This window comes from Streptomonospora arabica (assembly GCF_039531585.1).
GTDB lineage: Bacteria > Actinomycetota > Actinomycetes > Streptosporangiales > Streptosporangiaceae > Streptomonospora > Streptomonospora halophila.
This window is the reverse complement of record NZ_BAAAQI010000022.1, coordinates 1-56,666: the sequence shown is the minus strand read 5'-3', so window position 1 is coordinate 56,666 and position 56,666 is coordinate 1. Positions and strand designations below refer to the sequence as shown.

Below are 56,666 nucleotides of genomic sequence, written 5' to 3'. Positions count from 1 at the left end.
CAGGGGCCAGTCGGCGGGCGGCGGCTCGACGTCGTAGACGTCCAGCGCGAGCGCGCCGAGCCGGCCGCTGTGCAGCGCGTCGGGCAGCGGCGCGTGGTCGAGCAGCCCGCCGCGCGCCGTGTTGACCAGTACCGCGCCGCGCGGCATGAGGGCCAGCCGGTCGGCGTCGATCAGGTTGCGGGTCTCCTCGGTCAGGCGCGCGTGCAGGCTGACCACGGTGCAAGTGGAGAGCAGCTCCTCCAGCCCGACCAGGCGCACGCCGTCCTCCTCGGCCGTGGCTTTGTCGGTGTAGGGGTCGCTGACCAGCACGTGCGCACCGAACGCGCGCAGGATGCGGGCGACGATCCGCCCGATGGCGCCGTAGCCCACGAGACCCACCGCGGTGCCGTCCAGCTCGACCCCGGCCTGGTCGTAGGCGTAGAAGTCGCCGCGCCAGCGGCCCTCGCGCATCTCGGCGTCGGCGGCGGGCACCCGGCGCAGCGCCGCGAGGATCATCGCGATCGCGTACTCGGCGGCCGCGGTGGCGTTGCGGCCGGGTGCGTAGGTCACGGCGACGCCGGCGCGGGTGGCCGCCTCCAGATCCACGTTCACGGGCCCGCCCCGGCACACCGACACCAGGCGCAGGCCGGGGCAGGCGTCGATGACCCGGGAGGTCACCGGTGCCATCTGGGTCAGGCAGACCTCGGCCCCGCGCAGGGCCGCGATCACCTGCTCCTCGGTCCCGCTGGCCTCCTCGACTCCGCCGACGGGGCCGAACGGCTCGACGGGCCAGGGCAGGTGCAGCCGGGTGGCCTCCAACGGCTCCAGCCGATCGGCGCCGGTCTCCTCCTCCAAGGCGGTCACCAGCAGGTCCGGGCTGACGAAGTTGTCACCCGCGGCCAGTACTCGCATGTCGGCTCCTGTTCGAGTTCGCGTCGTCGATACCCCGTCGGGGGGCTGCGGATTCGGGGGCGAGGCCGTCCGCCGCGGCTCAGGCCTGTTCGTAGTCGCTGATGCGGGCGACCTTGGCCGCGCTCGCCGACTCGGGGTCGAAGACGTGGCCGATCCACTCGGTGACGATCCGCTTCGCCAGCTCGGGCCCGATCACCCGGGCCCCCATCGTCAGCACCTGGCAGTCATTGGACTTGACCGAGCGCTCGGCGGAGTAGGAGTCGTGGGCGACGGTCGCGCGCACCCCGGGAACCTTGTTGGCCGAGATGCACATGCCGATGCCGGTGCCGCACACCAGCAGGGCGCGTTCGACCTCGCCCGCGGCGACCGCCTCGGCGGCGGCGATGCCCAGCAGGGGGTAGGCCCGGTCGTCGGCGGCGTCGGGGACGCCGAGGTCGCGGACCTCGGCGATGCGCCCGTCCGCGCGCAGCAGGTCCCGCAGCTCGTTCTTCAGCGCCACTCCGGCGTTGTCGGCCGCGACGGCGATCTTCATGGCGTGCTTCACCGGCTTTCGGGGTCGTTGTCGGCGGGCGCGGAGCACCGGGCGTCGAGGACGCCGCCCACGGCCCGGGCCATCAGCGCCAGCGAGGTGGCTCCGGCGTCGGCGTGGCCCAGGCCGCGTTCGCCCAGGCGGGCGGCGCGTCCGCGCTTGGCGGGCATGTCGGCGGTGGCGCGGGCGGCGTCGGTGGCGGCGGCCGCGGCGGCCGACCAGGCGGCCGCCAGCGGCGCGCCCGCGCGCGCGTGCTCGGCGAGGATGTCGCGGAAGGGGGCGAGCGCGTCGAGCAGGGTCTTCTCGCCGACGGCGCCGCCGCCGAGCTCGCAGACGGCGTCGAAGGCGGCTTCGACCGAGGGGGCGACCAGCTTCGCGGTGACCGGCGCCGGCCCGGCTTCGGCCAGCCCGCCGCCGATCTCGGTGAGCAGCAGCCCGTAGAGGGCGCCCGATGCGCCGCCGGCCGCGTCGGCCAGGGCCGTACCGGCCAGCAGCAGCGCCCGGCCCGCGTCCTCGGCGCTGTCGCCGGGGCCGGAGCGGCGGGCGGCCGCGGCGGCCGCGCGCAGCCCGCGGACGATGCCCTGGCCGTGGTCGCCGTCGCCGGCGACCGCGTCGAGCCGGCCGAGCTCCTGCTCGTTGTCCTCCACCGCGGCCAGCGCCGCCTCCAGCGCCTCGGCCGCGACGCCGCCGCCGGTGCCCGGTCGCGCATCGGCCGCGCTCTCAGCGGACGAGGACGCCGAGCCCGCGCGGGAGGCGGTCCGGGGCCGGGGCACAGCGGGCTCGGCGACGGGGGTCATGGTGTAGGCCGGGCTCTGGCACGGCTGGTCGTAGAGGTCGGCCAGTTCGTCGTCGAGCACCATCAGCGACAGCGACAGCCCCGCCATGTCCAGGGAGGTCACGAACTCGCCCACCTCGGGGCGGTGCGCGGCGACCCCTTCCTCGGCCAGGCGGTTGTGCACGCGGGAGTAGCAGACGAACAGGTCCTCGTAGGGGGTCTGGCCCAGACCGTTGAGCAGCACGGCCGCGCGTGCGCCGCCGGCGGCTTCGGGCAGCTCGGGCAGCAGGGTGTCGACGAGCACGTCGGCCAGCCCGGCCGGGTCCTGCGCGGGCACGCGCCGCAGCCCGGCCTCGCCGTGGATGCCCAGTCCCAGCTCCATCGTGCCCGGCGCCACGCTGAACAGCGGCTCGTCCTGGCCCGGCAGAGTGCACCCGCCGAATGCGGCGCCGAAGGTGCGGGTCATGGCGTTGGCGCGGGCCGCTACGCGGGCGACGCCGTCGAGGTCGTAGCCGCGTGCCGCGGCGGCCGCGGCGATCCGGTAGACGAAGAACCCGCCGGCGACTCCGCGGCGCTGCGCGGCCTCCTCCGGCGAGCCGCTGGCGACGTCGTCGGTCACCAGCACGGTGCGGGAGTCGACGCCCTCGGCGGCGAGCCGGCGGGCGGCCAGCCCGAAGTGCATCACGTCGCCGGAGTAGTTGCCGTAGCTGAAGAACACGCCCGCGCCGCCGTCGACCGCCCGCGCGGTGCGGTAGACCTGCTCGGCGCTGGGGCTGGTGAACACGTCGCCCACGACGGCGGCGTCGACCAGGCCCGGTCCCACCAGGCCCGCGAAGGCCGGGTAGTGGCCGCAGCCCCCGCCGATGACGACGCTGACGCGGCCCTGCTCAGGGGAGCGTGCGCTCATCACGCCGTACGCGTCGGGCACGGGCGCGACCAGCCGGGAGTAGGAGCTGCACAGGCCCTCCAGCCAGGAGGTCTTGTATGCGGCGGGGTCGGCCGTGGACATCAGCTGCTCCTCGGGGCCTCGGCGCGGCCGAGCAGCCGCAGCAGCCGGGCGCACACGTCGGCGAGGTCGCCGGCCTCCTCGGCGGCCAGCGCGAGCGCATCGGGCGCCGGACGGTAGCCAGGGGCCTGGTTGGGCAGCGCGACCACGGTCATCTCGGCGGCGTGGGCGGCCCGGATGCCGTTGGAGGAGTCCTCGACGGCGGCGCAGTCGATACCCTGCCGGCCGATCCGCGAAGCAGCCTCCAGGTAGACGTCGGGGTGCGGCTTGCCGCGCTCGACCTCGGCGCTGGAGACCGTGGCGCTGAAGCGGTCGACGAGACCGTGGCCGCGCAGCACAGCGTCGATGAGCCGGCGCGGCGCGGAGGAGGCGAGGGCGATGGGCACCTCGGCGCTGACGGCCTTCACGGTCTCGCGCGCACCGGGGAGCAGGTCCACGCGCTCCTGCTCGAAGGCCCCCACCATGCCGTCGACCACCGCGCGCTCGGTCCCGGCCTCGCTCTCACCGGCGCCCGACATCCGGTTGAGGTAGTGCGCCCACTCGCGCGAGCTCATGCCCTGGACGGTCGCGGTGTCCTCGGAGGTCCACTGCGCGCCGTGGCGGGCGGCGTAGCCCGACCACATCTCTTCCCACAGGTGGTCGCTCTCGATCAATACGCCGTCGAGGTCGAACACCACGGCGCTGAGTCTGCTGCTCATCGCATCCTCTCATCCACCTTCATGACATGTATGGCGTTAAATTAACACGATGAAAGTTATTTAGCCATGCCCCGGTGTTATCGCTCGGGTCGGCACCGCTCCGCCGCCGGACCTGTCGCCTCCGGGGCGCGGCCCCGCTCCGCTAGCGTCGGACGAGCAGTGCAGCATCCAGCAGCCGGCCGACATCGAGGACAGGGGTCCCATGAGCACCCGACGCGGCGAATCCCGCCCCCAGGAAGCTCGCCAGCAGGCCATCGCCGAGTTCGTCGCCAAGCAGGGCTCCGCGACGGCGGTCGAGCTGGCCGAGCTGACCGGCGTCAGTGTTATGACGGTGCACCGCGACCTCGACGAGCTGGCGCGGCGCGGCCTGCTGCGCAAGTTCCGCGGCGGCGTCTCGGCCCAGCCCTCGACCGTCTTCGAGAGCGACGCCGAGTACCGCCTCAACGCGCGCATCGACCAGAAGCGCGCCATCGCCGCCCGCGCCGTGGAGCTCGTCGAGCCGGGCGGCTCGGTCATGCTCGACGACTCCACCACCGCACTGCAGCTCGCGACGCTGCTGGAGCCGCTCGCGCCGCTGACCGTGGTCACCAACTACCGCCGCACCATCGACGAGGTGTGTGCGATGAAGGACGTCCGGCTCATAGCGCTGGGCGGCGACTACTTCCGCACCCACGACTCCTTCAACGGCCTGCCCTGCACCGAGGCCATCGCCTCGGTCAGCGTCGACACCGCGTTCCTCAGCACCTCGGCCATGACCGCGGCGATGACCTACCACCAGGAGCAGGAGATCGTCGTGGTCAAGCGGGCCATGCTCGCCGCGGCCGCGACCAAGGTGCTGCTCATGGACTCCAGCAAGATGCCGCGCACCGCGCTGCACCACCTGGCGCCGGTGGACGCCTACGACCGCGTGATCGTCGACGACGGCGTCGATCCCGTCCTCCTGGCGGAGCTGCGCGACCGCGTGGAGGTGGAGGTCGCGACGACGAATCACTAGTTAACTCCTTGCGTGTTAATTTCACGCGAGTTATGTTTCCTCGTGTGGCGAAGGTGAGACCCGGATCACGCGCGGAGCCGATCACGACGCAGGTCGCGGTGCCGCGCGGATGCGGGGGCTCGGCTTGTGTGCGGGCCCCGGCCCGCACCCCCGCACGCCGCCCCGCACCCGGCCCGCCCGCGGCCGGCTGGTGCGGGGGGCGAGGCACCGCCAATCCGCCCGCACCGAGCGGGTGCCGGGACGCGCCGGACGACTCCGGCCCCCGGCCCCGCTCAGCGCGGCGGGCGGATCCCACCCCCTGCGAGGAGAGACCATGAAAGAGTCGGCGACGTCCCGTCAGCCGCAGCACCCGCCCGCCAGCCAGCCCGAGCCCGCGTCGAGACCGCTGAGCGGCATCGAGCGGATCGGCATCCCCAAGCCGCTCTTCTGGGGATTCGTCGCCGTGCTGATCTACATGGTCGGCGACGGCGTCGAGATCAGCTACCTCACCGACTACCTGCAGCAGCCCGACGGCGGCGGCCTCGCCGGCGAGCAGGCGACGTTCGCCACCGTCACCGTCTACGGTGTCGCCGTGATGCTGGCCTCCTGGCTGTCGGGCACCCTCTCGGCGATCTGGGGCCCGCGCCGCGTGATCTGGCTGGGCGCCGCGTGGTGGGTCGTCTTCGAGGCGATCTTCCTGTTCGCCGCCATCCCCTCCCAGAACTTCGCGTTCATCGTCTCCGTCTACGGCATCCGCGGCTTCGCCTACCCGCTCTTCGCCTTCGCCTTCCTGGTCTGGGCGCAGACCACCAGCCCCGAGCGCATGCGCGGCTCGGTCGCCGGCTGGTTCTGGTTCGCCTTCACCGGCGGCCTGCCCACGCTGGGCGCCGGAGTGGCTGCGCTCGCGATCGGGCCGCTGGGCTTCTCGCTCTACGACACGCTCATCCTGTCGCTGGTGCTGGTCGCCGTCGGCGGCGTCCTGGGCTCCTTCGCCGTGCGCGAGCCCAACGGCCTCAAGCCCATCGCCGACGAGTCGGTGGCCAACCCCACCAGCTACCGCCGGCTGCTGGAGGGCGTCGACATCCTCTGGCGCGACCGCCGCACCCTGGCCGGGGGGCTGGTGCGCATCGTCAACACCGCGCCCCAGTACGGATTCTTCGCGATGTTCCCGTTCACGCTCGGCAGCGCGGGCGGCAACGACGGCTTCCTCAGCCTCGCCCAGATCGCGACGCTGACCGCGGCCGCTTACGGCTCCAACATCGCGGCCAACCTGTTCTTCGGCGTGTTCGGCGACTACTTCGGCTGGCGCCGAACCGTGACGTTCTTCGGCTGCCTGGGCTGCGCCGTGGCCACGCCCCTGTGGTACTTCACGGCGGTGGCCACCGAGAGCTTCGGCATGACCATCACGCTGGGCTGCGTCTACGGCGTACTGCTGGCCGGGTTCGTGCCGCTGTCGGCGCTGATGCCGTCGATGGTCCAGCACAAGGACAAGGGCGCGTCGCTGGCGATCCTGAACTTCGGCGCGGGCGGCGCCGCCTTCGTCGGCCCCATGGTGGTCACCCTGGCCTACCCGCTCGTCGGCGGCGGCGGTGTCGCGGTGATCTTCAGCTGCATGTATCTGGCGGTGGCCGTGCTGTCCACGCGGCTCAAGGACCCCAGCGACCCGGGCGAGAAGCGGTTGGCCGCCGCGGCGACGGCCGAGGCCGCCTGACCCGGATCGACGACCGCGAGGGCCCGCCGGCGCACGAGCGCCGGCGGGCCCTCGCGCGCGCATGCGCCCCTGCGCTTCGGTCCCGGCCGCGGCAACCGGTGCGCACGGCCTCCTCTAGCGGACCAGCGGGAGGAAGACCGTGTCGACGATCTCCTCGATCACCTCGGGGGCGACCGGCCGCAGCGTCATCATCGCCTCGCCTCGCAGCAGGTCGAAGGGGAGTGCGGCGATCCGCGGCGTGAGCTTGGCCGGATCGAGCTCGCCGCGCTCGACGGCGCGCTCCATGATCTCGTCGCTTCCCGAGCGGCGTCCGGCGAGGACCGTCCGGCGCAGCTCGGCGAAGCTGGTCTCGGTCTCGGCGAAGTAGCCGGCGAGCAGCAGGCTGAGCTGGGCGAGGTAGGGACCCCGCTCATTCAACTCGGTGAGGGTGGCGATCAGGTCGCCGCGCAGGGACCCGGTGTCGGCCGGGGTGACCGGCTGGGCGGCATCGCGGCGCACGACCGCCGCCTCGACCAGCTCCTGCTTGTCCGCCCAGCGCCGGTAGAGCACCGGCTTGCTGGTGCCGGCTCGCTGGGCGACGGAGTCGACGGTCAGGTTCGCGTACCCGCGCTCACTCAACTCGTCCCAGGCCGCTTCGAGGATCGCCGCCTCGAGCGCTTCGCCGCGCCGTCGTCCCACAGCACTCCTTAGAAACTTTGACGTTTCTTATATCCTACCCTACTCTGCTCAATAAGAAACTAAAACGTATCCTAAGGGTATCCCGGCATCGTCGCGGGCCCATAGCAAGGAGTCCTCAATGCAGCAGAGCAGGGCCGAAAGCACAGACCCCGGACTGCATACGAGATGGACCGGGCGGGTCATCGGCCTGGTGGCCGTGTTGGCCATGGTGAACTTCGTGGTCGACTCGGCCATCAACGCGCCGCTGCTCGTCCTCCCGACGATGCTCGACCATTTCGGTACCGACCAGGCGGCGTGGCTCAACGCCACCGCGATGCTGGCGGGAGTGATGTGGGCGCCCCTCCTCGGAAAGAGTGCCGACATCTACGGCAAGCGCAGGGTGCTCGTGCTGACGCTGCTCCTCAGCTGCGCGGGCGCCCTCGTGTGCGCCGCGGCCCCCAGCATCTGGGTGTTCGTGCCGGGGCGCATGCTGCAGGGAGCGGCTCTGGGCGCCATGTTCCTCTCCGTCGCGATCGTGCGGAGCGTCTGCGCACCCCGCATCGCAATGATCATCGTGGGCATCGTGACCTCCGGCTCCGCGGTGCTCAACATCGCGTCCCGCTTCCTCATCGAGAAGTGGGCCGCGGAGTTCGGCTTCCAGATCCTGTTCCTCATATCGGCCTTCGTCGCGGCCGCGATGGCCGTCTGCGTGCGCGCCCTGATCCCCGAATCCCTGGTCAAGACACCGGGCAGGATCGACGTCGGCGGCGCGGTCCTCCTCGGCGGCGGTCTCGCCGCAGTGCTCGGCTACGTCAGCCTGGGCTCGGACGCCGGCTGGCTCGCCGTCGGCCCGCTGGCTCTCCTCGCCGGCGGCGCCGCGGCATTGGCCCGGTGGTTCCTGGTATCGAGTCGCAAGCCCGACCCCCTGATCGACGTCAGGAGCCTCGGCGGGCCGCTGGTGCTCACGCTCCTCGTCGTCTTCCTGGGGACCGGTGCCTACCAGAGCACGCTTCAGCTCCTCCCCCTCATCGCCGACGTCTCGGCGGATCAGCAGCTCGGGTACGGACTGGCCGACCAGGGATCGATGGCACTGCTGCTCGCGGCGCCGACGCTCGGAGTCATGCTCGGAGGTCCGGCGGCCGGATGGCTTGCCGCGCGCATCGGACCGGCCGCGACGCTGGCCGGGGCGGTCGTGTTCGGAACGGTGGTGACCCTCGGGATGCTCGTCGGGGCCTCCCAGCTCCCCGCCGCGCTCGGCGTCGTGTTCCTGCTGGGGATCACGGTGGGAGCGCTCGGGACGTCCGGCTTCAACATGGCGGGGAGCTTGGCGTCGCCCGAGCGGCAGGGCATCGTGTCCAGCCTGGTCATGGTCATGGTCTCGATCGGGTCGGTGGTGCTGAACTTCCTGGGCGCAGCCGTGCTCAGGTCGACCGCCGTGGTCGTCGACGGTGAAACGGCGAACTCGGCCACCGGCGTGTTCAGCTACATCGGGCTCGCTTCCGGCGCGTTCGCGGCCGCCGCGGTGCTGGCCGTCGTGCTCGTGCGCAGCACACGCCGCAGCCGCAACTCGCCGGCGCCCGACGTCGAGCGGGACCCGGCGTGACGACCCGGTGCGGCGCACCTCTGACGAGGCCGGCAGAAGCCGGCGCCTTCCTCGCGAACACGGTGACCCGCGTCGGTCGCCGGATGTCTCACAACGGCCTTGGGAGTTGACGAATGGGCATAAGAACCGCACCGAGAGGAACGGTCCTGGTTTCCGGCGCGAGCATCGCGGGCCCCGCCGTTGCGTTCTGGCTGCACCGGTACGGATTCGCGGTGACGGTGGTGGAGAAGTCCACCGGACTGCGCAGCGGCGGGTACCCGATCGACGTGCGCGGCACCGCGGTGGAGGTGGCGCGCCGGATGCACATCCTGCCGCGGCTCCGGGAAGCGCATGTCGAGTCGCGCCGGGTGACCTTCCTCGAGGCCGACGGCGGCGAGGCGGCGGTGGTGCATCCGCAGGCGGTGGTCGGCGGAGTCGAGGGACATGACGTCGAGGTGCCCCGCGGTGATCTGACCGACGTCCTCTACGGGGCCGTCCGCGACGATGTGGAGTTCGTGTTCGACGACTCCATCGACGCGCTCGCCGAACACGGGCACGGTGTCGACGTGACCTTCCGCAGCGGCGTCCAGCGCAGCTTCGACCTGGTCGTGGGCGCGGACGGGCTGCACTCGCACACCAGGGAGCTCGTCTTCGGCCCCGAGCAGCGGTTCCACCGCTACCTGGGGTACTGCTTCGCCGTGTTCACCATGCCCAACACCTTCGGGCTCTCCCACGAGGTCCTCCTCTGGAACGCTCCCGGAAGGGCCGCGGCGCTCTACGCGGTCGGCGACAGCAGCGAGCTGCACGCGTTCCTCAACTTCGCCCGCCCCGAACCACCGCACGAGGCGCTGCGCGATGCCGAGGCGCAGCGCGACCTCGTCGCCGCCACCTTCGCCGGCGACGGATGGGAGATCCCGGCCATGGTCGCCGCCATGGGCCGCGCGAACGACCCGTTCTTCGACTCCGTGAGCCAGATCCGCATGCCGGCCTGGTCCAGCGGCCGGGTCGCGCTCGTCGGCGACGCCGCCTACGCCCCGTCGTTCCTGACCGGGCAGGGGTCCAGCCTCGCCCTCGTCGGCGCCTACATGCTCGCCGGATCGCTGGCCGCCCATCGCGACCACACCGCGGCCTTCGCCGCCTACGAACGCGACACCCGCGGATTCGTCGAACTGAACCAGGCGCAGGTCGGTGAAGGCGACGCGGCGCTCTTTCCCACCACCGCCGACGCCCTCGAAAAGCGCAACGCCAGGCTTCGCGGCCTGACCGCCTTGCCGCCGCGAACCGGGCGCCCCGCGCACACGGCCCTCACGCTGCCGCCCGAACAGGGTCCACCCCGACGTGGCGCAGACCCGCACGGCGGCGGAGACGACCGTGATGGACGCGCCCTCGGTGGACGTGCCCGCTAAAGGGTGCGGCAGTTGACGGTCTCGGGATCTCGGTCCCGCCGCGTGAGCGGCGGGGCCGGACCCCGTGCCGGCACGGGGTCCGGCCCCGGCCGCGGGTTTAGGAGCGGTCGCCTCCGTCGAAGGGCGGCTCGCCGGCCTCGATCTCCTCGCTGATGGTCCTCCAGAAGTTCAGCGCCGCGTACTCCAGCTCCAGGCCCAGCCGCAGCGTGACCATCCGGGACGCGATCTCGGAGCGGCCGCCGAAGCGCTCCCGCATCCGCTCGTAGACCCGGATGCGCTCGCGGTGCTGGCGCTGCTGGTCGACGGCCAGGCGGGCGACGTCCTCGTGTTCGGCGAACTCGTTGAAGAAGAGCTTGATCTCGGCGACGTCGCGCAGCTCGAAATGCTGCTCCGTGGGCTCGCCGAGCCAGTCCCGCAGCGCCTTGCGCCCCTCCTCGGTCACGGAGTAGGTGCGGCGCCGGCGCCCCGCCCCCTCCTCCTCGGACTCCAGCAGCCCGAGCTCCTCCAGCCGCTTGGGCTCGGAGTAGAGCTGGGCGTGCGGGAAGTGCCAGAAGTAGCCGACCGAATGGCCGATCGCGCGTTTGAGGTCGTAGGACGTCGACGGGCCGCGCATGGCGATCATCCCGAGCACGACATAGGAGGTCGTCGAAAGGCGCGCTGTTGACACGCCCCAGAGCTTACCGTACGTTGGCGACCATCTGATCTATATGATCTGTTTCATACTGTTGCTGGAGGGGTGCATGGACCTCGGAACAGTGCAGAGCCGGACGGCCGAGCGCTACCCGGACCTGCGGGCGGTGGGCGGCCCGGTCCCGCTCACCCACCGCGAGTGGGACGCCCGCACCGACCGGCTCGCCCGCGTCCTCGCGGCGCACGGGGCCGGCCGCGGCGACCGGGTCGCACTGCTGATGGGCGGCGGCGAGCCGCTGGCCGGCCTGCACCTCGCCGCGCAGAAGATCGGGGCGGTCTCGGTGCCGCTGTCGTTCCGGCTGGGCCCAGAGGAACTGGCCTACTGCCTGGCCGACGCGCGCCCGGCGCTGCTGGTGACCGACGCCGCCACCGAGGCGACCGCCGACGCCGCGGGACTCCGAGCAGCGGTTCCGCGGCTGCACTCCGCCGCGGGCGGACCCCCCGGCGCTCCCCCGCCCCCCGGCACGGTCGAGCACGAGGCGCAGGCCCAGCCGGACGGGCCGCTCGGGGTCGCGGTCGGCGACGACGACCTCAGCGTCATGCTCTACACCTCCGGCACCACCGGCCGCCCCAAGGGCGTGCCGCGCACCCACCGCGCCGAGCACAGCGCCGCCGTGGCCCACCTGCTGCAGACCCGCCCGGGCCCCTTCAGCCGCACCCTCGGTGTGATGCCGATGTTCCACACCATGGGCCTGCGCACACTGCTGGCCTGCCTGGTCGGCGCCGGCACCTGGGTGCCGCAGACGCGGTTCGACGCCGAGGAGTCGCTGGAGCTGATCCACCGCGAGCGCGTCGACTCCCTCTACCTGGTGCCCACCGTCTACTGGAGCCTGCTGCGCACCGGGCGCCTGCACGAGGCCGCGAGCGTACGCAGCCTCGCCTACGCCGGAGCCGCGATGACGCCGGCGCTGGCGCAGGGCCTGGTCGAGGCGCTGGAGCCGGCCGCCTTCGTCAACCACTTCGGCAGCACCGAGATCTACACCTTCACCATCGGCCCCGACGTCGCCGCGAAACCGGGCTCGGCCGGGCGCGCCGGGGTGTTCGGCCGCGTCCGCCTCGTCTCGCCGCAGCCGGAGGCCTCCGCCGAGGACGAGGTGGAGCGCGGCCGGACCGGGCAGATCGCGGTCAGCATGGACAATCCCGAGGCGTTCGGCGGCTACTGGCAGCGGCCCGACGCCGACGCCGCCTCCATCCGCGGCGGCTGGTACTTCCCCGGTGACCTCGCCGTGCAGGACGAGGACGGCGACCTGTGGGTCAGCGGCCGCGTGGACGACATGATCAACTCCGGCGGCGAGAACATCTACCCCGACGAGATCGAGGACGCGCTGATCCGCTGCCCCGCCGTCGCCGAGGTCGCGGTCGCGGGCCTGCCCGACGACCGCTGGGGCCAGGCGGCCACCGCCTTCGTCGTGCCCCGCACCGGCACGTCTGCGCAGGACGCCGTCGACGAGGTCGTCGGCTACCTGCGCGCGGGCTCCGGGCTGGCGTCGCTGAAGCGCCCCAAGCGGGTGGTGGCGGTCGCCGAGATACCCAAGTCGGCCGTGGGCAAGCTCCTGCGGCGCCGCCTCACCGCCGGCGACTTCCGCGCGCTGGCCGAGGCGAGCACGGAAGGGGGGCGCTGACCCGTGCCGTCGCAGACACCCGACCAGCAGACCGCGCGCGTCGAGGACCCCGCACTGCTGTGCGGACGGGGCCGCTTCCTCGACGACCTCGACCCGCTGCCGGGCACGCTCACCGCGACCGTGGTCCGCAGCGACCACCCGCACGCGCGCATCCGCGGCGTCGACCTGAGCCGGGCGCGCGCCCACCCGGGCGTGGCCGCGGTGGTGGGCCCCGAGGAGGTGGCCGAGGCGCTGCGGCCGTTCCCGCTGTCGGTGAAGACACCGATGGACTACTACCCCGCCGGCACGGACAAGGTCCGGTTCGTGGGCGAGCCCGTCGCCGTCGTGGTGGCCGCCGACCGCTACACCGCCGAGGACGCCGGGGAGCTGGTCCGGGTCGACTACGAGCCGCTGCCCGCCGTCGTGGACGTCCGCGCCGCGATGGACGGCGACGCGCCCCTGCTGCACGAGGCGGCCGGCACCAACGTCGCCACCGACCGCACGTTCGACTTCGGCGACGTCGACGGCGAGTTCGACCGCGCTGAGCACGTGGTGCGGGGCGAGTACTCCTTCCCCCGCTACTCCTCGACCCCGATGGAGTGCTACTCGGTCGTCGCCGAGTGGCGCGACGAGGCCGACGGGCCCTCCGTCACCGCCTGGGCGAACTTCCACGGCCCCTTCTCCATGGTCCCGGTGCTGGCGGGCGCGATCGGCGTCCCGGCCTCCCGCGTGCGGCTCGTCGTGCCCCCGGACAACGGGGGCAGCTTCGGCATCAAGGCGGGCATCTATCCCTACGTGGCGCTGCTGGCGCTGGCCAGCAGGCACGCCGGGCATCCGGTGCGCTGGACCGAGGACCGCGTCGAGCACCTGCTGGCCTCCTCGGCCGGCTCGGACCGGTCGATGGTCTTCGAGGCGGCGGTCGACTCCCAGGCGCGCATCCGCGCGCTGCGCGTCGACCTCGTCGACAACGTGGGCGCCTACCTGCGCCCGCCCGAGCCCAGCACCCTCTACCGCTGCTTCGGCAACATCACCGGCGCCTACGGCATCGAGGCGGTGCACCTGCGCTCCCGCGCCGTGGTCACCAACAAGACCCCCACCGGGCTGAACCGGGGGTTCGGCGGCCAGCAGCTGTACTTCGGCCTGGAGCGGCTGGTGGACGAGACCGCGGCGCAGCTGGGCCTGGACCCGGCGGAGATGCGGCGCCGCAACCTCGTGCCCGCCGACGCCTTCCCCTACGCCACCCCCTCCGGCGGGGTCTACGACTCCGGCGACTATCCCGGCGCCTTCGAGCTGCTGCTGAAGAACGCCGACTACGAGGCGCTGTGCGAGCGCCGCCGCCAGGCGCGGGAGAACGGCGAGTACCTGGGCCTGGGCATGGCCGCCGTCGTCGACCCCTCGGCCACCAACATCGGCTACGTGGGCCTGGCCACGCCCGCCGAGCAGCGGGGGCGCGGCAAGTCCGGCTCGACCGAGCACGTGCGCGTCAGCGTCGACGTGAACGGGACCGTCTCGGTGCTGCTGGGCACCGTGCCCCAGGGGCAGGGGCACGCGACGGTCGCCCGCAAGGTGGTCGCCGACCAGTTGGGGCTGCCCCTGGACCAGGTGCGGCCGATCGTGGAGATGGACACCGCGACCACGCCCTGGACGGTCAGCTCCGGCAGCTACTCGTCGCGCTTCGCGCCGCTGCTCACCAGCGCCCTGGTCGAGGCCGCCGAACGCCTCGCGGCCACGGTGCGCGCGGCCGGCGCGGTGCTGCTGGAGGCCGAACCCGGCGACGTGGAGCTGGCCGGGGGCCGGGTGCGCCTGCGCGAGGCCCCCGACGACGCCGTCGAGTTCCGCCACGCCGCCGGCCTGGTGCACTGGGACCCCGGTGCGCTGCCGGAGGGGGTCTCGGCCCGGCTGTACGAGGAGGCGGCGTTCACCCCGCCCGAGTCCAAGGCGGCGGGCCGCGACGACCGGATCAACTCCAGCCTGTGCTACGGGTTCGTCGCCGAGCTCGCGGTGGTGCGCATCGACCCCGACACCCGGCGGATCGAGCTGACCGACGTCTACACGGTGCACGACGCCGGGACCGTGCTCGACCCGGTCCTGCTGGAGGGGCAGGTGCACGGCGCCCTCGCCCACGGCCTGGGCGGCGCGCTCTACGAGGAGCTGCGCTACTCCGCCTCCGGCCAGCCCACGGCGGCCACCTTCATGGACTACCTGTGCCCCACCAGCGCCGAGGCCGGCTACCGGCTGCACAGCGACCACATGCAGACCCCGTCGCCGCTGACGCGGCTGGGCGCCAAGGGCTGCGGCGAGGGCAGCAGCATGAGCCTGCCCGCCGCCGTAGCCAACGCCGTGGCCGACGCGCTGTCGCCGCACGGCGTGCGGATCGACTCGCTGCCGCTGCACGGCGACGTGGTGCACCGGCTGCTGGAGGACGCGTTCTAAGCGCCGCCCGCCGAGACCGCACCGCCCCCGCCGCGGACCACCGTCGGCCGCCGAACCGGCCCGGCGCCGCGACACCGAAGAAACCGCAGAAGTGGAGAACCGCAATGCCGCTCACCGGAGGCGAGATCCGGCTGCACCACGGCCACGACGGCCGCGTTGCCTACCTGACCCTGGACCACGGGCCCTACAACATCATCACCTGGGAGACCCGCCAGGTCATGGCCGACCGCTTCGCCGAGATCGACGCCGACGACCGGGTCCAGGCCGTCGTCGTCCAGGCCGAGGGGGAGCACTTCTCCTCGGGCGGCGACATCGCCGGGTTCATGGAGGTCGAGGCCGTCGACTTCACCGACCTCGGCCACAACGTCACCGCGCCCGCACGCAGCGCCAAGCCCGTGGTGTGCGCGGTCGACGGCTACTGCTTCGGTGTCGGGCTGGAGCTCGCGCTGTCCTGCGACATCCGGCTGGCGACCGAGCGCAGCCGGTTCGCGCTGCCGGAGATGCGCCTGGGCATGATCCCGGGCTCGGGCGGCACCCAGCGGCTGGCCCGGCTGATCGGGCTCTCCCGCGCGAAGTACCACGTCCTCACCGCCGAGCGCATCACCGGCCGCGAGGCGGCCGACTGGGGTCTGGTGGCCCGGCTGCTGCCCGATGCCGACGGGCTTGGCACGGCCACCGAGGAGCTGGTGGCCACGCTGCTGGGGTTCTCGCCGCTCGCGGCCCGCACCGCCAAGGAGGTGCTGGACAAGGGCGTGGACGCCCCGCTGTACAGCGGCATCGAACTGGAGCGCAAGGCCTACGCGATGCTGCGCTCCAGCCGCGACTTCGCCGAAGGGGTGGCCGCGTTCCGCGAGAAGCGCTCCCCCGAGTTCCAGGGAAGGTGATCGGCGGCCATGAAGCCGGCTCCGTTCGACTACGTCCGCCCCGCGCGGGTCGAGGACGCGGTGGCCGAGCTTGCCGCCGCCGACGGCGGCGGCAAGGTCATCGCCGGCGGGCAGTCGCTGATGCCGGTCCTGGCGATGCGGCTGGCCCGGCCCGAGACGCTCGTCGACGTCAACGCGATCGCCGAGCTCGCCGACGTCCGCGAGGAGGACGGGGCCCTGCGCATCGGCGCGACGGCGCGCCAGCGCCGGCTGGAGCGGGAGCCGGGCGGCGCGGGCGTCCCGCTGCTGGGCATGGCGCTGCCGTGGGTGGGCCACCGTGAGCTGCGCAGCCGGGGCACGGTGTGCGGCAGCCTCGCCCACGCCGACCCCGCCGCCGAGCTGCCCGCTGTGGCGTGCTGTTTGGACGGCGTGCTGACCCTCGCCGGCCCCGCCGGCGACCGCGACGTGCCCGCCCGCGACTTCTTCACCGGCGCCATGACCACGGCGCTGGGGCACGCCGAGGTGGTGCGCTCGGTACGGCTGCCGCGCGCGGCGCCCGGCGACGGTTTCGGCTTCGCCGAGGTCGCCCGCAGGCACGGCGACTTCGCGCTGGCCGGGGTCGCCGTGCACGTCTCCCGGTCGAGCACCGGCGGCGGCGCCGGAGTCGCCCGGGCGTCGGTCACCGCGTTCGGGGTCTCCGACCGGCCGGTCACGCGCGACGCCGCCGCGCTGCTCGCGACCGCCGACCCCGGCGGGGGCGGCGCGGCCGAGGCCGCAGCGCGGCTGTCCGCGCCCCTGGCCCAACTCGCCGAGGAGGTGGTCGACACCGCGGGCGACGCCCACGGCTCGCCGGGCTACCGCAAGCGCCTCTTCGCCACTCTGGCCGCCCGCGAACTGGTCCGGGCCTACCGCCGCGCCGAGCGCGGCACAGCGGAGGTGAGCACATGAGTAGCGCCGAGTCCCGGCCCGGCGCGGGCGGCCGCGAGGCGGCCGGGCCGCGCCCGGTGCGCGCGGCGGCGCACGACGGCGTCGACGTCGCCATGACCGTCAACGGCACGCCCGTCGAGCTGCACGTGCCCGCCCGCCTGACCCTGCTGGACGCGCTGCGCGAGCGGCTGGGGCTGACCGGCACCCACACCGGCTGCGAGCACGGGGTGTGCGGCATGTGCACGGTACTGGTCGACGGGGACGCCGCGCGCGCCTGCCTGCTGCTGGCCTGCCAGCTCGACGGCGCGGAGGTCGTCACGGTCGAAGGGCTGGGCCGCCCCGACGACCTGCACCCGCTGCAGGCGGCGTTCGGCCGCAACCACGCGCTGCAGTGCGGGTTCTGCACTCCGGGGTTCCTGATGAGCTCCTACGACCTGCTCTCCCACGAGCCCGCCGTCGCCGAGGAGGACCTGCCCGAGCAGCTGTCCGGCGTCCTCTGCCGCTGCACGGGCTACCGCAACATCGTCACCGCGGTCGCCGAGACGGCGCGCGCCTACCCCGGCGGGCCGCCGGCTCCGGGCAACTGCGCCAAGCGCGTGCTGACCGGGCGCGGCGGCCCGGGCGCCGGTGCGCCGGCCGGCGCCGGGGGCGAGCGGGTCCCGGCCGCCGAGGCGGGCGCGGAGGACGTCGCCATCCGGCTGCCCGACGCCGAGCCGACGGTCACCGTCGACCTCACCAGCGAGCTGGCGGTGGACGAGGACCGGCTGTGGCGGGTGCTCGACGACGTGCACACCCTCGCGCGCTGCCTGCCGGGCGCCGAGCTCACCGAGGAGCTGGGGCCCGACCGCTACGCAGGGCGCGCCCGGGTGGCGGTCGGCCCCGTCAAGCTCTCCTTCACCGGCGTCGCGCACGTGCTCGAACGCGACCGCGAGCGCGGCCGCGTGCACGTCGTCGCCCAAGGCCAGGACACCGGCGGCGCCCGCACCCAGGGCGACGTGGTGCTGACCCTCGACCGCGCCGACGGCGGGCTGACTCTGCGCGCCGCCGCCGACGTCTATCTCACCGGCCGCATCGCCCAGTTCGGGCGTGCGCTGGCCGGTGACATAAGCCGCCGCATGTTCGAGCAGTTCGCCGAGTCGCTCGAACAGGCCGCGGCCGCCGGCGCCGCCCCGGTCCGTCCGGGGGCGGCGCCCAGTGCCCTGGGCCTGATGGCCCATGCGCTGCGCCGGCGGGTCCGCGCGTTCTTCGCGCGCATCACCGGGCGCGGCGAGGAAGGAGGAAGGCGATGACTCCCCCCGCAACGGGCGCGCCGCAGCGCCCCGCAGCACGCCGGCGCATCGTGGAGCCGGCACCCCCCGGCCCGCGCGGACCGCGGGCGTTCGTGCGCAACCTGTCGGTGGCCTCCGCCGGCAGCGCCCTGGTGGCCGCGATCTTCGGCTGCACCGGGCCGGCCCTGATCATCATCGACGGCGCGTCCGCCAACGGGCTCAGCCCCGAGCAGACGGCGACGTGGATCTTCGGCGTGTACGTGTTCGGCGGCCTGATCAGCCTGGTCCTGGCGACGTCCTACCGCCAGCCGGTCGTGGGCGCCTACAGCATCCCCGGCGCGGTGCTGGCCGTGGGCGCGCTCGGCAGCCACTCGTTCGCGGAGATGGCCGGAGCCTACGTGGTGGCCGCGCTGCTGGTGCTGGTCCTGGGCCTCAGCGGCGCCGTCCGGCGGGTGATGTCGTGGCTGCCGCTGCCCATCATCATGGCGATGATCGCCGGCGCGCTGATCAACTTCGCGGTCGGGGTGCTCGACGCCGGCCGGGAGGCGCCGTGGATCGTGGCGGCGGCCGTGGCGGGCTTCCTCGTCTCGACCCGCTTTCTGCCCCGCGTGCCGGGCGTGCTCGGCGCCCTGGTCTGCGGAGCCGCAGCGGCCGCCGCCACGGGCGCGTTCGGCGCGCCCGCGACGGAGGTGGCGCTGACGGCGCCGCAGCCGGTGGTGCCCGGGTTCGACGCCGGAGCGGTGCTGGCGGTCTCGGTGCCGCTGGCGGTCCTCATCGTCGGTGCGGAGAACGCCCAGGCCATCGGCGTGCTGATCACCGAGAGGTACCGCCCGCCGATGAACGCGATGACGATCGCCAGCGGCGTCTTCGGGCTGCTGGCCTCACCCTTCGGCGCCCACAGCGCCAACATCGCCGGACCGATGACCGCCATCTGCGCGGCGCCGGGCAGCGGCCCGCGCGCGGGCCGCTACACCGCGGCGGTGGTCAACGGGGTGCTCTTCGCGGCGTTCGGCGTGCTGGCCGGGGCGGCCGTCGGCCTGGTCACCGCGCTGCCGTCCCAGCTGATCTCGGCTGTGGCGGGCCTCGCGATGGTGACGGTGCTGGTGAGCGCCCTGCAGCGGGCGTTCTCCGGCGGACGGTTCCAGATCGGCGCCTTCTTCGCGCTGGTCATCGCGATGAGCGGGGTGACCGCGTTCGGGATCTCCGCGCCGTTCTGGGCGCTGGTCGGCGGCGTGCTCGCGTCCCTGGTGCTGGAGACCGGGCACTTCCGCGGCCGGGACCGGGAGGGCGCACTGGGCGCCGACGAGACGGACGGGCACGAAGGCGCGGAGAGCGCGGACGGCGACGAGGCCGGGGCCGCGGCCCCCGCTTCGCCTGGGAAGCACGGGCGCGACGAGCGCTCCGCGTCCGGCGAGCGGCCGGAGCCCGCTCGCGAGTGACGGCGGAGGGGGCGGGGACCGGCCGGGCCCCGCCCCCGCTCGGCGGGTCCGCCGGCAGGCGGAGCCGTGCGGTCTGGACGCGGCGCCGGAGCCGGGCTCAGCCGCAGGCGGTCCGGCCGCGCTGTGCGCCGGTCAGTCGCACTCGGGGCCCTCGCGCCACAGCCCGTCGGCCGTTCCCTGTTCCAGGTGGCGCGCGTAGGTCGCGACCTTGGCCTCGATGACGCCGAGGGACTCCTGCAGCTGCGCCACCTGGCGGCGGACCTTCGCCTCGTGGCCGCGCAGCAGCGCGAACCGCTCCTGTTCGGTGCCCGGCCCCCGCCGGACCAGCTCGACGTAGCGCCGGATGTCGGGCAGGGACATGCCGGTCTCGCGCAGTCTGACGCAGACCCGCAGCCACTCCACCTCGCGATGGGTGAACATCCGGCGCCCCGCGCTGTCGCGGCGGACCGGATCGACGAACAGGCCCTCCTGCTCGTAGAAGCGGAGCGTGTGCGCGGACAGTCCGGTGCGGGCGCTCACGGTCCCGATGCTGAGCGTCTCCTCGGTGACGGCCATGCCGCCAGCCTACGCGGTTGACTTCGAGTCGACTCGAATTCGTAGCGTCACCGGTACAGCGATCGAAGGGACGCAACGTGACGAAGACATGGTTCATCACGGGTACCTCCTCCGGGTTCGGGCGCCTGCTCACCGAGCGGCTGCTCGCCCGCGGCGACCGGGTCGCCGCGACCGCCCGCAGGCCGGAGGCAGTGCAGGACCTGCGGGCCGAGTACGGCGACCGGTTGTGGAGCGCCCGGCTCGACGTCGAGGACCGGCACCAGGTCCAGCAGGCCGTCGACGAGGCCTTCGCGGCCCTCGGCACGGTCGACGTCGTCGTCAACAACGCGGGCCACGGCGTCTTCGCGTCGGTGGAGGAGGCCTCCGACGAGCAGATCCGCCGCGTCGTCGAGACCAACCTGCTCGGCTCCGTCCGGGTGATCCGCGCCGCGCTGCCGCACCTGCGCAGGCAGGGGCACGGACGCATCCTCCAGGTCTCCACGTCCGGCGGGCAGACGACCTACCCGAACTTCTCCTACTACCACGCCTCGAAGTGGGGCATCGAGGGCTTCTGCGAGACCGTCGCGCAGGAGATCGCGCCCTTCGGCATCGGCCTCACCATCGTCGAGCCGGGAGCCACCCCCACCGGGTTCGGCGGCGCCCTGGCCACGGCGCCGGTGATGCCGGAGTACGACGCGGGGCCCGCGGGCGACACGCGCCGGGCGCTGGCGGAGGGCACCTTCCGGCTCCCCAACGACCCGGAGCGGATCGCCCAGGCCATGATCGACTCGGCCGACGGCGAGACCGCGCCGCTGCGGCTGCCGCTGGGCAGCGACACCTACGCCCACGTACGGGCCTCGCTCACGGCGCGCCTGGCCGAGCTGGACGCCCACCGCGACACCGCGCTCTCGGTGGCGGTCCAGGAGGACCCGGCCGGCATCTGACCGGGTCCGGAGCCAGGCGGACGCCCGCTTGGCTCCGGCGCTCCGCCTGCGCCGCGGCGCAGGGTGCGGGTGCGCCGCGGCGCAGGCGGAGCGCCTCACGCGTCCATCGCGTCCGCGGCATCGGGGGCGTTGGCGGCGTTGGCGGCGGGCGTGCCGCCGGCGTCGGCGGGAGGGCCGGCCTCCCAGCGCAGCAGGTCCCCGGGCTGGCACTCCAGCGCCTCGCAGAGCGCGGCGAGCGTCGCGAAGCGCACCGCCTTGGCCCGGCCGTTCTTGAGTACCGCCAGGTTGGCGGGCGTGATCCCGACGCGCTCCGCCAGCTCGCCCACGGACATCTTCCGCTTGGCCAGCAGCACGTCGATGTCGACGACGATCGGCATCAGATCACCTCGTCGAGCTCGGCCCGCATCCGATCGGCCTCGACGTCGCGTGCGATGGCCTGGGCGAGCAGCATCCGCAGCACGAGCACGATGAGGGCCACGCCCAGGATCGCCACGCCCAACCCGCCCAGCAGCAAGACGACGCCCGGGGCCACGGCCTCGCCCGGCGCCAGCAGGAACCCGAGCGTGAAGACCAGCAGGGCGGCCGCGACGAACGCGCCGATCACGACGTGCACGTAGCGGAATGCGGAGTCGGAGAAGACCGTTCCGCGGCGGACCATCGTCACCAGCCGCCACACGCAGACCAGGACGACCTGGACCGACACGGCCCCCAGGACCACGATCACCAGGAGCGGTATCCGCAGGTAGGCGTACTCCGCAGCAAGCCCCTGCAGATCGGCGGCCAGCAGCGGCACCATCACCGCCTCGAAGAACACCGAGCCCGCGAGCAGCGCTGCGAGCACGGCGCGCAGCGCAAGCACCGTCAGTTTTCCCATCACCCCTCCTTCAATCGACTTACGATAATAACCTATCGAAACTCGATAGACACGGCAACCGGTCGAGGCGGTCTGCACGACGGCTCGCGCGCGTGGCGACCACAGCTCGGCCGGCCGCCAGGCGGCCGGGCCGGTGCTGGAAGATCGGGGTTCGTCCGCACGCGGATCACTCCGCGCCCGCGGTGAAGCCGGTGCGGCATGAGCCGCCGGAGCGTGCGGGCGTCCTCGGCGCCGGCGTGCACCCTGGAGTCGCCGGCGCCGGTGAGGTGCCAGGGGTCGCGCGCGTCTCCGGCAGCGCGGCGCTTGCTCGGCGAAGGGTCGGCGAGGGCGCTGCGCCAGGTTGGACGCGGACGTGGAGGGGTGGAGGAACGCGCGGAGCCGCAGGCCCGGCTGGGCCTGCGGTGCAGCCGGCGCGGCGCGCGGCCGCCGGGGCGGTCCCGCCGCACGGCGGCCGCGCGGGCGGGGCGCGCCCGCGCGGCCGCCCGGCCCTCAGACGCCGGTGATCTCGTTGAGGGCCTCCGGCAGTGCGGCCTCCGTGCGCACCTGTCCGGATCCGAGGTCGACGGCGTAGAGCCGCTTCTCACCCGGGTCGGTCACGTAGGCCGTGGCGCCGCGCACGAACAGTGTGGGGCGCGGCTGCTGCCACTCCAGGGGCTCCCGCCACTCCCCGATGACCGGGAAGGAGTCGGTGACCTCGGCGGCCGCGGGGTCGATCACGTGGACCGCGCCGTCGGTGCCCAGGACCAGCGCCTCGCCGTCGGGCCCCCGGCCCAGGGAGCGGAAGCTGTAGCTGGTGCCCAGGTCGACGAGCTCCAGCGTGGGCTCGGCGGTGTCGAGGACGGACACCCGCTCGGGGCGCTCCAGCTCGGCTTCGGGGTCGGTCTTGTAGTCGCCCAGCACGTAGCGGGAGTCCTCGTGCCCGGCCTGGTTTCCGATGCGGCCGTAGTCGTCCGGGCTGTCGATCTTGGTGAACCCGCCGCCGGAGTAGACCAGCGCCCCGTCCTCGCAGCCGAACAGCAGGGCCCCGCCGCGGGCGGTCTCCTCGCCGTGCACACCGGGGCACCTCTCGTTGCGGGCGGTCTCCTCGCCGTCGGCGTCGAGGATGCGGACGCCGGTGCGCTCCTCCTCGTCCCCGATGGTCGTCGCCAGGCCGCCGCCCTCCAGCGCGACCGCGACCCCGTGGTGGGCGTGCTCGGTGGTGTGGGTCTCGGCCTCGGGCAGCCCCTCCCCCAGCTCGCCGGGGTCGAAGGAGGTAACCTCGCCGGAGCCGTCGGCGAACAGGACCGTCTTCCCGGCGTGGCGCACGACGTGGCCGGGCTTGGACGCCTCGAACTCGGCGTCGGTCAGCTCGGCGCCCGCGGCGTCGAGGACGCGGAAGCCCGATGACGTCGACACGAGCACGTGCCGCCCGTCGCCCGCCGGGTTGAGCCGGTTGAACCCGTCCAGCCGGAGGTCCTCGACGACCTCCAGCGTCGTGCCGTCGATCACGTAGACGCCGCCGTCGTAGGTGGCGACGAGGGCGTCGTCCACCTTCGCGGCCGTGTTGGCGGCCTCCTCGGCGCCGCCGTCCGGTCCTGCGGCCTGGCCGCACGCGGTCGCGGCCAGGCCGAGGGCCGCCACGGCGGCCGGTACCGACAGCGCGGCGCGTGATCGGCGCCGCCGCGGTCGGCGGAGTTCGTCTCGCATGGGTGCCTTCCGTTTCTCTTAGGGGACGGGGGCCGCTGGGGCCGCCCTTTCGTGCGGGGGGTGCGGGGGCGGAGTCGCCGGGGTCCGAGCGGCTGCGGGCCGCTCAGCCGGTGAGGGCGTCGGCGATGTCGTCGGTGTTGCTGCGCGCCATCTGCAGGTAGGTCGCGGCTCCACCGCCCTCGGCGGTGAGGGACTCGGAGTACAGCGGCACCACCGCGACGTCGACTCCGGCCTCATCGGCCATCACCCGGGCCAGGCGGTCGGGTCTGGAGGAGTCGGCGAAGACCGCGGGCACGCCGGCCGCGCGGACCGCGTCGGCCAGGGACTTCAGATCGGAGCTGCTCGGCGAGGCCAGCGTGGTGCCGCTGGGGACGACCGCGCCGACGACCTCGAAGCCGTACCGCTGGGCCAGGTAGCCGAAGACGTGGTGGTCGGTGACGAGCTTGCGCCGCTCCGGCGGGATCTCCGAGAAGCGCTCCTTCGCCCGCTCGTGCAGCCGGTCGACCCGCCCGCGGTAGTCCTCGGCGTTGGCGCGCACCGCATCGGCGTCGACGCCGTCGACGCTGTCGACCACCTCGTCGGCGATGAGGCCGGCAGCCCTCTCGACGCGGACCGGGTCGGTCCAGAAGTGCGGGTCGGGCTCGCCGGCGGTGTCGCCGCCGGAGAAGCCGATCGGGTCGACCCCCTCGGCGACGGCGAGGGACGGGGCGCCCGCCTCCTCGGCCGCCTCGACGTTGCGCAGCACGCCCTCCTCCAAGCCGAGGCCGTTGTAGACGACGAGCTCGGCGTCCTGGAGCTCGGCGGCCTGCCGCGCGGAGACGCCGAAGGAGTGCGGATCGGCGTTGGGGCCCATCAGGACGGTGACCTCGGCCTGGTCGCCGACGACGTTGCGCACGACGTCGCCGAGGATGTTGGTGGTGACGACGATGCCGGAGCGCTGCGCGCCGAACGCCGCGCACCCGGAGAGGGCGGCCGGTGCGAGCACGAGCAGCAGCGCCGGCAGCACGGCGGCCGCGCGCCGTGCGGGGCGGCGGGTCCGGTGCCGCCGGCCCGCGCGCGCTGGGACCGGGAGCCGCGGCTTCGCGGGCGTCGCGCTCACCATCCCGTCTCCACCATCAGGTCGGGGCTGAACGCGAGGTCGAAGGTGCGCGCCAGGCGCAGGTCGTCGTTGTAGTCGACCTCGTAGACCGCGTCGGCCGCGGGGTCGTTGACGTAGGCGCGGGCGGTGTCGACCGTGAGGGACGGAGCCGGGGAGGCGCCCGCGGTCTCGGCGTCCATGAGGCGGTTTTGCGCGGTCCTCTCGCCGGTCGCGGGGTCGTAGGCGCTCAGCCGCCCGTCCTCGCCCAGGACCAGGACCGGCATCTGCTCGCCCGCCGCGCTCACAGCGGCGGCGGGGCCGGTGTCGAGCAGGGTCCACTCCCCCGCCGCGACGTCGAGCACCCACACGCCGCCGTCGCCCGCCGCCCCCGCGAGCACCGGGGCTCCCGGTCGGTGGTGGAACGAGCGGACGGGGTCGGCCCCCTCGTCGGGGTAGGCGATCTTCTCGGCCTTCAGGGAGCCGCCCTCGCCGGTCACGACCAGGGCGCCGTCGGAGCAGCCGATGACCGCGCCGCGCCGGGTGACCGCCTGGCCGCGCGGGTCGGGGCAGTCCTCGGCGATTGCGGCCGCGGCGGACGCGCCGGAGCGGTCGAAGACGCGCACGGAGCCGTCCCGGCCGGCCACCACCAGCCGCTCGCCGTAGGGCAGGGCCGCCGCGCCGCCGAGGTCGGCGGCGGTGCGGACGACCTCGCCGTCCGCCAAGGCCGCGCGGTCGAGGAAGCGGATCCCGGCGTCGGAGACGAGGGCGCTGACGGCCTTGTCCGCCGCGGCCCGCAGGCCGCTGCCGGTCGCGACCTCGCCGAGGACCGCGGGCTCGGCGGTGTAGTAGTGCACGTGGTCGCCGTGGTCGACGGTCCAGGCCCCGCTGTCCAGGACGGTGGTCGAGCCGCCGGAGGAGAAGTAGGCGAAGCGGCCGTCGGTCGCGGCCTCCTCGGCTCCCGCCGCCTCGCCGACCCGGGCGGCCTTCTCGGTCGCGGGGTCGAGAGTGTGCAGGGAGCCGGCCGCGGTGTCGGCCAGGACCAGCCGCCACTGCGGCTCCGCGGCCTCGCGGGCGCCCTCGACGTGGCCGTGCGGCGCGGACTCCTCCCCGCCGGACGGTTCGGCCGCGCCACCGCCGCATCCCGCGGCCATGAGCCCGCCGGCGGCCAGGGCCAGGGCCGCTCCGGCTCTGCTTCCCATCATCGTGTGCACTCGTACTCCTGTTCGGGGATGGTTCGGGGACCTGCCGGTTCGGGGGGCTGCTCAGGGGGCGGGCCGAAGGGGGGCGGCGCGGCTCCGGGACGCAGGTCGCGCAGGCGCGCCGCCAGGGCGGAGAGGAAGAACACGACCACGGCGACCGCCGCGATGGTCGCGCCGGCCGCGGTTCCCAGGTGCCAGGAGACGAGCAGGCCGGCGAAGGTCGCCGCCGATCCGATGAGGGCGGCGCCGAGCATCACCACGGGGATCCGCCGCGCCCACAGCGCCATCGCCGCGGGAGGCGCGATCAGCAGTCCGAAGACCAGCAGCGTGCCCACGACGTGGAAGGACGCCACGATCGCGAGGGTGACCAGGCCGAGCGTCGCCGCATGGGCCAGGCGCGGGCGCAGGCCCAGTGTCCGGGCCTTGCGGGGGTCGAACGCCAGGGCGACGAAGGCGCGGTGGCCCAGCAGGGAGACCGCCGCGGCGGCGGCCGCCGCCAGGGCGAGCACGAGGAGGTCGCGGGGGCGCACCGCCAGCACGTCGCCGAAGAGGAACCCGGTGAGGTCGACCGCGAAGGACTGCGAGTAGGACACGATGATCACGCCGAGGGAGAGCATCCCGACGAACAGCAGTCCGATTCCGGTGTCCTGGGATATCCGGGACCAGCGGGTCACGGCGGCGACGCCCAGGGCCATCGCGACGGCGCTGGCCGCAGCGCCGAGGAACAGGCTGCCGCCCAGCAGGGAGGCCAGCGCCACCCCGGGCAGCATGCCGTGCGACATCGCGTCGCCGAGGAACGCCATGCCGCGCAGCACCACCCAGGTCCCGGCGAGCGCGCAGGCGCTCGCGACCAGGAGTCCCGCCAGCAGCGCCCGTGCGACGAATGACACCGCGAACGGTTCGGTCAACCAGTCCATGCGACGACCGTACAATGAAAATGATTATCAATGTCAATAGGGAGGCAACGTGCAGCACAGCACACACGCCGCCGTCGCGCTGCGCGCGGTCTGCGCCGCTTACGGCCCCACCACCGTCCTCCGGGAGGTGACCGCCGCCGTGCCCGCGCGCCGCGTGACGGCGCTGCTGGGAGCCAACGGGTCGGGCAAGTCGACGCTGCTGGGCGTCGTCGCGGGGGTGCACGCCCCCGCCTCCGGCGCGGTCGAGCGGTTCCACACCGAGCGGCCGGCCCTGGTGGTGCAGCACAGCGCGGTCCCCGACTCCCTGCCCGTGACCGTGCGGGAGGCCGTGGCCATGGGGCGGTGGGCGCACCGGGGCCTGTGGCGGCGGCTCACCGCAGCGGACCGGGCGATCGTCGCGGACTGCATGGAGCGGCTGGGCATCGCCGACCTGGCGGCGCGTCCGCTGGGCTCCCTCTCGGGCGGCCAGCGGCAGCGCACCCTGCTCGCCCAGGGACTGGCGCAGCGCTCCGACCTGCTACTCCTCGACGAGCCCGCCACCGGCCTGGACGCGGCGACCCAGGAGGCGATACCCGCCATCCTGGAGGACCTGTGCGCCGACGGGGTGACCGTCCTGCACGCCACCCACGACCCGCAGGCCGCGCGCAGGGCCGACCACCGCCTCCACCTGCGCGAAGGCCGCCTTGCCCCCGAGGCCCCCGAGCGGGAGCACCGCGCGAGCGCGGACCGGGGGGCGGCGGTGTAGCCGACGCGGGCCGTGCAGACCCGTTGTGCGGCGGTCCCGGGTTGCCTAGGCTCAGGGTGCCCGGTCGCGCGGGGCGCCCGCCGGATCGACCGACCGGATCGACCGAGCGGGACGGCTCCGGGGCCTGCGCCGTCGGAGGGAGAGCGCCGTGCTGTTTCCCGCCTCGCTGGTCGGGAGCTACCCGCAGCCGGACTGGCTGATCGACCGCGACAAGCTGAAAGGGCGGTTCCCGCCGCGGGTGCGGGCGCGCGAGCTGTGGCGCGTCGACGAGGACCTGCGCGAGGAGGCCTTCCGCGACGCGACCGTGCTCGCCGTGCACGACCAGCACGCCGCGGGACTGGACATCGTCACCGACGGCGAGGTGCGGCGCGAAAGTTACTCCAACCACTTCGCGACCCTGCTGGCGGGAGTGGACGTGGACCGACCCGGCACAGCGCTGGACCGCAGCGGCGAACCCACCTCCGTACCGCGGGTGGTGGGGCCGATCCGCCGCGGCGCGGGACGGGCCGCGAAGGACACCGCCTACCTGCGCGGAGTCACCGACCGAAAGATCAAGATCACCGTCCCGGGCCCGTTCACGATGGCCCAGCAGGCACAGAACGACCACTACGCCGACACCCGCGCGATGGCGATGGACTACGCCGCGGCGGTCAACGAGGAGCTGCACGAGGCGTTCGCCGCCGGGGCCGACATCGTCCAGCTCGACGAGCCCTACCTGCAGGCGCGCGCCGAGGCGGCGCGGGAGTACGGCATCGAGGCGCTCGACCGGGCGCTGCGCGGCGCCCCGGGCACCACGGCGGTGCACATCTGCTTCGGCTACGCGGCGATCATCCACGAGCGCCCCGAGGCCTACTCCTTCCTTCCCGAACTCGCCGACTGCCCGGTGGACCAGGTCTCGATCGAGACCGCCCAGTCCGGGCTGGACTGCTCCGTGCTGCGGCGGCTGCCGGACAAGACCGTCGTCCTCGGGGTCCTCGACCTGTCGACCCCGGAGGTGGAACCACCCCGGACCGTGGTCGAGCGCGCCGAACGGGCCCTGGACCACGTGTCACCGGAGCGGCTCGTGCTCGCCCCCGACTGCGGCATGAAGTACCTGCCGCGCGAGTCGGCCCTGGGCAAGCTCCGCTCCCTCACCGCGGCGGCCGCGGAGCTGCGCCGGCGCCACTGACCCCGGCTCCTTCGCGCGGCGGCGCCCTCGGGGGCCGGCGCGGCGCTCGCCCGCCGGTTCGCCGCGGGCCGCACCGGCCCGGTCGCCTGTCGCGCCGGCAGGGCGGACATCGCCTCACGATGGCCGTTCCGGACCGCGATGAGGATGCGCACGTGCGAACACAAGGCGAGCAATGGCGCGACATCCTGCGAGGGGCGGCTCGGTGTGAAACCCGGCGACCATGGCTTCGTCGTGGGCGCCGACGAAGCGACCGGGGCCGACCGCCGGATCCCGCACGGGTTCGGCGCAACAGGACGCGGACCCGTCGCGGTCCCCGGCGTCTTCGGCACGTCCGGCGAACGCGTCCACCTACCTACCCCGCAGGGCTGAGCCGGCGGCAGGACCCGTGGCGTGCGTGGGTTCACCGGTTCGCGGCGGTCCCGCACCCCGGAGCCCCGGGGTGCGGGACCGGGTTCGGCTTCCCGAGCACGGCCGGGCCCACTGCGCAGCGGGGGCCGCCGGCCGGGCGAGGCTCAGCGTGTGCCGGGAGTGGGCTCCGGGTCGTGGGGCGGCGGCGCGGCGGGGGTTGCGCGGAACACCGGGAACAGGGGCGCCACCCGCGCGAACTCCGCCTCCGGCGCATCGGCCGCGACCGGCACGTGCACGCGGGCGTTGGGCGCCCGCTTCAGGTAGGCCCGCAGCACCGCGGCGCGGTGCTCGGGCGCGACCTCGTCGAGGCACACCTCCTCCCGGCGGCCGTGGCGCAGCACCGCGGCACCGCCCGCCGCTCGCACGTTGCGCACCCAGTTCGACCCCTCGCCGAGCATCGACACCAGGTGGCGCTCGCCGCCGACCACGGCCATGACGAGCGGCGTCGCGACGGTCCGGCCCGTGCGCCTCCCGGCCACCTCAAGGACGACCAGGCGGTTCGGGGCGATACCGAGCGCGTAAAGCCTCCCCGTCCACCGGTCGATGGCGCGCGCCGCGCGGTTGGGCCGCCCGCCGCGGTAGAACCACCTCTTCAGGCTCGCCGCCATACCCGCCTCCCCCTCTTAGAACACTGTACATGTACTTAGTACGATACGGAGGCTAGACTGTACGCTGTACGATCGTCAATCGATGGCTCAGCGCAGGCGCACGGACGCAGCGGACAGGGCGACCCTCACCCCGGGCGCGGTCGCCGAGGGGGCGCTCGCGCTCGCCGATTCGGCGGGGCTTGAGGCCGTCACGATCCGCCGGCTGGCGCACGAGCTCGGCGTCACGCCGATGGCGCTCTACTGGCACTTCCGCAGCAAGGACGAGCTGCTGGACGGCATGGCCGACCGGCTGCACGAGAAGATCGACGCGGAGGTGCGGCGGCCCGCCGGCGCGTGGCGGCCGCGGCTGCGGGCGCTGCTGGAGTCCATGGTCGCCGTGCTGCGCACCCACCCCCGCGCCGCTCCCCTCGTGGCGAGCCGCAGAACGACCTCCGAAAGCGGCCTGCGCACCACCGAGGCGATGCTCGGCGACCTCAGGGAGGCGGGGTTCTCGCCCACCGAGGCGACACAGGTCGCCCGGCACGCGCTGAGCACCGTCACCGACCTCGTCGTGCGGGCGCGCGAAGGGGCCGCCCCCGACGAGCCCGGCGAGACGGACGAGCGCCGGCGCGTCCGCGGCTTCCTGGAGTCGCTTCCGCCCGCGCGCTACCCGCGCCTCGTGGAGGCCGCCGCCCCCTTGAGCGCGTGCGACGACCCCAACTCCCATTACGCCTTCGGCCTCGACCTGCTCATGTCCGGCGTCGAGGCGATGGCGGAACGGCGCAGCCGAAGCGGCGGCGCGTAGACGCCCCCACCGCTGCCGGGGCGGCTGCTGTCCGAGCCTCCGTTCCCGGCGGTGCCGAGGCGTCCCCGCGGTGGGGCCGCCCGGGCGAACGCAGGCCGCCCGCCGGGCACCGGCTCCTGCCCGGTGCCCGGCGGGCGGGGTCCACGGGGATCAGTCCTGCGGCGTGAGGCGCATGACGGTGACCGAGTGCGCCGGGAAGGTGTGGATGAACGAGGAGTCCGCTCCCTCGATCGTGGAGGTCTCCGGGCTGACGGGGCGGTCGTCCGCCGTGTTCTCCGCGGCCGGGTCGGCCGAGAGGACGGTCAGCTCGGCGGTCGGCTCCACCCGGGCGCCGCCCAGGTCGATCGAGGTGCGGGCCGCCTCGCCCTGTGCGTTGACGACCTTGACGATCAGCTCGCCGGTCCGCTCGTCGCGGGTGACGACCTGGCGGAACGGTTCCGGTGTCGGCGCGGTGAAGCCGCCCCACTTCTCACCGTCGAGGTAGAGGGTGGCGTCGCGCCCGCGCACCTCGACGCGGATGTCGTAGGCGCGCCCGGCCTCGATGGTGGTGTCGTCGGAGACGACCAGGCTCTTCGCGCCGCCGGAGGTGCGCTCGACCGCGGACTGGGTGTTGTTCCACCCGCCGAGGTTCCACCAGTAGTAGTCGTCGGTGCCCCGCACGCCGAACCCGATGAGGAAGCCCTCGGCGCCCTCGCGCTTGGTCGCGGTCACCTCCAGGTCGTAGTCCGTCCAGCCGGAGTCCCCTGCGGTGACCATCGTGTTCTCGCCGGTCGTCTCGGTCTGGACGTAGGCGCCGTTCTCGACGGCCCAGGTCCCGGCGCCGGTGATGTGGGTCCACCCGTCCGCGCCGGACGAGAAGTCGTCGCTGAGCAGCGTCTCGCCCTCGGCGGAGGTCACCCGGACGTCGTCGTACTCGGCACTGGTGTTCCAGGTGGACAGCCCCACGGCGCCGGTGATCGGGCCGGCGGCGCCGGGTGTGCCGGTCGCGGTGCTGGGCACCACGCTGTCGCCGGTGTTGGCGGAGAACAGCCGCTGCACCTCGTAGTTGGCCGAGCCCCACGTGGTGCTGTTGTCGAACCAGATCATGTCGGGGGTCCACTGGGTGTCCCACGCGGCCGCCAGCAGCGGGGCGTAGGAGGCCATCTCGACCACGTCGGCGTTGCGCTCCAGCCCGGTCATGTAGGCGGCCTCGGCCAGGGCGTTGGAGAACCGGTTGCCCTGCGAGGCGAACTCGCCCAGGTAGACCTTGGGGCCTTCGCGGTCGTAGGAGTCGTAGCGCTCGTTGTTGGACAGGAACCACTCGGGCGAGTTGTAGTAGTGCTCGTCGACCAGCTCCACGTCGTGCTGCCGGTTCAGCTCCCAGGCCCGCTCGAAGACGGTGCCGCCCGAGGCCGGTCCGGAGTTGCCGATCACCGTGATTCCGGGGTACTCGGCCTCGATCGCCCCGCGGAACTTCGCGAACCGCTCGAAGAAGGCGTCGGGCAGGTTCTCCTCGTTGCCGACCTGCACGTGGGTCAGGCCGAAGGGCTCGGGGTGTCCCATCTCGGCGCGCAGCGAGCCCCACGCGGAGTCGGCGGGCCCGTTGGCGAACTCGATCAGGTCCAGGGTGTCCTGGATGTGGCGCTGCAGCAGCTCCGGGGCGTCGGTGGCCCGGTTCTCGCCGCAGCCGGTGACCATGGCCGGCACGACCGGCAGCGGCATCGCGCCGAGGTCCTCGGCGAACTGGAAGTACTCGTAGTACCCCAGGCCGTAGGACTGGTTGTAGCCCCAGAAGTTGTGGTTGGCGGCGCGCTCCTCGACCGGGCCGACGGTGTCCTTCCACTGGTAGGACCGCTCCCGCGGCCAGTCGGGGCCCTCGTAGGCCTCGTGGCTGCCGGTGTTGACCAGGCAGCCCCCGGGGAAGCGCACGAAGCCGGGGTCGAGTGCGGCGATCTTCTGCGCGATGTCCTCGCGCAGGCCGTTCTCGCGGCCCTTGAAGGTGTCGCGCGGGAACAGCGAGACCATGTCCAGGCTGAGCGACCCGCCGCCGCTTCCGGTGACGGCGAGCCGGCCGGTGGTGCTGGAGGAGGAGGCGGTCAGCGTTCCGGAGTAGCGGGCCCAGCCGCGCTCGTCGGCGTCGAGCGTGAGCGGCTCGGCCAGCGGCTCGCCCTGCGCGTCGCGGAGCCGGACCCTCAGCGGTGTCGCACCCCTTCCGGGGGCCTTGGCCCACACGGAGAAGTCGTACCTCTTTCCTTCGGAGACGGTGATTCCGGTGGAATACCCGCTGTTCACCACGCCGTATTCGCCGCCGTCCGCGGGAAGCGCGAGCCGCAGGTAGTTGCGGTTCCGCTCGTGCAGCCGGCCGTCGTCGTTCACGACTTTCGCGTTTCCTGCGGCGTTTCCGGTGGCGACCTCCTCCCAGGAGGTCATCGGGGTGTAGTTCTCGTTGTCGGCGGTGCTGTATTCGAACGAGCGGTTCTGCACGAGCTCGGCATACAGGCCGCCGTCGGCGGCGTGGTTGATGTCCTCCAGGAAGATGCCGTACATCCGGTCGCTGATCTGCGGGCCGGCGGCTGCGGTGTCGACGTCGATGCCGTACTCGGTCGCGGCCGATGCGGGCGCCGCCGCCGGGACGGCGCACAGTACGCCGGCGAGCAGCGCACTCGTGGCGGCCGCCGTTCTCCTTCGGTTGGCTCGCAAGTCTCCTCCGATGGGGGGTGTACCGCCGGCCGAAGCGGGCCGGCGGGTGCGGGGGTCGGTCGGGGGCCCAGAGCAGGGAGCGGTCGCCGCGGGCGCACACCGCGCCGCCGAGAACAGAGCGGACCGCGGTTCGCACGCCGCGTATCCGGTTTTCCGCGCAGGTGTTCCGGAAGAGGAGGTAGAAGGAAAGGGGTCCGGGAATGGTCGGTCAGCGTCGAACCGGGAAATCCCGGGGAAACTGGCGCGCACGGTCGGAGAGCGGCCGCACGCGTCCCGCGGCAGGCCGGCCCCGATTTATCCATCTGAATGTTAGCGCTAACATTCTTTGTCGCAACGGAGAAAGTTCATCTAGCGGAAATAGTGTTCTAGATAGTGCCCCGGTGACACGCGGGTGTCAAGGGGTGTTCGCTCGGTGACCGCACTCGACAGGGCGGAACCGGCCGGCGCAGCGCGCCCGGGACCCGGCCGCGAAACCCGGCGGGCAGGCCGGGGACCGAAACCCCGGCCCCGCCGTGGGGGCGGACTCGTACGGACCGCTTCCGCCCCCGCCACCGCGGAGCCGAGGAGCCGCGCCGCGCAGCGACACGACCCGGGCGGGGTCGAGGCCGTCTCGTCGGACCCGGCGTTGAGGGCCGCGCGACCGACCCGTCGGATCGGCGGTGGCCGGGCCCCGCCCGTCAGCGCGGTCTTCCCTTCGCAAGAGGCGTGCACGCAGCGATGGACGGCGTCCCAGGTGCTGGGCATGAGCAACGGCGAGACCCGGCTTGCGCCGCGATCCCCGGGAGCGGACAGGTGATCACCGACACAGGGGAAGTCCCGCGATTTACGTTGCGCTTCGGTGCACGACGTTCGGTTGCGCTCTCTCCAGACGGGTCCGGCGACTTCCTTCTTCAGTACACGGGACTGAATGAGATCCGTGATTTCGGCTGGCACACGTCCAGCTGCAGCGGCGCCCGCGGTGGCAACTGCGTCGAGGTGGCCGACGCCGGACGCCGAGTGCACCTTGGCGACACCCGGCACCGGGAGCTCGGCCGCCTGTCCTTCCCCCGCCGACTCCTGGCACGCCTTCATAGCCGCCCTCAAGGCCGACCGGCTGACCGGCCGGCCTCACGCCGTCTTGTCCGCCTCCTCTTCGACGACCACCGTCCCGGCGCCGCCGTCGATCGTGATCAGGTCGCCGGTGGAGATCGTCTGCGTGGCCCCGCTCAGGCAGATCACGGCCGGGATGCCGTACTCGCGCGCCACCGTGGGGCCGTGCGCCACCGCCGACCCGGTCTCGGTGACCAGGCCGCCGGCCGTCATGAACAGCGGGGTCCACCCCGGGTCGGTGGTCGGGGCCACCAGGATCTCCCCCGGTTCGATCCGTGCGCCCGCCGGGTCGAGGACCACTCGCGCGCGCCCCGTGGCCCGGCCCGCCGCGGCCGGGGCGCCGACGAGGGTCCCCTCGGAGGCGGGCAGCGGCGGGGCCAGCGCCTCGACGTCGGTGCCGTCGGACAGCATCGCGGCCGGGACGTGCCGGCGGCGCAGCTCGCGGGTGTAGAAGGCCTTCTGTTCGGCGACGCGGTCGCGCTGGTCGACACCGCGCTCGGCTGCCGCGCGGGCCCGGTCGAGATCGAGGAACACGATGTCCTCGGCCGCGTCGAGCAGGCCGCGGTCGGCCAGCTCGGCTCCGGCGAGCAGCAGCTGCCGGCGCATCTCGGCGTAGGGGATCAGCCAGGCGAACTTCGTCAGCTCCCGCATGCCGACCAGCTCGCGGGTGCGGCGCATCAGGAACGCGGCGACGCGCCCGCGCACCGGCCGGGCGCGGACCGCGCGCCGCGACAGGTCGGCGACGGCGGCCTCGGCGCGGGCCGCAGCGCGCTCGAAGCGCCGCGGGGGCGCCTGGTCGGGATCGTCCGAACGCAGGTAGTTCGCGATGGTCGCGAACAGCGGCGCGGGGTCCTCCGCCCAGCGCGGCACGCCGAGGTCGATCTCCCCGCCCGCGCGGTGGCCGTAGCGGCGCAGGAACCCCTCCAAGCCGATGTCGGGTAGCGTCCCCGCGTGGTAGCGGGCCGCCAGCTCGCCGGGGTCGGTCCCGGTCAGCAGGTCGCGGTGCTCGGCCGCTCCCTCGGCCAGCCGCCACAGCTCCAGGTCCATCTCGGTCGTGATGTTGTGCGGCGCCCCGGCCAGGACCTCGGCGGCCTCCTCGGCCGTGGCGACGCCCTTCAGCAGCGCCGGGACCGCCATGGGCAGGAACACGCCGACCATGGTCGGCATCGCGACCCGGGCGATCGCGGGCCCGTAGATCGCGGAGAAGCCGTCCTCGCGGAGGTAGCGCAGCCGCTCGGCGGCGTCGGCCTCCGCGCCGGGACCGCGGTGGCGGCGGAGCTCGGCGACGCCCGCGCGGGCCCGGGCGCGGGCCGCTTCGGGGCGGGCGAGGACGTCGGCGCAGGCGAGCACCGAGGACGGCCCGTAGCGCAGCGCCAACTGGAGCACGGGCAGCACGGGGAACCGGCCGGGTGGCGGGACCGCGGTGAAGCGCGGGTCCTGCGCCATGCGCCGCACGGCGGCCTGCACCCGCGGGCCGTAGACCGTCATGCTGTCGGCCAGGTCGGGCCGGACCCGCGGCATCCGCATCAGGCCGGTGAGGTCGACGAAGAGCCGGCCGCCGATCGCGGCCACGTCGACGTAGTCCCGGACGCCGTCGTCCAGGCGCGCGACGGCGAACATGCGCTCGACGGCCTCTTCGAGCATGGACATGCCGACGGGGGTGAACGGCCGGACCATGCCCTGGATGTTGCCGACCTCCACGTAGAAGCGGGGCCCGGGCCTCCGGGGCTCGGCCGGGAGCGGGAAGAGCGCGGTGATCGGGCGCGACTGCAGCAGCCAGAGGACGCCGTCGCGGTCGTAGGCCCACTCGGCGTCCTGCGGCGCGCCGAGGCCGTGCTGCAGCCGCTCGCCGGCCGCGTGCAGCTCCGCGAGCTGCCCGGGCGAGAGGCAGCCGTCGTCGGGGCCCTCGGGGTGGGCGCCGGCTTCGAGGACGTAGTGGTCGGGGGTCACGCTGCCGTCGACCACCGCCGTTCCCAGACCGGGTACCGCGTCGACGACGCTGCGCGAGCGGCTGCCGGTCGTCGGGTCGGCCGTGAACAGCACGCCGGCCGTCTCGGCGTCGACCATGCGCTGCACGACCACGGCCATGCGCGCCTCGGTCCCGGGCGGCAGGTTGGCCTCGCGGTAGGCGCGGGCCCGGTCGGTCTCCAGCGACTCCCAGCAGCGGCGCACCGCGTCGACCAGCGCGCCCTCGCCCTCCACGTTGAGGTAGGTCTCCTGCTGGCCGGCGAAGCTGGCCTCGGGCAGGTCCTCGGCGGTGGCGCTGGAGCGCACGGCCACGGGCCCGCCCCCGAGTTCGCGGTAGGCCGCCAGCAGCGCATCCTCGGGGATCTCCCCCGCCGCGTAGGAGTCGGTGGTGAGGCAGAAACCCGGCGGCACGCGCTCACCCAGGGCGACCATCGCGCCGAGCCCGGCGGCCTTGCCCCCGACGGACTCCTCCATGCCCGCCGCAACGGCGTCCAGCCTCACCACGTCCATCGCGCATTCCTCCTCGCGGCGCCGAAGAGCCCGCCGTGGGGCGGCTCAGACCGTCGGCGTCCTGCCGCCATGGTGCCGCCGCGCGGTGCGCCGGGCCAGAGCCGCGGGGGCATTCGGCCGTCAGGGGGGCGTTAAGGGAGCCGCGCGGCCTTCGCGCCGCCCTTTCGCACGAGGACGAGGACTCCGACGGCGGTCGTGCCGAGCCCCAGCAGGAGGATCGGCACGCCCAGGTAGAACCCGAAGGCGTAGGCGCCCTTCTCGGTGCTGCGCGGCGTGACGGCGTGGCCCGGCTCCCCCGGCGCGTAGGCGACGGTGAGGGTCTCGCCCTCGTGGAAGCCGTCGGAGCCCAGGCCGCGGAGCTCGACACGGGACTGCGGGGCGCCTGCGGCCGCGTAGTCGACGTAGACGGTGACGTCCTCCCTGCGGTCGCCGTCGTCGTCGTAGTCGACGTCCACGTCGCGCTCGACCACCGTCGCCTCGGCGCGCGCGGTGTGATCGGTGTAGTCGGTCATCCCCTGGAGGAGGAAGGCCGCGCCGACGATCGCCAACGCGCCCCCGATCCCCAGCACCGACTGGCGCTTCCGCTTCCGCTTGGACCCGAACCGCATTTTGCCGCCCACGGGGACCGTCCTCGTCTCCTCATCGCCTCTGCACTGTTCGAATGCTCGGACGCGCCGCCCGCGGCCGGGGTTCCAGCGCCGCGCGCCCGCACCGCCGGACGGCGGGGCCTCCGGGCAGGGGGTCAGGGACCGCGGCGTTCGGTGCGGGAGGCGCCGCGCAGGAGCACGGCCCCCGCGGCGACGGCGCCGAGCCCGGCGAGCACGGAGGCCGCGCCCAAGAGCAGGCGCCAGGAGTACGCCCACGCGCCGGTGCTGCGCGGCGTGACGGCGTGGCCCGGCTCCCCCGGCGCGTAGGCCACGGTGAGCCTGTCGCCCTCCTGGTAGGTGTCGGCGCCGAGCCCGGCGAGCTCGACGCGGTCGTGCTCCGCGCCCTCGGCCCGGTAGCCCACGTAGACCGTGATCTCCTCCACCGCCGGCTCGCCGGGGTCGGAGGCGGAGACGGCGACCTCGCGCTCGACCACGGTCGCCTCGACGCGCGCGGTGTGGTCGGAGTAGTCGGTCGTGCCCTGGAAGAACTGCAGGCCGCCGCCGACCGCCGGAATCGCGCCGATGACCATGAGCGACTGCTTGCGCCGCCTGCCGTGCAGCAGCCCGCCGATCCCGGTGGTGGGGTGCTCCCTCATTGCCTCGCCTTCCGTCGGCCGGTTCAACCGTCCCTGAAATGCACCCGGCGCGGCCGCGGTTCCGACTAAGGCCGGACCCGGCCGATGCGAATCCGCGGACCGGATCGCGCGAGCGCCTGCGGCGCCGTGTCGTCGGCGCCGGCGGGCCGGCAGGGGCGCGACTGCGCGAAACGACCCTGCGCTGGGCCGGCCACCGGATCGAGGGCACCGGTTGCGCCGTCCGGACCGGGAGGGCCCCGAGACCGAGAACGCAGTGAAGACGCGCCAGCGGGTCGAAGAAGCCGACGGGCGAAGCCGGCAGAGCCTCGCCCGGCTGCGCCGGCCGGACCGCGGGCGCGGAGTCCTTCCTCGTCGTGCTCAACCACACCGGCGCCGACGCCGTGGCCCCCCTCGCGGGAACCGACCTGCTCGCCGACGAGGGTCCCGCCCGGCACTGGACCGTACCGGCGGGCGGCGTGCGGGTGCTGCGGGAGGCGGCCGGGTAGCGCGTGGCAGAAGGGAGGGTACCGGGATCGCTCGCAGGCCGGCGGAGTCCGAATCACCTGGGACTACGCCGGAGCCGCGATTCGATCCCTGCATATCCGACCGGTGGTCCCGCAACGCCTGTGGGAGCGTTCACACAACGAGTGGGACCGCGCCCCGCCGGCTCCTGGGCTCGGCGACGTACCGCTTCGCTGCCGCTCCCGGGAGGCCCGCCTTCCGCCGGGTACGCGCGGGCCGGGGGCACGCCCACGCTGACGCGTCAGGCCTCGGCCAGACGGGTGACGGTTCCGGTGTGATGCGTCATGCGGGTGATCGGCCACGCCGAGGTCGCGGCTCCGGCGGCGTGCAGCGCGGTCCTCAGGATCGCGGACGCCTTCTCCAGCGCTGCGATCGGGTCGTCGGTGAAGACCAGGACCTCCACATTCATCACCGATTCTCCGGCGTCGCTGCTCACAGTGGGGTCCGCGATGTCGTCGTTGCACGCGTCGAGGTCCATGAGCGCATCCATCAGGGAGCTCGCTCGCCGGTGGAACGACGCGGGAGACACTGGAACGGCAGTCGCGACGTAAAGGTCGAAAGCAACCTTCACCGCCTGCTTGCTCATCGGTCCTCCTCGGTCGTCCTCATGCATGATCGACGCTTCGCCCAGCGGAGCCGCTCCTCCCAGTGGCGAGGGTTGGAAGGGGTGAGGTGGATATGGGTCATGTGATCACCGCACGGACAGTAGACGGTGAAGTACTTGGGCGGATCCTCGATTCTCCAGCCTAGGCGGTCGAACTCGTGGAGGACTTCCCGACCGTCTTTCTTGGGATGCTTCTCCCAGTACGTACCCACGGCCGGTCCCCCGCTACCGATGCTCGGCTGGTGGAGACGCGCTTGCAACCGCCCCCACGCACACTGTTGACGACGATCACACGCACGAGGACCACAGGAGCGGTCCGGCCGGGTGACCTGGAAGCCGCACCATTGTCGCGTGCTGTGACGGGCTGTGTGCGGAAACGGCGGCGGAAACGTGCATCCGGCCGATTGCGGCCACGGACCGGCCGCCGTCCGGGCCGCCGCCGGCCGGGCGAAGCGTTCTCACCGCCGGCTCGGACCGCTGGTCCCGGCGCCGGCGTCCTCTCCTGTGGGGCTTGCCACACGGGCGTATGACGCCTAGCATGCCGCCCGGCGGTGAATCGATTCGACTAACGAGTGCAATCGTTCGTCGAATCGATTCGAACACGAGCGAGGAGGCGCGGAGCCGATGGCCACCATCAAAGACGTCGCCCAGGCGGCGGGGGTCGCGCCCAGCACGGTCTCCTATGTGCTCAGCGGTTCCCGCAAGATCTCGGCCGAGACCCGCGCCGCCGTGCAGGCCGCAGTCGAGGAGCTCGGCTACCACCCCAACGCCGGGGCCCGGTCGCTGCGCAGCACCCGCACCGACGTCCTCGCGCTCGCGCTGCCGCTGTCGGGGACCGGGTACCTCCCGGTCGGCGGTCGTTTCATGTACGGGCTGAGCGAGGCCGCGGGGCGGCACGGCTACCTGGTGCTGCTGGTGACACCGCCGGGCGCGGGCGACGCCGGCGCGGGCTTGGAACGGGCTGCGCGCAGCCGGTTCGCCGATGCCGCGGTGCTGATGGGCGTCGAGATGGAGGACCCCCGCGTGGCGGCCATGCGCGTGCTGGACTTCCCCGTCGCGCTGATCGGCCATCCCGCCGACGAGTCCGCCGCCCCCTGGACCGACCTCGACTGGGAGGAGTCCGCGCTGGCCTCCGTGCGCGCTCTGCGCGACGCCGGGCACCGCCGTGTGCTGTACCTGGCCACGGTCGAGGAGGACGTCGACACCCGGCGCACCTACTCCGTCCGCGGCATCCGCGGCGCCGAGCGCGCCGCGGCCGAGGCGGCCACGCACGTCGACGTCTGCCACTCCAGCGGCGACCCCGCCGAGCTGTACCGCAGGCTCGACGCGCGATTCGACGCCGCGGACCCGCCGACGGCACTGGCCGTCCAGCACCCCGCGGCGATCCCCGGAATCCTGCGGCATCTGGCGGCGCGCGGGATCCAGGTGCCCCGCGACGTGTCTCTGGTGGCCGTCGGCAGCTTCCCCGAGGACCTCGGCGGCCTCGACGTCACCCGCATCGAACTGCCCGTCGCCGAGATGTCGGCCGCCGTGACCCGGCTGGCCGCCGAGGCGGTCGAGGCGGCCGGCGACCCCGGCCGCTCCGGCGGCCCCTCCGCTCGGCACCGCCTCATCCCGCCGCGGATGATCCGGGGGTCCACGGTGGCTCCGGCTCCCTGACCCCCGGCCGCGCGCCCGGGGCGCCTCCCGCCGCCCCGCCGTCCCCTTCCCCCGACCAGGAGTCCGCCACCCCTCGCGGGCCGCTGCGCCCGCCCTACGGAGACCCCCATGAGAGACCGCCTACTGCGGCCGCCGCGCGGCGTGCCCGCGGCGGCCGCCGCGCTGGCCCTGCTGTGCGCCGGATGCGCCGCCGAGCCCGACCCGGACGTGTACACGATCATGAACTCCAGCACCGACGAGCCCTACCACAGCTGGGACGACGAGGTCATGAAGGAGTGCGGCGAGCGCGCCGGGGTGCAGGTGCGCCAACTGAGCGTGCCCGCCGACCAGCTGGTGCCCAAGGCGCTGCGCATGGCCTCGTCGCACTCGCTGCCCGACGTGCTCGTGCTCGACGGCTCGGACATGCCCCAGTTCGCCTCCGCGGGCGGCCTGGTGCCGCTGGCCGAGCTGGGCATGCCGCCCGACGACCTGTCGGAGGGCGCCCGCTCCTTCGGCAGCTACGACGGCACCTACTACGGCGCCGCCCGGTCGGTGAACTCGCTCGGACTGTTCTACAACAAGGACATTTTGGAGGAGGAGGGCGTCGCGCCGCCGCGGACCTGGGACGAGCTGCGCGCGTCGGCGGAGCGGCTCACCGAGGGCGACCGCTACGGGCTGGCGATCAGCGCGCTGTCCACCGCGGACGGCGTCTACCAGTTCTTGCCGTGGCTGTGGTCCAACGGCGGCGACGAGCGCCGGCTGGACTCGCCGGAGTCGGTGGAGGCGCTGGAGTTCGTCGTCTCGCTGGTCGAGGACGGATCGGCGTCGCGCTCGGCGGTGAACTGGACCCAGGCCGACGTCAACGACCAGTTCATCGCGGGCAACGCGGCCATGATGATCAACGGCCCGTGGCAGCAGCCCGTGCTGGCCGAGCACCCCGACCTCGACTGGGGCGTCGTGGAGGTCCCGGTACCCGAGGAGGGCGACGAGCCGGTGGCGCCCATCGGCGGAACGACCTTCACGGTGCCGGTCAACACCGAGCACCCCGAGCGCGAGAAGACCGCCGGCGAGCTGGTGGCGTGCCTGACCGAGCCGCAGGCCCAGCTCGAGTGGTCCACCAAGGCCAGCAACGTACCGGTGAACCCGCAGGCGGCCGAGCGGTACCGCGAGGAGGTGCCGAAGCTGGCGGCGTTCGCCGACCAGGTCGAGACGGCGCGCAGCCGGACCGAGCACGTCGGCACCGACTGGAACGTCTACTCCCAGGCCATCGGCACCGCCCTGCAGGCCGCCCTGACCGGTGAGGCGACCCCCGAGCAGGCCATGTCGCGGGCGCAGTCGCAGGTGCGGCAGGAACTGAGGAGCCGGCAATGACGACGACCATCTCCGCCTCCGCGAACTCCCCCGGGCCCGCGTCCCGGGAGCGCCTCCGATCCGAGGACCGGCGCGCGACCGCCCGGCGCCGCCGCGTCGCCTCCCAATGGCTGTTCGTCGCCCCCGCCGTGCTCTACATGCTGGTGTTCTTCAGCTACCCGCTGGTGCGCAACGTGGTGATGAGCTTCCAGAGCTACACCCCGGCCACCTACTTCACCGGCGAGGCGCCGTTCACGGGCCTGGACAACTGGCGTGCGGTGCTCGGCGACGAGCTGTTCGCCTCCTCGCTGTGGCACACCCTGCTGTTCACGGCCGGGTCGCTGATCGGCCAGTTCACCATCGGCATGGCCCTGGCGCTGTTCTTCTCGCGGCGCTTCCCGCTGTCGGGCGTGATGCGCTCGCTGCTCCTGCTGCCGTGGCTGATCCCGATGGTGGTCGCCGGCACCCTCTGGCGCCGCGTACTCGACCAGGAGACCGGGGTGCTCAACGAGGCGCTGCAGGGCCTCCAGCTCACCGATTCCGCGATCCCCTGGCTGAGCAGCCCCGACTTCGCGCTGCTGTCGGTCGTCCTGGTCAACATCTGGATCGGGGTCCCCTTCAACATGGTCATCCTCTACGGCGGGCTGCAGGAGATCCCCAAGGAGATCCGCGAGGCGGCCGTGCTGGACGGCGCGGGCTTCTTCCGGCGGTTCTTCGGCGTGACGCTGCCGATGCTGCGGCCGGTGGTCACCGTGGTGCTGGTGCTGGGCTTCATGTCCACCGTCAAGATCCTCGACCTGATCCTGGCGCTGACCAACGGCGGCCCGGCCAACGCCACCGAGACGCTGGGCACCCACACCTACCAGCTGTCCTTCCTGGAGCTCGACTTCGGCCAGGGCGCCGTGGTCGGCAACGTACTCATCCTGATCAGCATGGTCTTCGCCGTGATCTACCTGCGGGCCAACCGCGAGGGGGTGGCGCAATGAGCAGCACCGCGAGCAGCGCCCGGGGCGCGGGCACGCGCCCGGCGCGCACCGGGCGCCGCGACTACACCGGCACGGTCCTGGGCGTGCTGATCCTGGCCGTCCTGCTGTTCCCGCTGTACTGGATGGTCAACATCGCCCTGCAGCCCGCGGCGGCGCTGTCGGAGGTGCGGTGGCTGCCCCAGACACTGGACCTGAGCAACTTCCGGCGCGCCTGGGAGTCGCAGGCCGGCAACCTGCTGACCAGCATCCTGGTGGCGCTGGGCGCCGTGGCGGTGTGCCTGGCGCTGGCCGCGCCGGCCGCCTACGCGCTGGCCCGGTTCCGGCTGCGCGGTGCGCGCCCCGTCGTCTTCGGCACGCTGATCACCCAGATGGTGCCGGGCATCGTGGTGGCCAACGCGCTCTACAACGCCTATGTGCAGCTCGACCTGGTCAACTCCTACCTGGGCCTCATCCTGGCCGATGCGTCGCTGGGGCTGCCCTTCACCATCATCCTGCTGCGCGCGTTCATGGTCGCCATCCCCGAAGAGGTACTGGAGGCCGGGATGGTCGACGGCGCCGGCCGGTGGCGGGTGATGCTCGGCATCGCGCTGCCGATGAGCCGCAACGCGCTGATCACCGGCGGGCTGTTCACCTTCCTCTTCGCCTGGAGCGACTTCCTGTTCGCGCTGACGCTCAACACCACCGACGCGGTCAAGCCGGTGACGCTGGGCATCTACGAGTACCTGGGCGCGCACGTGGGCGACTGGGGAGCGGTGATGGCGGTGGCGACGCTGTCGTCCGTTCCCGCGGCGGTCCTGCTGGTCATCGCCCAGCGCTACGTCGCGGCGGGCATCTCGGGGGGTTCGATCAAGTGACGCCGCCGCGACCCCGGTCGCAGCGGGCGCCGCCGCCGCGCCGGCGGCGCCCGCCGGGCCCCCGCCGACCCCCAGCAGAGGACACGCGCAGCACGCAGCACGAGACGAAGGCGGCCATGAAGTTCACCGACGGGTTCTGGCAGACACGGGAGGGCGTGCGCGCCCACTACGCGCGCGAGACCCGCGACGCCCGTGTCGACGACGACGGCATCACCCTCTACGCACCCGTCCGCGCCATCGGCCACCGCGGCGACACCCTGAACACGCCGCTGCTGACGGTGGAGGCCTGGTCACCGGCGCCGGGCGTCATCGGGGTGCAGACCACGCACCTGGCGGGCTCCCGCCGCCCCGCTCCGGAATTCGCGGTGCGCACCGACCCCGCCGCCGCGCCCAAGGCGCGCCGCGAGGGCTCGGTGGTGGAGCTGGAGAGCGGCGAGCTGTCGCTGCGGGTGGACACCGACGGACCGTGGCGGCTGGAATTTTGCTCCGGCGGGCGCACGCTGACCTCGGTCGGCGATCGCGGCACCGGGTTCGTCGAGACCCACGACGGCGACCACCACATGCTGACGCAGCTCTCGCTGGGCGTGCGCGAGCTGGTCTACGGCATGGGCGAGCGGTTCACGCCGCTGGTGCGCAACGGCCAGGCGGTCGACATCTGGCAGGCCGACGGCGGCACCAGCAGCGAGCAGGCCTACAAGAACGTCCCCTTCTACCTGACCAACCGCGGTTACGGGGTCTTCGTCGACCACACCGGCCCGGTCTCCTTCGAGACGGGGTCGGAGTCGGTGGGCCGGGTGCAGTTCAGCGTCTGCGACCAGGCGCTGCGCTACTACGTGATCCAGGGCGCCACACCGAAGGAGATCCTGGACCGGTACACGGCGCTGACCGGCCGCCCCGCGCTGGTGCCGCCGTGGTCGTTCGGGCTGTGGCTGTCGACGTCGTTCACCACCGACTACGACGAGCAGACGGTGACCGGGTTCGTCGACGGCATGGCCGAGCGCGGCATCCCGTTGAGCGTCTTCCACTTCGACTGCTTCTGGATGCGCGAGTTCCACTGGTGCGACCTGCGCTGGGACCCCGAGCGGTTCCCCGACCCCGCGGGCATGCTGGCCCGCCTCAAAGAGCGCGGGCTGCGGGTCTGCGTGTGGATCAACCCCTACATCGCCCAGCGCTCGGAGCTGTTCGAGGAGGGCGCGCGGCTGGGGCACCTGGTGCGCCGGCCCGACGGCACCGTGTGGCAGTGGGACATGTGGCAGGCGGGCATGGCGCTGGTGGACTTCACCAGCCCGGCCGCGCGCGCGTGGTTCGCCGGCAAGCTGCGGGCCCTGCTGGACATGGGCGTGGACTGCTTCAAGACCGACTTCGGTGAGCGGATCCCCACCGACGTGGCCTGGGCCGACGGCGCCGACCCGCAGGGCATGCACAACTACTACACCCATCTGTACAACGCCACGGTGTTCGACCTGCTGCGCGAGGAGCGCGGCGAGGGCGAGGCGGTGGTCTTCGCCCGGTCGGCCACGGCCGGCGGGCAGTCGTTCCCGGTGCACTGGGGCGGCGACTGCGCCTCGACCTACGGGGCGATGGCCGAGAACCTGCGCGGCGGGCTGTCGCTCGGCCTGTCGGGGTTCGGGCTCTGGAGCCACGACATCGGCGGGTTCGAGGGCACGCCCGACGCGGGGCTGTTCAAGCGGTGGCTGGCGTTCGGGCTGCTGTCCTCGCACAGCCGGCTGCACGGCAGCCGCTCCTACCGCGTGCCGTGGGCCTTCGACGAGGAGTCGAGCGTCATCGCCCGCCGGTTCGCCCGGCTGAAGTGCCGGCTGATGCCCTACCTGTTCGGCGCGGCGGTCGAGGCACACCGGCACGGGGTGCCCGTCATGCGGGCGATGCTGCTGGAGTTCCCGGACGATCCGACCTGCCACCACCTGGACACCCAGTACATGCTCGGCGGCGACCTGCTGGTGGCGCCGGTGTTCTCCGCCGAGGGCGAGGTCGAGTACTACGTCCCCGAGGGCGAGTGGCGCCGGCTGACCGACGGAGAGGCGGTGCACGGGCCCGCCTGGCGGCGCGAGGTGCACGGCTTCGACTCGCTGCCGCTGCTGGTGCGCCCGGGGGCGGTGCTTCCGGAGGGCGCGGTGGAGGACCGCCCCGACTACGACCTCGCCGACGGCGTGACGCTGCGCGTCTACCCCGGCGCGGGAGCCGCGGCACCGGTGCGCACCGAGATCCCGGCCGCCGACGGCTCACCGGCCGCGGTGTTCACCACCCGGCGCGACGGCGGAGCGGTCGTGGTCGAGGCCGGGTCCGATACCACCGCCGCGTGGAACGTGCTGCTGATCGGCGCCGACGCCGCCGCGTCGGTGGAGGGCGCCCAGCGGGTGGTCGAGACCGCCGAGGGACTGCGCGCCGAGCCCGCGCCGGGGTCCCGGCGGGTGCGGGTCCGCCTGGACTGACAGTGAGGATGTGTAGCGGCTTCTCCGCCGGATCCGGACCGACCGACGCCGGCAGGCTGTCCGCTACGCGCTATGTCGGTCCGTGCCGGGCAGCCACCGCACGCGACCGGAGGGGCGCCCCTGACCGTGGAGCAGCTTGGTTCGCAGGCCCCCCGCCACTGTCCTGTCCGCCCGCTCGACCGGCGCGTGCGGCCCCGACGGAACCGGCGACAGGACGACCACGACCAGCATGAGCGATCAGCCCGCGGAAGCCGCAGCGGGCGTGGACACCCGCGGCGACACGCACCACGACACCATGCCACCCGCCCGCACTACAGCCGCTCGGCATCCATAGGAGCATCGCTCGGCGCTGCGGGCGGGGGCAGGGGGCGGTGGCGCTGCGAGCGGCCGCGGGGAACGCGCGGCCGCCCGCGGCCGTCCGACGGGCGTCGGGCGGTCTGCGTCCGCACCCGGTGCGTGGCAGGATGTCCGCACCTCAGCCCCCGAACCAGGAGGACGGCGACCGTGGTCGACGCGACCGGAAACAAGGCCTTCAAACCGGGCAGGACACCCGGCGACTCCCGGTTCCGCCGCTGGTTCGCGGGGCCGCCGGGGTGGGTCGTCGGGGTCGCCGCCGCGGTCACCGCGCTGTTCAGCCTGTGGACGTACTCGGTGCCGGGCGGCTACTTCGTGCCGCTGCTGGCGACGACGTCGGTCTGGGCGCTGCTGCTGCTCGCCGTCGGCATCAAGGCGGTCATGCAGCCGGTCTTCGGCGTGCGGCGGGGGCGTCCCCGGTGGCATGACTGGGCGCGGTGGGGCGCGGTGCTGGGGATCATGGTCGCCGCAGTGGGGCTCACCCAGTCCGGCGCCTGCATGCGCGCGGGCACCGCCTGGGCCGAACCGGCGGTGGCCGACTACGCCGCCGACGCATCCGCGGCCGAGGCCCCCGACCGGTTCGGGCCCTACCGGGTGAGGCGGGCCGAGGACCTCGGCGACCAGGCGGGCGCGCGCTTCCTGGTCGAGGGCGCCGGGTTCCTGAACGACCGGGGCTTCGCCTACAGCCCCGACGGCACGCCGCCGGGCAGCGCCGACGACGCCTACGAGCACCTGAGCGGCCCCTGGTACACCTGGACCCGCGACTTCTAGCGGCCGACCGCAGGTGCGAACCCTGCCGGCCGGGGGCCGTCCCCGCACAGGAGGGGACCGTCCTCGGGGCGGCATCCGGTCGGGCCGCCCCCGCGCATGTCACAGCCGCGCCGTTGACCTGCGTGGACGGATAGGCGGCGATCGGCCCTCGGCAAACGTGCGGCCGGGCACGGCGCCCGTCGGCGGCGGTGCCCATCCTTCACCGGCCGTACGCGGGCCGGATCGGCAGACGGTGCGCGCCCTCTCGGCGCAGGAAGCGCAGGGAGGCGCAGCGGCGGGCCGGTCGCGCCACCGGAGGGCGGGCGGCGCAGCGCGCGGTCGGCCAAAGCACCGTTCACGCCCTCCTCGGTCGGACCCGGCTCCAGCCCGCAATCGGCGTGTAGGCTCCCTTCCCATGGCGAGAGAACCGGCACAGCGCGGGAAGCCGGCACCCGCGGCGCGGCCGGACTCTGCGGAACCGGAGCGACAGCGCCCCGCACCCGTGCGGGCGAGCCTGGTGTTCCTCGGCGGAGCCCTGATCGCCCTCGTGGCGCCTCCGCTGGCGGCGGGTGTCTTCACCGACCAGGGGCCCGCGGCGCTGATCACCGTGGCGCTGGTCGAGCTGCTGCTGGTATGGGCCATCACGGCGTGGTGGCTGCGCCGCCGCCGGCTGCGGTGGGCAGACGTCGGACTGAGCACACGGCACTGGGTTCGCGACAGCGCGCTGGGCGCCGCCGTCGTGGTGCCGCGGTTGCTGCTGGAGTTCGGCGTCCTCGTCCCGATGGCGGGTGGAGCCGACAGTGCCGAGGTGCGCGAGGTGCTGGACAACGCGGCCGCCGGCGGAGCCGCCCTGGCCGCCACGCTGGCGCTCGGCGTGATCGGGGGCGGCATCGCCGAGGAGCTCTACTTCCGCGGATTCCTGATCAAAGCGCTGCCGGAGGCCTTCCGCCGGCGCCGCCGCGCGGTCGGCGTGGCCGCGACCGTGTCGGTGCTGCTCTTCGGTCTGCTGCACGTGCCCGCCGGCGGCCCGGAGGCGGCCTCCATCGCCGTGGCCGGACTCGTCTATGTCGGCCTCTTCCTGCTCACAGGCCGCTTGACCGCCCCGATGGTCAGTCACTGCCTGTGGAACACCGCGGCCGTCGCGGCCGTACTCGCCCTGTACGGCTGAGGATACGGCTGAGACCGAACGCATCGCCGGCCCACTCGCCTTGACACACACATGGCTGCCCGGCCATTCCCGGCCCGCAACGGCTCCGGAGCCGCCGGCCCTGACACCCGCCGACGTCGCGCGCAGGGGCCGAGCCCTGCTGAGTGCCGGGTGTTCCCGGTTCACCGGCCTGCGCGGCGCACTGGAAGCGCCGGTTCCCGGGCCGGATCGGACACACGGAGCTCTGGCCATGTCAGGCCATGCAGCGAATCCCCCCGTGCTCCGAATCTACAGTTCCGGTGTGAACGAATTCCTCTACCCGACACTGTCGGGGGTAGTGGCAACCCTCGTCGCCACGGCACTCGTCTACGGATGCAGCACCGTGGTGAAGCGCGTCAAGGAAGATCCGGACCGCTACACTCGCGAGATCGCCCGACTGACCGCTGCGCTGAATGCAGCGGTCGTCGTCCCGGCCCTCGTCGGCGGAGGATGGCTACTGCACAGGATGCTCCGATGGGGCCTGGACTGGGCGGCCCGGGTGGCGGCAACCCCCGGAACCGATTTCGATGACGTGCCCGACGCCGTTTGGCAACGGCTGTTCGAGCACTCCTGGCCGTGGCAGTACACCTGCGCCGCGTTCGTGGTGGTGGCGCCCCTCATCGTGACCGGGATGATCGCCGACCGGGTGAAGGAGACCGAGTCGCTCAGCATCATCCGCCACACCTTCCTGCAGGTGATGCTCGGCGCATTGGCCCTGCTGGCCGTCGCGGTCCTCGCCGGCATCGTCGTCGGCGCACACGTCGCGGTCGATACCGCATCGGCCTGGGCCTTCGCCACCGAACCGGCCTACTTCCCCGGGCTCACCGAGGCGTGGTCGCTTCCCTGGGACCTGGAGTGGACGGTTCTCGCAGCGGTCGCGGCGGGAAGCGGCTGCGTCCAGTACTACACATTCCTCGCCTTCACGGACATGGTGCGCAGGGCGGCCTGAATTACCAACCGGCCCTTCCTTCCGGCCGAAGAAATCCGGATCGGGCCCTCGTTCCCCGATACCCCGGACAGGGAGGAGGACCGGATGGAACGCACGAGGCGCTCTTCGTTCGTGCGGCGCCGGGGCCGCCCGAACGAAGAGCGCCTTCACCGTCTCGGTACTGCGCTCGGCGAGCACGACTCGAATGGCGGACATGTGCCCGCTCCGCGGGCGGGTGCCGAGGGCGAGGCGGGCGGGCATCTCGTCGCAGGCCGGTGAAACCGCCCGCCTTTTCGAAAACGCGGCAGCCGCCGGCTCAGGACGATGCCGCCTCCCACACGAACCCGTCCGGGTCGGTGAAGGGTCCCGCGTCGCTGCCGACCGCGAGCCGGTGCGATCCCTCGCCCTCGGCGGAGACGCCGGCGACCTTGGCGAGGGCGCGGCGCCCGTAGAGCGCCAGCTTTACGGGGCTCGACGGCGGGCCCAACTCGACGTACTTGCGGCCGTAGCTCTTCGCCACGTCGAAGCCGCGGTCGACGTAGAACCGTTTGCTCGCGGCCACATCCGCGACGCCGAGCTGGAGCACGAAATCGTCGATCCGCCGCGTGTCGGTGCCGGTGTCCTTCTTTGACGAGGACGCGACCGTCCAGATCGTCCCGTCCGGTGCTTGTACGACGCCGCCGTATCCCCACAGCGACTTCGCGGCCGGCTTCAACGCCACGGCTCCGGCGTCGAGGGCCCTGCCGACGAAACCGTCGACCGTGGCCGGCCCGGGCACGACCAGTGACAGGGTGAACCCGCGGAAGCCGGTCGTGGGTTCCTCCGAGGCCCGCACGCGCACCCGGCCGCCCATTCCGAAGGCGGCGGTGTAGAAGCTGTCGGCGGCCGCGGTGTCGGCCGCCTCGATCACGACAAACTCGATGGACGCCATGGTCATCACGCTAGTGGCAGCTCACAGCACTGCGCTTCTCGATTCCTGACCGATGGGCCGTTCCCTCGCGGGGGACGGCCCCCGCACCGGCGGGAGCGAGTACGGCACCCGGGCGGCCCCTGCTGCGCCCGGAAACGGGAGCCGGTGGGCCGGGCGGACGCGCGGGCGTCCGCCCGGGCGCACTACCAGCCGTTGAGCAGCAGATGGTTGGCGGCCAGCGCCAGCGCGGCCTGCACACCCAGCCACACCCGGTGGTCGCGTGCGGGCAGCAGAGCTGCGGCGGGTACCGCCCACACCACGAACGGCAGCCAGATCCGCTCGGTCTCGCCCTTGCTCATGCCCGACAGGTCGGCGGCGGCGATCGCCAGCAGGGCGGCCGTCGCCAGGACCACCAGGGCGTCGGTTCCCCGGGGCGGTCCGCGGCGCAGGCGCACCGCGGCCGCCGGCGCGGCGAGCACGGCGCGGCGCAGTCCGGCTATCGCGGCGGGTCCCGCGGTGATCACCACGATGGCCAGGTTCGCCCAGACCCAGTAGTAGTAGGGCCGCTTGCCGCCCACGCCCTGGAAGTAGCGGGTGACGAGCAGGTCGTATCCCTCCAGCCACCAGAACCCCGCGGCGGTGAACGCCGCCGCGACCGCCGCGGCGCCGAGGACGGCCAGGGGCAGCGGCCGCAGGGTGCGGATGCAGGCGAGCACCGCCACCGCGAGGACGGCCATCAGTGTCAGTCCGTAGGACAGGTACAGCACCCAGCCCAGCAGCAGGCCCGCGCCCAGCGCCGCGGCCCAGCGCGCGCCGGCGCGCGCCGCCGTCCCGGCCACCGCGAGCAGGGCCAGGCCCCAGGCGGCGACCGCGGCGAAGTAGCCGTCCGCCGAGGTGCCCACCCACACCGCGGCGGGTGCCAGCACGATGAACGGCGCGGCCAGGCGCGCGGGCTGCTCGGCGCCCAGGGCGCGCAGCGCCACCAGGATCGCCGCGGCGGCGGAGGTGCCGACGACGATGCAGAACACGCCGGCCCACGCCCCTCCGCCCAGGCCGGCGTGGTCCAGCCCGACGAAGGTCAGCATGGCGCCGGGCGGGTGCCCGGCCACGTGGGCGGGCCAGTTGTCCGGCACGTCGATCAGGATGTAGTCGGTGAAGCCGCGCAGCGCCGCGCCGGGGTCGTCCCAGCGGTGCATGGCCAGGAGGTACTCGTGCTTGCCGCGCAGTTGGCCGGCGATGCCCCGCTGCCAGCCGTCGATCAGGGCGAGCGCGAAGGTCCAGGCCATCGCCGCGCCCCAGGAGCACCACACCAGCGCGCGCCAGGGCAGCCGGGCCGCGGCCGCGGGGCCCCAGCCCACGACCGCCACCGCGATCGCGAGCGCGGGCAGGGTGCCGGGGCCGACGTGCGGCATCCAGTCGGAGTACAGCGGCTCCCAGTCGACGTAGAGCTTCTGGCCCGCGCGCTCGATCAGCACGCCGACGACCGCGGCGGTGGCGACGAGCACCGCCGCGCCCACGGCCGTGGCGACGTCGGGGCGGCGACGGGCGCGGGGCGCCGCGGTTTCGGGGGCGGGCCGCTGCGGACGGGCGGTACTCACAGCGCCTCCGCGGGTGCCGTCCGCCGCAGCGACCGGCCGCCGCCCGCTCCGGCAAGAGCAGCGGCGGCGATGCGGCGGCGCGCCGGGCGGGCCGCGCGCGGCGGCCGGGACCGCGCCGCCGGCGAGCGGAGGCCCGCGGGGGACGGCGCACGCCGTGGCGCGTCGTAAGAGCGGTCCGCCGCAGCCGCGCCTAAGGTGTGGGGCGGCGGCGGGGCGCCGCGCCGACCGCTCGGACCCGGCTGGAGGGGACCGCTCGCGCAGCACGGGAGATCGGCGGGCTCCGCCCGCAGCGAGTGCGCGCAGGCCGACGTGCGGGAGGCCGGAATGGACGACAGCGGACGCGGTGAGGGCGGCCCCGGCCGGACGGACCCCGCGGGCGGCCCACCGCCGCGCGGCGGCAGCGGCGCAAGGCCCGGCGCCGCAAAGGCCGCGGGCCTGCGCGGTCGCCTGGGCTCGGCTGCACGCGAGGGCCCGCCGGGCCCCTCACGCCCGGGGTTCTGGCGCAGCCCGCTGCGGGGCCCGTGGCTGACCTCCGTGCTCGGCCTCGTGCTCCTGGCTGGGGTCGCGGTGGTGTTCACGACCGGTCTCCTCTCCTACGCCGCCTACAATCCCGACCTGGCGCCGGTCAACGACACGACCCCCGACAAGGGCCTGCTCGGCTTCTACCTGTTCGACTGGCCGACGGACCCGCACTGGCTCTACCGGCTGACGCAGGGCCTGCACGTGACCCTCGGCGTCGTGCTGGTGCCGGTGCTGCTGGCCAAGCTGTGGTCGGTGATCCCGAAACTGTTCACCTGGCCGCCGGTGCGCTCCGCGGCGCACGCGCTGGAGCGGCTGTCCCTGCTGCTGCTCGTCGGCGGAGCGGTGTTCCAGTTCGCCACAGGCCTGCTCAACGTCCAGCTCACCTACCTCTTCCCCGGCTCGTTCTACCGCCTGCACTTCTACGGCGCCTGGGTCTTCATCGCCGCGCTGGCCGTGCACGTCGCCCTGCGGCTGCGCGTGGTGGTCCGTGCGCTGCGCACGCGCGGGCGCGACACGGGCCCGCTCCCGCCCGCCGCCCGCCCCTCCCCCGCGGTGCGGGGCGGCACCGGGCTGGAGGCGGTGCGCCCGGCTCCGGCAACCGTGTCGCGGAGGGGAGCGCTGGGGGTCGTCGGGCTGGGGTCGCTGACCCTGTTCGCGGTGACCGCGGGGCAGAGCATCGGCGGTCCGCTGCGCGAGACCGCGCTGCTGGCGCCGCGCGGGCGCACGCCGGGCACCGGTCCCAACGGATTCCAGGTCAACAAGACCACCGCGGCCGCGGGCGTCTCACCCTCCGACATCGGCCCCGACTGGAGGCTGACCGTGCGCGGCGGCGGACGCGAGCGCGTGCTGGACCGCGCGGACCTGCTGGAGCTGGCCCAGCGCAGCGCGGAGCTGCCCATCGCCTGCGTGGAGGGGTGGTCGACCACCGACCAGGAGTGGAGCGGGGTGCGGCTGTCCGACCTCGCGGCGCTGGTCGGCGCGAGGTCGGGGGACGGCGGCCCGCCGGGGGTGATGGTGGAGTCGGTGCAGCGGGAGGGCGCCTTCCGCTCCGCCGCGCTGCGCGCCAACCAGGTGCGCGATCCCCGCTCCCTGCTGGCCCTGCGGGTCAACGGCGCCGACCTCTCGCCCGACCACGGGTTCCCGGCGCGCGTGATCGTCCCGGCCAACCCGGGGGTGCACAACACCAAGTGGGTGGGCCGGCTGACCTTCGGCGGGCTGACGTGACGGGCGGCCGCCTGCTGAGCCGGTACGGCGGATCGGGGCTGCACCTGGTGCTGACGGTGTGCTCGCTGGCGCTCGCCGCCTACGCCGGCCTTCGCCTGCTCGCCGAGGACCCCGTCGCGGTGGCGGTGTGGTTCGCCGGCGCCGCGATCGCCCACGACCTGGTCCTGCTGCCGGCGTACTCGGCGCTGGACCGCGCCGCCCAGGCGGCGGCGGGCGTCCGCGGCCGCGGCGGCGACGGGCGCGGGCCGCGGCCGTGGCTGAACCACGTGCGGGTGCCCGCCCTGCTCTCCGGGCTGCTGCTGTTGGTCTGGCTGCCGCTGATCCTGGGCCTGCCGGGAGGCTATGAGCAGGTCACCGGCATGCCCGGCGACGTCTTCGCGGGCCGTTGGCTGCTCGCCACGGCCGTCCTCTTCGGCGCCTCGGCGCTGCTGTTGGGGGCGCGGGTGCTGGCGGCCCGGGCCGGGCGGCGGGGCGGTCCCGCCCGCTGAGCCGCGCCGCGCCGCCGCCGGCCGGGCGGTCCTCATAGGGCCGCCCCGGCGCGCCGGAGGGCGGCGAAGCACCGGCTCCCCCGGTGCCACGTCTCGGCCACCTCCCACCCGGTGCTGCCGACCGCCGCCGCCAGGGCGCGCAGCCCCACGCGCGCCCACAGGAACGGGGCGCTGCACCGGCCGCGGCCGTCGCACACGTGCACCGCCATCCGCTCGTCGACGTCCTCGCCCGCGGCCTCCACCAGCAGCAGGCCGCGCGGGGCCACCACCTCGGCCAGGCGCGCGAGCAGCCGCTCGGGCGCGCCTCCGATGCCGATGTTGCCGTCCAGCAGCACCGCCGTGTCCCAGCCGCCCTCACCCGGCAGCCGGTCGAAGACGCTGCGGCACAGGGCCCGGCCGCCGGCGGCGCGGGTGCGGCGCACGGCGTCGGGGTGGACGTCCACGCCCAGGGCCCGGTGCCCGCGCCCGGCGAGGTCGGCCACGATCCGCCCCGGCCCGCAGCCGACGTCGAGCACCGTGCCCAGGCAGCGCCGCAGGACCGAGTGGTCGGCCGCGTCGGGCAGGGCGCACCAGCGCTCGATCTCCAGGGGCAGCACGCGTCCGTCCGCGCAGCGCAGGTACAGCGGGCCGCGGCCGCTCCCCAGCGCCCGTGAGTAGGGGTCGCCGGTGCGGGCCGCTGCGGCGGTGTGCGCGGCGCCCGCGCCCGCCATCAGGCACCTCCCGCACAGCTGCGCTGCCAGACCGCCGCGAACCGGCCGCCGGGGGCGGCCCGGGCGACGCGGGCGGCGGCCTCGGGGGTGTCGGCGTCGACCAGCGGAGGCAGGTCGCGCACCCGCAGGCCGGCCCGCACCAGCCGGTCGCGCTGGATCGCGCCGGTGCGCTCGGTGGACATCGGCACGCCGCGCAGCAGGCGCGGGTCGGGGCGGGCCATTCCCAGCGCCCAGAACCCGCCGTCCTCGGCGGGGCCGAACCACGCGTCGGCGTCCTGCCAGGCGTCGCCGGCCAGCGCAGGCGCCAGCAGGGACGGGGTGGCCTGCGGGGTGTCCATGCCGATCAGCAGCGTGGGACCCGTGCAGGCGGCGAAGGCGGCGGCGAGCCGCTCGTCCAGGCCGCCGCTGGCCTGGGCGACGACCTCGAACCCGCGCTCGGGCAGCCACGGCCCCGGTTCGCCGCTGAGCACGAGCACTCTGCGGCGGGCGGGCGCGGCCAGGACCGTGTCGAGGGTGTCGGCGAGGGCCGCGGCGGCGAGCTCGGCGGCCGTCTCCGCGCCGAGGGCGGGTGCCAACCGCGTCTTGGCCCGCCCGGGCAGCGGTTCCTTGGCGATGACCAGCAGCGCCGTCGGTCCGGTGGGCGCGCGGCGCTCGGCCGCGCGCGGGGCGGGCGCGCGCCGTGCGGACTCCGGGGACCGGGTGCCGGCCTGCGCGGCGGCGGTGTCGCGCCGGCCGCCGTCCGGGCCGGTCATCGGGTCTCCTCCGACGGTGTGCGCAGGACCGCGCGCATGTCGCGGACCGCCGTCCAGGTGCCCCGCCAGGTGCCGGTGACCTTGGAGCGCCCGCTGCGCGGGGCGTAGGGCACGTCGACCTCGCTGATGCGCCATCCCGCGTCGGCGGCGCGCACCACCATCTGCAGCGGGTAGCCCGAGCGGCGATCGGTCAGGGCGAGGCCGAGCAGGGCCGCGCGCCGTGCGGCGCGCAGCGGTCCGATGTCGCCCAGGCGCACCCCGGTGCGGCGGCGCAGCATCCGCGCAACAGCGGCGTTGCCCACGCGCGCGTGCGGTGGCCAGGCGCCGCGGGCGGTGGGGCGGCGCCGACCCACGACCAGGTCGGCCGCGCCGCTGCGCACCGACGCGACCATGGACACCAGCAGCGCGGGGTCCAGGGAGCCGTCGCAGTCGCAGAAGCAGACGAACTCCGCTTCGGCCGCGCGCAGGCCCGTATGGCAGGCCGCACCGAAGCCGCGCCGGGGCTCGGCGACGACCCGCGCGCCCAGCCGCGCCGCGATCTCGGCGGAACCGTCGGTGGAGCCGTTGTCGACGACGATCGCGCGCCACCCGGAAGGTATGCGGTCCAGCACCCACGGCAGGGCCTCGGCCTCGTCCAGGCACGGCAGCACCACGTCGGCCGGCGGCGCCCCGCCGCCCACCGGTCCCCCCGACAATCCCCGCTCCGGACCTCCGCGCGGCTCGCCTTCGCCCATGGCACCTCCTGCGCCGGCCTGGCGGAGGCTCTCCCCGCCGCCGTATCACTCACGAAGAGTCAACGATCCTGCACTCTTCGTTCCCTGTCATTTGTCACCACGCCCGGGACACCGCGCAGGAGCCCCGGGGCGTAACGGTTCTTCGGAGCCGCCGACCACGGAGCGACCCGGCGCGGCGGAAAAAAATCTCCGGCGCGGGCCGCGCGGCGCCGGCGGCGGGCGGGCGGGTCGGCGCCAAGAACCA

At 74.1% G+C, this 56,666-nt stretch carries 49 protein-coding genes and 1 pseudogene (1 of these 50 running past the window's edge); 26 read left to right on the top strand and 24 right to left on the bottom strand.

Features of this window, described 5'->3' with window-relative positions; all coding sequences use genetic code 11:
* The 4 genes from ABD284_RS23540 to ABD284_RS23525 all read right to left on the bottom strand — a co-directional run.
* A protein-coding gene (locus tag ABD284_RS23540) for a 2-hydroxyacid dehydrogenase (RefSeq protein WP_344147811.1) crosses the window boundary here: on the bottom strand, positions 1–891 show its 5' portion. The gene continues 162 nt to the left of window position 1, outside the view; only the first 891 of its 1,053 coding nucleotides appear in the window; its start codon is at positions 889–891; its stop codon lies beyond the left edge, outside the window.
* A 79-nt stretch (positions 892–970) separates the two neighbouring features.
* Positions 971–1,423, bottom strand: a complete 453-nt coding sequence (locus ABD284_RS23535) for a ribose-5-phosphate isomerase (protein ID WP_344147808.1) — start codon at positions 1,421–1,423, stop codon at positions 971–973.
* 8 nt (positions 1,424–1,431) lie between these two features.
* Positions 1,432–3,204, bottom strand: coding sequence for a dihydroxyacetone kinase family protein (locus ABD284_RS23530; protein WP_344147805.1), 1,773 nt, complete (start codon positions 3,202–3,204; stop codon positions 1,432–1,434).
* Positions 3,204–3,899 carry an HAD family hydrolase gene (locus ABD284_RS23525; protein ID WP_344147802.1) on the bottom strand — a complete coding sequence of 232 codons (696 nt, stop codon included), beginning with the start codon at positions 3,897–3,899 and terminating at the stop codon, positions 3,204–3,206. Before ABD284_RS23525 ends, ABD284_RS23530 begins: the two co-directional genes overlap by 1 nt.
* Positions 3,900–4,101: 202 nt before the next feature.
* On the opposite strand from ABD284_RS23525, the gene ABD284_RS23520 reads away from it, so the two are divergent.
* Together ABD284_RS23520 and ABD284_RS23515 are read left to right on the top strand one after the other, a co-directional pair.
* Positions 4,102–4,893 (top strand): DeoR/GlpR family DNA-binding transcription regulator, encoded by a 792-nt coding sequence (locus ABD284_RS23520; protein WP_344147799.1) that lies wholly within the window; start codon positions 4,102–4,104, stop codon positions 4,891–4,893.
* A 313-nt stretch (positions 4,894–5,206) separates the two neighbouring features.
* A complete protein-coding gene (locus ABD284_RS23515) occupies positions 5,207–6,583 on the top strand; it encodes an MFS transporter (RefSeq protein ID WP_344147796.1) in 1,377 nt (458 codons plus the stop codon).
* 114 nt (positions 6,584–6,697) lie between these two features.
* Here ABD284_RS23515 and ABD284_RS23510 read toward each other — a convergent pair whose 3' ends face one another.
* A complete protein-coding gene (locus tag ABD284_RS23510) occupies positions 6,698–7,261 on the bottom strand; it encodes a TetR/AcrR family transcriptional regulator (protein WP_344147793.1) in 564 nt (187 codons plus the stop codon).
* A 118-nt stretch (positions 7,262–7,379) separates the two neighbouring features.
* On the opposite strand from ABD284_RS23510, the gene ABD284_RS23505 reads away from it, so the two are divergent.
* Both ABD284_RS23505 and ABD284_RS23500 read left to right on the top strand, forming a co-directional pair.
* Positions 7,380–8,843, top strand: a complete 1,464-nt coding sequence (locus ABD284_RS23505) for an MFS transporter (protein WP_344147790.1) — start codon at positions 7,380–7,382, stop codon at positions 8,841–8,843.
* A gap of 113 nt (positions 8,844–8,956) precedes the next feature.
* A complete protein-coding gene (locus ABD284_RS23500) occupies positions 8,957–10,228 on the top strand; it encodes an FAD-dependent monooxygenase (RefSeq protein ID WP_344147787.1) in 1,272 nt (423 codons plus the stop codon).
* A 97-nt stretch (positions 10,229–10,325) separates the two neighbouring features.
* Here ABD284_RS23500 and ABD284_RS23495 read toward each other — a convergent pair whose 3' ends face one another.
* The gene (locus ABD284_RS23495; RefSeq protein WP_344147784.1) at positions 10,326–10,895 is read right to left on the bottom strand and encodes a helix-turn-helix transcriptional regulator; all 570 of its coding nucleotides are present in this window, start codon (positions 10,893–10,895) and stop codon (positions 10,326–10,328) included.
* Positions 10,896–10,968: 73 nt separating this feature from the next.
* On the opposite strand from ABD284_RS23495, the gene ABD284_RS23490 reads away from it, so the two are divergent.
* The 6 genes from ABD284_RS23490 (at position 10,969) to ABD284_RS23465 (ending at position 19,449) form a co-directional block, all read left to right on the top strand.
* Positions 10,969–12,540, top strand: coding sequence for a class I adenylate-forming enzyme family protein (locus ABD284_RS23490; RefSeq protein ID WP_344147781.1), 1,572 nt, complete (start codon positions 10,969–10,971; stop codon positions 12,538–12,540).
* Positions 12,541–12,543: 3 nt separating this feature from the next.
* Positions 12,544–14,952: a xanthine dehydrogenase family protein molybdopterin-binding subunit gene (locus tag ABD284_RS23485; protein ID WP_344147778.1), complete on the top strand. Its 2,409-nt coding sequence runs from the start codon at positions 12,544–12,546 to the stop codon at positions 14,950–14,952.
* Positions 14,953–15,056: 104 nt separating this feature from the next.
* A complete protein-coding gene (locus tag ABD284_RS23480; RefSeq protein ID WP_344147775.1) occupies positions 15,057–15,836 on the top strand; it encodes an enoyl-CoA hydratase/isomerase family protein in 780 nt (259 codons plus the stop codon).
* A gap of 9 nt (positions 15,837–15,845) precedes the next feature.
* Positions 15,846–16,763 carry an FAD binding domain-containing protein gene (locus ABD284_RS23475; RefSeq protein ID WP_344147772.1) on the top strand — a complete coding sequence of 306 codons (918 nt, stop codon included), beginning with the start codon at positions 15,846–15,848 and terminating at the stop codon, positions 16,761–16,763.
* Entirely contained in the window at positions 16,760–18,031 is a 1,272-nt protein-coding gene (locus ABD284_RS23470) for a 2Fe-2S iron-sulfur cluster-binding protein (RefSeq protein WP_344147769.1), read from the top strand. The genes ABD284_RS23475 and ABD284_RS23470 overlap by 4 nt, the downstream gene beginning before the upstream one ends.
* The gene (locus tag ABD284_RS23465) at positions 18,028–19,449 is read left to right on the top strand and encodes a benzoate/H(+) symporter BenE family transporter (RefSeq protein WP_344147767.1); all 1,422 of its coding nucleotides are present in this window, start codon (positions 18,028–18,030) and stop codon (positions 19,447–19,449) included. Before ABD284_RS23470 ends, ABD284_RS23465 begins: the two co-directional genes overlap by 4 nt.
* Before the next feature lie 132 nt (positions 19,450–19,581).
* Here ABD284_RS23465 and ABD284_RS23460 read toward each other — a convergent pair whose 3' ends face one another.
* Positions 19,582–20,004 (bottom strand): MerR family transcriptional regulator, encoded by a 423-nt coding sequence (locus ABD284_RS23460; RefSeq protein WP_344147765.1) that lies wholly within the window; start codon positions 20,002–20,004, stop codon positions 19,582–19,584.
* A gap of 77 nt (positions 20,005–20,081) precedes the next feature.
* On the opposite strand from ABD284_RS23460, the gene ABD284_RS23455 reads away from it, so the two are divergent.
* Complete coding sequence (locus tag ABD284_RS23455) at positions 20,082–20,927, top strand: SDR family oxidoreductase (RefSeq protein WP_344147762.1); 846 nt, start codon at positions 20,082–20,084, stop codon at positions 20,925–20,927.
* Between the two features lie 95 nt (positions 20,928–21,022).
* Here the strand turns inward: ABD284_RS23455 and ABD284_RS23450 are convergent, their stop codons facing one another.
* From ABD284_RS23450 to aztB, 6 genes are all read right to left on the bottom strand, one after another.
* Positions 21,023–21,304: a helix-turn-helix domain-containing protein gene (locus ABD284_RS23450; protein WP_344147759.1), complete on the bottom strand. Its 282-nt coding sequence runs from the start codon at positions 21,302–21,304 to the stop codon at positions 21,023–21,025.
* Positions 21,304–21,801, bottom strand: a complete 498-nt coding sequence (locus ABD284_RS23445; RefSeq protein ID WP_344147756.1) for a DUF2975 domain-containing protein — start codon at positions 21,799–21,801, stop codon at positions 21,304–21,306. Before ABD284_RS23445 ends, ABD284_RS23450 begins: the two co-directional genes overlap by 1 nt.
* Before the next feature lie 489 nt (positions 21,802–22,290).
* Positions 22,291–23,487: a zinc metallochaperone AztD gene (aztD, locus tag ABD284_RS23440; RefSeq protein ID WP_344147753.1), complete on the bottom strand. Its 1,197-nt coding sequence runs from the start codon at positions 23,485–23,487 to the stop codon at positions 22,291–22,293.
* A 103-nt stretch (positions 23,488–23,590) separates the two neighbouring features.
* The gene (aztC, locus tag ABD284_RS23435; protein WP_344147750.1) at positions 23,591–24,493 is read right to left on the bottom strand and encodes a zinc ABC transporter substrate-binding protein AztC; all 903 of its coding nucleotides are present in this window, start codon (positions 24,491–24,493) and stop codon (positions 23,591–23,593) included.
* Positions 24,494–24,582: 89 nt separating this feature from the next.
* Complete coding sequence (locus tag ABD284_RS23430) at positions 24,583–25,767, bottom strand: PQQ-binding-like beta-propeller repeat protein (protein WP_344147875.1); 1,185 nt, start codon at positions 25,765–25,767, stop codon at positions 24,583–24,585.
* On the bottom strand, positions 25,764–26,681 hold the full coding sequence (gene aztB, locus ABD284_RS23425) for a zinc ABC transporter permease AztB (RefSeq protein WP_344147747.1): 918 nt from the start codon (positions 26,679–26,681) through the stop codon (positions 25,764–25,766). Before aztB ends, ABD284_RS23430 begins: the two co-directional genes overlap by 4 nt.
* Before the next feature lie 49 nt (positions 26,682–26,730).
* Here aztB and aztA point away from each other — a divergent pair, with 49 nt between their 5' ends.
* Positions 26,731–27,426 carry a zinc ABC transporter ATP-binding protein AztA gene (gene aztA, locus ABD284_RS23420; protein ID WP_386699029.1) on the top strand — a complete coding sequence of 232 codons (696 nt, stop codon included), beginning with the start codon at positions 26,731–26,733 and terminating at the stop codon, positions 27,424–27,426.
* A gap of 148 nt (positions 27,427–27,574) precedes the next feature.
* Positions 27,575–28,594 (top strand): uroporphyrinogen decarboxylase family protein, encoded by a 1,020-nt coding sequence (locus tag ABD284_RS23415; RefSeq protein ID WP_344147744.1) that lies wholly within the window; start codon positions 27,575–27,577, stop codon positions 28,592–28,594.
* Positions 28,595–29,106: 512 nt separating this feature from the next.
* On the opposite strand, the gene ABD284_RS23410 is transcribed toward ABD284_RS23415, so the two are convergent.
* Positions 29,107–29,610, bottom strand: coding sequence for a nitroreductase/quinone reductase family protein (locus ABD284_RS23410; protein WP_344147741.1), 504 nt, complete (start codon positions 29,608–29,610; stop codon positions 29,107–29,109).
* A gap of 82 nt (positions 29,611–29,692) precedes the next feature.
* On the opposite strand from ABD284_RS23410, the gene ABD284_RS23405 reads away from it, so the two are divergent.
* Entirely contained in the window at positions 29,693–30,394 is a 702-nt protein-coding gene (locus ABD284_RS23405; protein ID WP_344147738.1) for a TetR/AcrR family transcriptional regulator C-terminal domain-containing protein, read from the top strand.
* A gap of 150 nt (positions 30,395–30,544) precedes the next feature.
* Here ABD284_RS23405 and ABD284_RS23400 read toward each other — a convergent pair whose 3' ends face one another.
* Complete coding sequence (locus tag ABD284_RS23400; protein ID WP_344147735.1) at positions 30,545–33,073, bottom strand: alpha-L-arabinofuranosidase C-terminal domain-containing protein; 2,529 nt, start codon at positions 33,071–33,073, stop codon at positions 30,545–30,547.
* Positions 33,074–33,790: 717 nt separating this feature from the next.
* On the opposite strand from ABD284_RS23400, the pseudogene ABD284_RS23395 reads away from it, so the two are divergent.
* Positions 33,791–34,117, top strand: a pseudogene (locus tag ABD284_RS23395) (DUF397 domain-containing protein); the annotation flags it as partial.
* Positions 34,118–34,180: 63 nt separating this feature from the next.
* On the opposite strand, the gene ABD284_RS23390 reads toward ABD284_RS23395, so the two are convergent.
* The 3 genes from ABD284_RS23390 to ABD284_RS23380 all read right to left on the bottom strand — a co-directional run bounded on the left by ABD284_RS23390 (position 34,181) and on the right by ABD284_RS23380 (position 37,883).
* On the bottom strand, positions 34,181–36,640 hold the full coding sequence (locus ABD284_RS23390) for a PEP/pyruvate-binding domain-containing protein (RefSeq protein WP_344147732.1): 2,460 nt from the start codon (positions 36,638–36,640) through the stop codon (positions 34,181–34,183).
* Positions 36,641–36,771: 131 nt separating this feature from the next.
* Complete coding sequence (locus tag ABD284_RS23385; RefSeq protein WP_344147729.1) at positions 36,772–37,260, bottom strand: DUF3592 domain-containing protein; 489 nt, start codon at positions 37,258–37,260, stop codon at positions 36,772–36,774.
* A 122-nt stretch (positions 37,261–37,382) separates the two neighbouring features.
* Entirely contained in the window at positions 37,383–37,883 is a 501-nt protein-coding gene (locus tag ABD284_RS23380) for a DUF3592 domain-containing protein (RefSeq protein ID WP_344147725.1), read from the bottom strand.
* A 353-nt stretch (positions 37,884–38,236) separates the two neighbouring features.
* Here ABD284_RS23380 and ABD284_RS23375 point away from each other — a divergent pair, with 353 nt between their 5' ends.
* Entirely contained in the window at positions 38,237–38,368 is a 132-nt protein-coding gene (locus ABD284_RS23375) for a hypothetical protein (protein ID WP_344147722.1), read from the top strand.
* A 257-nt stretch (positions 38,369–38,625) separates the two neighbouring features.
* Here the strand turns inward: ABD284_RS23375 and ABD284_RS23370 are convergent, their stop codons facing one another.
* Positions 38,626–38,970 (bottom strand): hypothetical protein, encoded by a 345-nt coding sequence (locus tag ABD284_RS23370; protein WP_344147718.1) that lies wholly within the window; start codon positions 38,968–38,970, stop codon positions 38,626–38,628.
* A gap of 642 nt (positions 38,971–39,612) precedes the next feature.
* Here ABD284_RS23370 and ABD284_RS23365 point away from each other — a divergent pair.
* The 8 genes from ABD284_RS23365 (at position 39,613) to ABD284_RS23330 (ending at position 49,505) form a co-directional block, all read left to right on the top strand.
* Positions 39,613–40,647 (top strand): LacI family DNA-binding transcriptional regulator, encoded by a 1,035-nt coding sequence (locus ABD284_RS23365; RefSeq protein WP_344147715.1) that lies wholly within the window; start codon positions 39,613–39,615, stop codon positions 40,645–40,647.
* 108 nt (positions 40,648–40,755) lie between these two features.
* Positions 40,756–41,997, top strand: a complete 1,242-nt coding sequence (locus ABD284_RS23360) for a sugar ABC transporter substrate-binding protein (protein WP_344147712.1) — start codon at positions 40,756–40,758, stop codon at positions 41,995–41,997.
* Positions 41,994–42,962, top strand: coding sequence for a carbohydrate ABC transporter permease (locus ABD284_RS23355; RefSeq protein WP_344147709.1), 969 nt, complete (start codon positions 41,994–41,996; stop codon positions 42,960–42,962). Before ABD284_RS23360 ends, ABD284_RS23355 begins: the two co-directional genes overlap by 4 nt.
* A complete protein-coding gene (locus tag ABD284_RS23350) occupies positions 42,959–43,816 on the top strand; it encodes a carbohydrate ABC transporter permease (RefSeq protein WP_344147706.1) in 858 nt (285 codons plus the stop codon). The genes ABD284_RS23355 and ABD284_RS23350 overlap by 4 nt, the downstream gene beginning before the upstream one ends.
* Before the next feature lie 116 nt (positions 43,817–43,932).
* On the top strand, positions 43,933–46,266 hold the full coding sequence (gene yicI, locus ABD284_RS23345; protein ID WP_344147703.1) for an alpha-xylosidase: 2,334 nt from the start codon (positions 43,933–43,935) through the stop codon (positions 46,264–46,266).
* 504 nt (positions 46,267–46,770) lie between these two features.
* On the top strand, positions 46,771–47,391 hold the full coding sequence (locus tag ABD284_RS23340; protein ID WP_344147700.1) for a hypothetical protein: 621 nt from the start codon (positions 46,771–46,773) through the stop codon (positions 47,389–47,391).
* Between the two features lie 481 nt (positions 47,392–47,872).
* On the top strand, positions 47,873–48,538 hold the full coding sequence (locus ABD284_RS23335) for a CPBP family intramembrane glutamic endopeptidase (RefSeq protein WP_344147697.1): 666 nt from the start codon (positions 47,873–47,875) through the stop codon (positions 48,536–48,538).
* Between the two features lie 280 nt (positions 48,539–48,818).
* The gene (locus ABD284_RS23330) at positions 48,819–49,505 is read left to right on the top strand and encodes a hypothetical protein (protein ID WP_344147694.1); all 687 of its coding nucleotides are present in this window, start codon (positions 48,819–48,821) and stop codon (positions 49,503–49,505) included.
* A 295-nt stretch (positions 49,506–49,800) separates the two neighbouring features.
* Here ABD284_RS23330 and ABD284_RS23325 read toward each other — a convergent pair whose 3' ends face one another.
* Entirely contained in the window at positions 49,801–50,415 is a 615-nt protein-coding gene (locus tag ABD284_RS23325) for a glyoxalase (RefSeq protein WP_344147691.1), read from the bottom strand.
* A 182-nt stretch (positions 50,416–50,597) separates the two neighbouring features.
* Complete coding sequence (locus ABD284_RS23320) at positions 50,598–51,992, bottom strand: hypothetical protein (protein WP_344147688.1); 1,395 nt, start codon at positions 51,990–51,992, stop codon at positions 50,598–50,600.
* A 324-nt stretch (positions 51,993–52,316) separates the two neighbouring features.
* Here ABD284_RS23320 and ABD284_RS23315 point away from each other — a divergent pair, with 324 nt between their 5' ends.
* Both ABD284_RS23315 and ABD284_RS23310 read left to right on the top strand, forming a co-directional pair.
* Positions 52,317–53,738, top strand: coding sequence for a molybdopterin-dependent oxidoreductase (locus ABD284_RS23315; protein ID WP_344147685.1), 1,422 nt, complete (start codon positions 52,317–52,319; stop codon positions 53,736–53,738).
* Positions 53,735–54,226 carry a hypothetical protein gene (locus ABD284_RS23310; protein WP_344147682.1) on the top strand — a complete coding sequence of 164 codons (492 nt, stop codon included), beginning with the start codon at positions 53,735–53,737 and terminating at the stop codon, positions 54,224–54,226. Before ABD284_RS23315 ends, ABD284_RS23310 begins: the two co-directional genes overlap by 4 nt.
* Before the next feature lie 32 nt (positions 54,227–54,258).
* Here ABD284_RS23310 and ABD284_RS23305 read toward each other — a convergent pair whose 3' ends face one another.
* The 3 genes from ABD284_RS23305 to ABD284_RS23295 are packed head-to-tail and all read right to left on the bottom strand — an operon-like array spanning position 54,259 to position 56,422.
* Positions 54,259–54,936 carry a class I SAM-dependent methyltransferase gene (locus ABD284_RS23305; protein ID WP_344147679.1) on the bottom strand — a complete coding sequence of 226 codons (678 nt, stop codon included), beginning with the start codon at positions 54,934–54,936 and terminating at the stop codon, positions 54,259–54,261.
* Positions 54,936–55,688: a TIGR04282 family arsenosugar biosynthesis glycosyltransferase gene (locus ABD284_RS23300; RefSeq protein WP_344147676.1), complete on the bottom strand. Its 753-nt coding sequence runs from the start codon at positions 55,686–55,688 to the stop codon at positions 54,936–54,938. The genes ABD284_RS23305 and ABD284_RS23300 overlap by 1 nt, the downstream gene beginning before the upstream one ends.
* Positions 55,685–56,422: a glycosyltransferase family 2 protein gene (locus ABD284_RS23295; protein ID WP_344147673.1), complete on the bottom strand. Its 738-nt coding sequence runs from the start codon at positions 56,420–56,422 to the stop codon at positions 55,685–55,687. The genes ABD284_RS23300 and ABD284_RS23295 overlap by 4 nt, the downstream gene beginning before the upstream one ends.
* Between the last annotated feature and the right edge of the window lie 244 nt (positions 56,423–56,666).

Bases quoted from the DNA above. Each gene is read 5' to 3' on its own strand.
- ABD284_RS23370 (WP_344147718.1), bottom strand. From the start codon at position 38,970: ATGAGCAAGCAGGCGGTGAAGGTTGCTTTCGACCTTTACGTCGCGACT.
- ABD284_RS23390 (WP_344147732.1), bottom strand. From the start codon at position 36,640: ATGGACGTGGTGAGGCTGGACGCCGTTGCGGCGGGCATGGAGGAGTCC.
- ABD284_RS23475 (WP_344147772.1), top strand. From the start codon at position 15,846: ATGAAGCCGGCTCCGTTCGACTACGTCCGCCCCGCGCGGGTCGAGGAC.
- ABD284_RS23410 (WP_344147741.1), bottom strand. From the start codon at position 29,610: ATGGCGGCGAGCCTGAAGAGGTGGTTCTACCGCGGCGGGCGGCCCAAC.
- ABD284_RS23295 (WP_344147673.1), bottom strand. From the start codon at position 56,422: ATGGGCGAAGGCGAGCCGCGCGGAGGTCCGGAGCGGGGATTGTCGGGG.
- ABD284_RS23525 (WP_344147802.1), bottom strand. From the start codon at position 3,899: ATGAGCAGCAGACTCAGCGCCGTGGTGTTCGACCTCGACGGCGTATTG.
- yicI (WP_344147703.1), top strand. From the start codon at position 43,933: ATGAAGTTCACCGACGGGTTCTGGCAGACACGGGAGGGCGTGCGCGCC.
- ABD284_RS23365 (WP_344147715.1), top strand. From the start codon at position 39,613: ATGGCCACCATCAAAGACGTCGCCCAGGCGGCGGGGGTCGCGCCCAGC.
- ABD284_RS23515 (WP_344147796.1), top strand. From the start codon at position 5,207: ATGAAAGAGTCGGCGACGTCCCGTCAGCCGCAGCACCCGCCCGCCAGC.
- ABD284_RS23500 (WP_344147787.1), top strand. From the start codon at position 8,957: ATGGGCATAAGAACCGCACCGAGAGGAACGGTCCTGGTTTCCGGCGCG.
- ABD284_RS23460 (WP_344147765.1), bottom strand. From the start codon at position 20,004: ATGGCCGTCACCGAGGAGACGCTCAGCATCGGGACCGTGAGCGCCCGC.
- ABD284_RS23450 (WP_344147759.1), bottom strand. From the start codon at position 21,304: ATGCCGATCGTCGTCGACATCGACGTGCTGCTGGCCAAGCGGAAGATG.
- ABD284_RS23380 (WP_344147725.1), bottom strand. From the start codon at position 37,883: ATGAGGGAGCACCCCACCACCGGGATCGGCGGGCTGCTGCACGGCAGG.
- ABD284_RS23465 (WP_344147767.1), top strand. From the start codon at position 18,028: ATGACTCCCCCCGCAACGGGCGCGCCGCAGCGCCCCGCAGCACGCCGG.
- ABD284_RS23445 (WP_344147756.1), bottom strand. From the start codon at position 21,801: ATGGGAAAACTGACGGTGCTTGCGCTGCGCGCCGTGCTCGCAGCGCTG.
- ABD284_RS23300 (WP_344147676.1), bottom strand. From the start codon at position 55,688: ATGACCGGCCCGGACGGCGGCCGGCGCGACACCGCCGCCGCGCAGGCC.
- ABD284_RS23505 (WP_344147790.1), top strand. From the start codon at position 7,380: ATGCAGCAGAGCAGGGCCGAAAGCACAGACCCCGGACTGCATACGAGA.
- ABD284_RS23430 (WP_344147875.1), bottom strand. From the start codon at position 25,767: ATGATGGGAAGCAGAGCCGGAGCGGCCCTGGCCCTGGCCGCCGGCGGG.
- ABD284_RS23530 (WP_344147805.1), bottom strand. From the start codon at position 3,204: ATGTCCACGGCCGACCCCGCCGCATACAAGACCTCCTGGCTGGAGGGC.
- ABD284_RS23355 (WP_344147709.1), top strand. From the start codon at position 41,994: ATGACGACGACCATCTCCGCCTCCGCGAACTCCCCCGGGCCCGCGTCC.
- ABD284_RS23520 (WP_344147799.1), top strand. From the start codon at position 4,102: ATGAGCACCCGACGCGGCGAATCCCGCCCCCAGGAAGCTCGCCAGCAG.
- ABD284_RS23535 (WP_344147808.1), bottom strand. From the start codon at position 1,423: ATGAAGATCGCCGTCGCGGCCGACAACGCCGGAGTGGCGCTGAAGAAC.
- ABD284_RS23405 (WP_344147738.1), top strand. From the start codon at position 29,693: ATGGCTCAGCGCAGGCGCACGGACGCAGCGGACAGGGCGACCCTCACC.
- ABD284_RS23470 (WP_344147769.1), top strand. From the start codon at position 16,760: ATGAGTAGCGCCGAGTCCCGGCCCGGCGCGGGCGGCCGCGAGGCGGCC.
- aztB (WP_344147747.1), bottom strand. From the start codon at position 26,681: ATGGACTGGTTGACCGAACCGTTCGCGGTGTCATTCGTCGCACGGGCG.
- ABD284_RS23325 (WP_344147691.1), bottom strand. From the start codon at position 50,415: ATGGCGTCCATCGAGTTTGTCGTGATCGAGGCGGCCGACACCGCGGCC.
- ABD284_RS23350 (WP_344147706.1), top strand. From the start codon at position 42,959: ATGAGCAGCACCGCGAGCAGCGCCCGGGGCGCGGGCACGCGCCCGGCG.
- ABD284_RS23480 (WP_344147775.1), top strand. From the start codon at position 15,057: ATGCCGCTCACCGGAGGCGAGATCCGGCTGCACCACGGCCACGACGGC.
- ABD284_RS23360 (WP_344147712.1), top strand. From the start codon at position 40,756: ATGAGAGACCGCCTACTGCGGCCGCCGCGCGGCGTGCCCGCGGCGGCC.
- ABD284_RS23315 (WP_344147685.1), top strand. From the start codon at position 52,317: ATGGACGACAGCGGACGCGGTGAGGGCGGCCCCGGCCGGACGGACCCC.
- ABD284_RS23490 (WP_344147781.1), top strand. From the start codon at position 10,969: ATGGACCTCGGAACAGTGCAGAGCCGGACGGCCGAGCGCTACCCGGAC.
- ABD284_RS23305 (WP_344147679.1), bottom strand. From the start codon at position 54,936: ATGGCGGGCGCGGGCGCCGCGCACACCGCCGCAGCGGCCCGCACCGGC.
- aztD (WP_344147753.1), bottom strand. From the start codon at position 23,487: ATGCGAGACGAACTCCGCCGACCGCGGCGGCGCCGATCACGCGCCGCG.